This window comes from Streptomyces sp. NPDC001068, assembly GCF_042897315.1.
In the GTDB taxonomy this organism is placed as follows: Bacteria; Actinomycetota; Actinomycetes; order Streptomycetales; family Streptomycetaceae; genus Streptomyces.
Genome location: NZ_JBIAYD010000001.1, coordinates 541,403 through 599,073, shown reverse-complemented (window position 1 = coordinate 599,073; position 57,671 = coordinate 541,403). Strand labels below are relative to the sequence as shown.

Below are 57,671 nucleotides of genomic sequence, written 5' to 3'. Positions count from 1 at the left end.
CACCCGCTCCAGGTTCGCCCGTTCCAGCTCGGGCGTGGCCGGCACCGAGTCCGGGCGCACCGGATCGAAGTAGCCGGGCGCGCAGTCGATCGCCGGGCTGCTCTCGCCCACACCGCGCGGGTCGAAGCCGATGACGTCGTACCGGCTCGCCACCTCCTTGGGCAGCGTGGAGGCGACGAAGCCGGCGAGGCTCGTCCCGCTGCCGCCGGGGCCGCCGGGGTTGACCAGCAGCGGGCCCTGGTAGGCGGACGCGGTGTGCGGCACGCGGGAGAGGGCCAGGGTGATCTTCCTGCCGCCCGGGTCCCGGTGGTCGAGGGGTACCTGGAGGGTGCCGCACTGCAGCGTCGGATAGTCGGTGGTGCCGCACTTCTTCCAGGCCACCGAGGGCACCCGGACGGCGGCGCTCGCGGGCGGGGCGGTGACCGAACCGGCCATGACGGCGGCGGCGCACAGCACGGCTGCGCGTGTTCGCATGGGGTCCTCCCAGGACGGAGGTGTCGCGGACCGCACGGGTCACGGTCCTCGCCGCATCGTCCCGGCAAGAGCACCCGGAAGAACCTGTTCTGACGATTATTGACCCAATTGGGCCGAGGGTTGCGCTCGAACGCTCCCCGCCGAACGCCTGGTCGGCGACCGTGCTCAGAGCAGGGTCAGTTGGGTCGGCTCCGGCGGCGCGGGCTCCTCCTCCGGCACCGCGACCGGCGGCCGCCGGACCGCCCCGGCGCGGCCGGGACCGATGCCGTACTCCTCGGCCAGTTCGTGCACCTGGCCGGTGATCCGGCGCTGGTACCACTTCGGCGCGTAGGCGCCCTCCGCGTAGAGCCGCTCGTAGCGCCGCACCAGGTGCGGGTGGTGGGCCGCGAGCCAGCTCATGAACCACTCGCGGGCACCGGGGCGCAGATGCAGCACCAGGGGTGTCACCGAAGTGGCCCCGGCGGCCGCGATCGCCCTTACGGTGGACCGTAGTTGGGCCGGGTGGTCACCCAGGAACGGGATCACGGGGGCCATCAGGACCCCGCAGCCGATGCCGGCGCCGGCGAGCGCCCGCACCACGTCCAGGCGGCGCTCGGGCGCCGGGGTGCCCGGCTCCACGGTGCGCCACAGCTCGGGGTCGACGAAACCGACCGAGACCGAGATGCCGACGTCCGTGACCTGGGCCGCCCGCCGCAGCAGGTCTAGGTCGCGCAGGATCAGCGTGCCCTTGGTGAGGATCGAGAAGGGGTTCGCGTGGTCGGTGAGGGCCGAGATGATCCCCGGCATCAGCCGGTAGCGGCCCTCCGCGCGCTGGTAGCAGTCGACGTTGGTGCCCATCGCGACGTGGTCGCCCTGCCAGCGCCGTGAGGCCAGCTGGCGGCGGAGCAGCTCGGGGGCGTTGACCTTGACCACGATCTGGGTGTCGAAGCCGATCCCGGTGTCGAGGTCCAGATAACCGTGGGTCTTGCGGGCGAAGCAGTACACGCACGCGTGCGAGCAGCCCCGGTACGGGTTCACCGTCCATTCGAACGGCATCCGCGAGGCGCCCGGCACCCGGTTGACGATCGACCGCGCCCGCACCTCGTGGAAGGTGATCCCGCGGAATTCGGGCGTGTCGAAGGTGCGGGTCGTGACCGCGTCCGCACCGAACAGCGCGGTCCCGGCGCGGCCGTGTTCGGCCTCCTCGGTGAGGTTCTCCCAGCGCATGACGCCTCCTCGGTAGCACTGGACCCAGAATAGAACATCTGTTCCCATGATCGTGCGGACGATCCGTGGAGACCGTGCGCACACCGTTTCCGACCGCTTCCGCCACCCCGATTTGGGCGGCCGGGCGCCGGGGTGGTTGGCTTGCCGTCAACCCCGAGAACTCAGGTGCTGGAGGAACTCAATGGCGCAGGTCGAGGCCACTACGGAGCGGGTCGTCGCCGCCGACGCGGAGACGGTGTTCGACGCGCTCGCGGACTACAGCGGCACGCGCGCGAAGCTGCTGCCCCAGCACTTCAGCGAGTACGAGGTGCGCGAGGGCGGCGACGGCGAGGGCACCCTGGTCCACTGGAAGCTCCAGGCCACGAGCAAGCGCGTCCGCGACTGCCTGCTGGAGGTCAGCGAGCCCACCGACGGCGAGCTGGTCGAGAAGGACCGCAACTCCTCCATGGTCACCACCTGGCGCGTCACGCCGGCCGGTGAGGGCAGCTCCCGGGTCGTGGTGCACACCACCTGGCAGGGCGCCGGCGGCATCGGCGGTTTCTTCGAGAAGACCTTCGCGCCCAAGGGGCTCGGCCGGATCTACGACGAGGTGCTCGGCAAGCTGGCCACCGAGGTCGAGAAGTAGCCCTCGTACGACGGCGGCAGACAACCGCCGGATGAACAGAGGGCGTTGACCTCTCCGGCCGGTTCTCACCGGTTCGAGTGGATCTCCGGCCCGGCCGGCCCCGTGCCGTAACTCGTCGTGCTTGCCCACAGTTGTCGCCCAGCGGGACACCAGGCGGTGACCGTGCGCAGGCGCGACGAGGGGAGCGGTACGTGGGGACGACTCTGGTGCAGTACGAGGAGCCGGCCGCGGCACCCGCCGACGTCCTCGTGCCGGAACCCGCTTTGCCGCCCGTCCCGGGGCTCGGGCCGCGCCGTACCCGGCTGGTGTTCTGCGGGCTGATGCTCGCCCTGCTGCTGGCCGCCCTGGACCAGATGATCGTCGCCACCGCGCTGCCGCGGATCGTCGGCGAACTGCACGGCCTGGACCGGATGTCCTGGGCGATCACCGCCTACCTGCTCACCTCCATGGTCGGCCTCCCGGTCTACGGCAAACTCGGCGACCTCGTCGGCCGCAAGAGCGTCTTCCAGTTCGCGATCCTGGTCTTCGTCGTCGGCTCGGCCCTGGCCGGCCGGGCGCAGAGCATGGACCAGCTGATCGCCTTCCGCGCGGTGCAGGGCGTCGGCGCCGGCGGCCTGATGATCGGCGTCCAGGCGATCATCGCCGACATCGTGCCGCCCCGGCAGCGCGGCCGCTTCATGGGGCTGATCGGCGCCGCCTTCGGCCTCGCCTCGGTCGCCGGACCGCTGCTCGGCGGCTACTTCACCGACCACCTCTCCTGGCGTTGGTGCTTCTACGTCAACGTGCCCTTCGGCCTGGTCACGCTGGCCGTCGTCACCGCCGTGCTGAAGCTGCCCAAGCCGCCCACCCGGGCCCGTTTCGACGTCGTGGGGGCCCTGTTGCTGGGCGCCGCCTCCACCTGCCTGGTCCTGCTGACCAGTTGGGGCGGCACCGAGTACGCGTGGGGTTCGCGTGTCGTCCTCGGGCTCGGCGCCGGTGCCGTGGCCGCCACCGCGCTGTTCCTGTTCGCCGAGCACCGGGCCGCCGAACCCCTCATCCCGCTGCGGCTGTTCCGGGACTCCGTCTTCAACGTGAGCGCACTCGTCGGACTGGTCATCGGCGTCGCGCTGTTCGGCGCCGCCAGCTACCTGCCGACCTTCCTGCAGATGGTCGACGGCGCCTCGGCCACCGAGTCCGGACTGCTGATGCTCCCCATGATGGGCGGGATCGTCGGCGCCTCGATCGTCGGCGGCCAGCTGATCAGCCACACCGGGCGCTACCGGGTCTACCCGGTGCTCGGCGGGGGACTGGCCGCGGCCGGCATGTGGCTGCTGTCCCGGCTGGAGGTGGACACCCCGCGCTGGCAGTACAGCGTCTGGATGGCCGTGCTCGGCGCCGGCATCGGCCTGGTGATGCCCGTGCTCGTGCTGGCCGTGCAGAACTCCGTGCCGCCCTCCGACCTCGGCACCGCCACCAGCGCAAACAACTACTTCCGGCAGATCGGCGGCAGCGTCGGCGCCGCCGTCTTCGGCACCCTGTTCGCCGACCGGCTCACCGACGCCCTGCGTACCCGCCTGCCCGCCCACGCAGGGCTGCCCGACCCCGAGTCCCTGACCCCGCAGCTCGTGCACGCGCTGCCCCCGGACCTGCGCGACGCCTACATCCGCGCGTACGCCGACGCGATGCCCCGGATCTTCCTCTACCTGGTCCCGTTGCTCGTCCTCGGCCTGCTCATCGCCTGCTTCCTCAAGGAGAAACCGCTGGTGTCCCACCACGCCGCCGAAACCGAGTCCGCCGCCCTGCACACCGCGATCCCGCAGGCCCGCCCCGAATCCCCGGCCGGCGGCACCCACACCTCGCCGCGCTCGCCGCACGGCGCCGGGATCGCGGTCTGCGGCACGGTGCAGCACCCCGACGGGACCGTGGTGCCGCGCGCCGCCCTCACCCTCATCGACGCGGTCGGCCGGCAGATCGGCCGGGGCGCCAGCGGCGACGACGGACGGTACGCCCTGGCGACGCCGGGCGCCGGGGCGTACGTCCTGATCGCCGCCGCCGGCGGCCACCAGCCGCAGGCGGTCACCGTGACCGTCGGCGAGCGTCCCGTCGAACTCGACGTCGTCCTCGGCGGCGCCGGACGCCTCGCCGGCACCGTCCGCACCGCCGACGGCACCCCCGTCCGCGACGCCACCGTCACCCTCACCAACGTGCAGGGCGAGGTCGTCGCCAGCACCCGCAGCGGACGCGAGGGCGGCTACGTCATCACCGAGCTGGTGGCCGGCGAGTACACCCTGGCCGGCAGCGCCCCCGCCTTCCGCCCGGCCGCCCTCCCGGTCACCGTGCAGGCGTCCCGGGAGACCCGGCAGGACGTCGAACTCGCGGGCGGCGCGGTGCTGAAGGGCACCGTACGGGCCGGCGGCGGGCGGCCCGTGGAGGACGCGCGCGTGACCCTGCTCGACGCCGCCGGGAACGTCGTGGACACCCTCACCACCGGTCCCGACGGAACCTTCCGGTTCGTCGACCTCTCCTCAGGCGAATACACCGTCATCGCCGCCGGTTACCCGCCGGTCGCCACGGTGCTGCAGGTGGCCGGCGGCGGCCGGACCGAACGCGATCTCCAACTGGGCCACGAGGACTGACCGGAAGGGCGCGCGGGAGCCGATCGCGCGGGGCGCGGGGACGCGGACCTGCGCGCCGGTGTGCTCCGGTGAAACCAATTCCAGAATTGCCACACATCGCAACCGACGGCCACCGTACGGTAGTGGCGGGCGGCACAGATCTTTCGCGCAGTCGTGGGGAGAGAGGGCCTGAGCCATGGACCATGGCGGCGAGCGGGACGCACCCCCCGGCCTCGGTGCCGGCGGAGGGGCCGCGGGCCGGATCCCCCTGTCCGTGGTCGTCGTGGGCCGCGACAGCCTGGTGTCGCACTGGAGCACCGGAGCACGCCGGCTGTTCGGAGCCGTGCGGGAACAGGCCGTCGGCCGCCCCGTCCTCGACCTGCTGCCGGTCTCCGGAGCGCTCCCCGAGGACGACGAGATCACCCCGTACGGCGCCTACGCGGCCTACGACGGGCTCGGTCCCGACCTGGAGTCCTCCCTCGACGGGCGGCTCAACTTCCCCGCCGCGGGCCGCGCCCGGATCACCGTGCCCGAGCGCGACCGTGTCGATGTGCTGTGGTGGGCCTACCCGCTGGTCGGACCCGGCGAGGAGCGGCTGCTGGTGCTCGCCGCCGACGCCGGGCTGCTGCGGCGGTCCGAGCCCGCCGACGACGGGGTCTTCGAGCGCGTCGCACCCGGATTCGCCCTGCACACCGACTTCCCCGGTGCCGAGGAACTCGCCCGCAGACTCCCGGACATCCTGCCCAGCATGAGCGTCGACGAGAGCGCCCGGATCGTCGCCCAGGTGCTCGAACTCGGCTACCCCATATTGGAGTTCAGCCAGAACGACCGGGTGCCCGTCACCCCGGACTGGGGTGTCGCCCGGCGCACCGAGCGCAAGGCCCGCCGGGAGCGGGCCGCCCGGGCGGCCGCGCAGGGCCTGCCGGTGCCCGCCGCCCTCGCCGACGACGAGGGCGAGGACCTGGAGTACGCGGCCGTCCGCGACCGCCTGGAGTTCCTCAACGAGGTCAGCGGCCGGATCGGCACCTCGCTCGACCTGTCCCGGACCATCGTCGAGGTGAGCCGCGCCGTCGTGCCCCGCTTCACCGACGTCGCGGGCACCTACCTGCGCGAACAGGTCGTCGCGGGCGAGGGGTTCCCGGACGGTGCGCCCGACACCACCACCATGTGGCACCGGGTGGCCCTGGAGCACACCGACGAACCCGGCCGCTGGGACGACGTCGTCCCGGTCGGGGAGGCCATGCCCTTCCCCGCGCACACCCCGTTCTTCCAGTGCATGACCAGCGGCGAACCGGTCCTGGTGCCGCGCATCAGCGTGGAGGCGGGCCACGCCATCGCCGCGCAGTTCGAGAAGCGCGACATCCGGCCGCTGATCACCGGCCGCTCGATGCTGGTGGTCCCGCTCAAGGCGCGCCAGGTCGTGCTCGGCTTCATGATCCTGCTGCGCCACCCCGAGCGCGAGACGTTCGACGACATGGACCGTGTCACCGGTGCCGAACTCGCCGCCCGCGCGGGCCTGGTACTCGACAACGCGCGCATGTACACCTTCCAGGAGAGCGTCGCCGAGACCCTCCAGGACAGCATGCTGCCGCACATACCGCCGCGCATGGCCGGCTGCGACATCGCCACCCGGTACCTGCCCGGCACCCTGCTCGGGCGCATCGGCGGCGACTGGTTCGACTCCGTGAAGCTCCCCGGCGCCCGGACCGCCCTGGTGGTCGGCGACGTCATGGGCCACGGCCTCAACTCGGCCGCGATGATGGGTCAGTTGCGGACGGCCGTGCAGACCATGGCGGCCCTGGACCTGCCGCCGGCCCAACTCCTGCGCAACCTGGACGACCTGGCCCAGCGGCTCGGCGAGGGCTACCTCGCGACCTGCCTGTACGCCGTCTACGACCCGATCCGGGGCGAACTCCACCTCGCCAACGCCGGTCACATCCCGCCCGTACTGGTCCGGGCCGTCGACGGTACCAGCGAACTGCTCGACCTGCCCACCGGGGCGCCCGTCGGGGTCGGCGGGGTCGCCTTCGAGTCGCTGCGGGTGCGCGTGCAGCCCGGTGACCGGCTGGTGATGTGCACCGACGGGCTGGTCGAGATGCGCGGCGAGGACATCGGGGTCGGGCTCGCCGCCCTCTGCGAGTCCGCCGCCCACCCGGCCGCCTCCATGGACGACGCCTGCGACACCATTGTCCGTGCCCTGGCCGCGACCTTCCCGGAGACCGGCCGCGGCGGCCGCAAGGACGACGTCGCCCTGCTGATGACCCGCCTCAACGGCATCGAGCCGGACGACGTCGCCGAATGGCGGCTCGCCCTCGACCCCGCCGAGGTCGGCAGGGCCCGTGCCGCCGTCCGCGAACAGCTCCACGGCTGGGGCCTGGCCCGGCTCGCGGACCCGGCCGGCCTGCTGGTCAGCGAACTCGTCACCAACGCGATCCGGCACTCCCACAGCCGGCCCGTCCAGCTCCGGCTGATCCGCGGCGAGACCCTGCTCTGCGAGGTCGACGACGACGACCACACCCTGCCGACCCTGCTCGGCACCGATCCCGGAGCCGAGGCCGGACGCGGACTGCGGGTGGTCAGCACACTGGCCCGGGAGTGGGGCACCAGCCGTACCGCCGCCGGAAAGACCGTCTGGTTCGAACTCACCTCGCGCCGCGGTTGACGGAGGGGCGCACGTTCTTCGAAAGCGGCGTGAAGGAACGCGCCAGGCGCTTGTCGCCGAAACCGGCGCAGGGTAGACCGTACTGGCCCGTCGTACACGGCGGCCTTCTGCGGTCACACCCTGGGGAGTTGGGCATGAGCGTGACGAGTCGGTACCGGGACGCCTGGGAGGGCTTCTGGCGCGAGGCGCCTGGCGGGACGGGGGCGGTGTTCTGGGACGCCGAGCCGGGCGTGACCGCCGAGGCCCATGTCTCCCTCTTCGAACCCCACCTGGTCGACCCCGGCCTGCCGCTGGTCGACCTCGGCTGCGGCAACGGCACCCAGACCCGCTTCCTGGCCGGGCGCTTCCCGCGTGTGCTGGGCACCGACATCGCCGAGGCCGCCCTGGAACACGCCCGTCGCGCCGACCCGGCCGGGCAGGCCCGGTACCGGCAGCTGGACGCGGCCGAGAAGACCGAGGCCGAGGCACTGCACGCGGAACTCGGTGACGCCAACGTCTACATGAGGGGCGTCCTGCACCAGTGCGACCCCGACGACCGGCAGCCGCTGGCCGACACCCTCGCCACTCTCGTCGGCGACCGCGGCCGGGCCTTCCTCGTCGAACTCTCCGAGGCCGCCCGCCCCCTCCTCGGCGGCCTCGCCCAGAGCCCGTCCGGTCCGCCGCCCAAGCTCGCCCCGATCTTCCGGCACGGCATCGCCCCCGGCGAGGTCGCCGACGCCGCGGTGCCCGAGTACCTGCGCAACGCCGGCCTGACGATCCTGGCGAGTGGCCAACTGCCTTTGATGACGGCCGAGTTCACGCCGGACGGCGAACCGGTCGTGCTGCCGTCCCAGTGGGTGGTGACCGGCCGCCCGAACTGACCCGGCCGGAGCGGCCGCCGGCCTCGTGGCGGGGCCGGCGCGTCCCGCCGCCGAGGGGGAAGGCCCGCTTCCTGGTCGGCGGCCGCCCGGACGCGTAACGTGACGCCCCATGAAGATCCTCATCAGCGCCGACATGGAGGGCGCCACCGGGGTGACCTGGCCCGGTGACGTGCTGCCCGGTACGCCGCAGTGGGAGCGGTGCCGGTCGATGTTCACCTCGGACGTCAACGCCGCCGTGCTCGGCTTCCTCGACGGCGGTGCCGACGAGGTCCTCGTCAACGAGGCCCACTGGAGCATGCGCAACCTGCTCCTGGAGAAGCTCGACGACCGCGCCGAGATGATCACCGGCCGGCACAAGAACCTCTCCATGGTCGAGGGCGTCCAGCACGGCGACGTCGACGGCATCGCCTTCATCGGGTACCACACCGGTGCCGGCATGGAGGGCGTCCTCGCCCACACCTACCTCGCCAACTCCATCACCGGCGTCTGGCTCAACGACGTCCGCGCCAGCGAGGGCCTGCTCAACGCCCACGTCGTCGCCGAGTACGGCGTCCCCGTCGTCCTGGTCACCGGCGACGACCTGGCCTGCGAGGACGCCCTCGGCTACGCGCCCGAGGCCCTCAAGGTCGCCGTCAAGGACCATGTGTCGAGGTACGCGGCCAAGTGCCGCACGCCCGCCAGGACCGCCGCGGACATCCGGGCCGCCGCCAAGGAGGCGGCCGCGCTCGCGGTGCGCCACGAACCCGTGACCGGCGGGCCGTTCACGATCGCCCTGGAGTTCGACGCCGAGCACCTGGCGCTCTCCGCCACCGTCGTCCCCGGCGTGGAGCGGATCGGCGAACGGAAGGTCGCGTACACCGAGGGGACCATGTACGACGGCATCCGCACCTTCAAGGCGGTCACCACGATCGTCTCGGCCGCGGTGGAGGAGCAGTATGGCTGACGAGCAGGCGCTCGACGAGGTGGTCCGGTTCACCTCCGAGCTGATCCGGATCGACACCAGCAACTTCGGCGGCGGCGACTGCCGGGAGCGGCCCGCCGCCGAGTACGCGGCCGAGCGGCTGGCCGGAGCCGGCCTGGAGCCGATCCTGCTGGAACGCACCGAGGGCCGCACCAACGTCGTCGCGCGCATCGAGGGGACCGACGCGTCGGCGGACGCGCTCCTCGTCCACGGTCACCTCGACGTGGTGCCCGCGCAGGCCGCCGACTGGCGCGTCGACCCCTTCTCCGGGGAGATCCGCGACGGGGTCGTGTGGGGCCGGGGCGCCGTCGACATGAAGAACATGGACGCCATGATCCTGGCCGTGGTCCGGGCCTGGGCCCGGCAGGGGGTGCGGCCGCGCCGGGACATCGTCGTCGCGTTCACCGCCGACGAGGAGGCCAGCGCCGAGGACGGCTCCGGGTTCCTCGCCGACCACCACCCCGAGCTGTTCGAGGGCTGCACCGAGGGCGTCAGCGAGTCGGGCGCCTTCACCTTCCACGACGGCCTGGGCCGGCAGCTCTACCCCATCGCCGCGGGCGAGCGCGGCACCGGGTGGCTGAAGCTCACCGCGCACGGACGCGCCGGACACGGATCCAAGGTCAACAACGAGAACGCGGTCACCCGGCTCGCCGCCGCCGTCACCCGCATCGGCGAGCACAGCTGGCCGCTCCGGCTCACCCCGACGGTCACCGCCGCCCTCACCGAACTCGCCGCCCTCTACGGCGTCGAGCCCGACCTCACCCAGGTCGACCTGCTCCTCGCCAAGCTCGGCCCGGCCGCCAAGCTGGTCGAGTCCACCGTCCGCAACAGCGCCAACCCCACCATGCTGAGCGCCGGTTACAAGGTCAACGTCATCCCCGGCGAGGCCGTCGCCCACGTCGACGGACGCCATCTGCACGGCACCGAGGACGAGTTCCGCGCCACCCTGGACGAACTCACCGGGCCCGACGTGGACTGGGAGTTCCAGCACCGCGAGACCGCCCTCCAGGCGCCGCTGGACTCGCCGACGTACGCCCGGATGCGCGCCGCCGTCGAGGAGTTCGCACCCGAGGGGCACGTCGTGCCCTACTGCATGTCGGGCGGCACGGACGCCAAGCAGTTCTCCCGGCTCGGCATCACCGGTTACGGTTTCACGCCGCTGCGGCTGCCCGAGGGGTACGACTACCAGGCCATGTTCCACGGCGTGGACGAACGTGTCCCCGTCGAGGCACTGCACTTCGGCGTCCGGGTCCTGGACCGCTTCCTGCGCACCGCATAGGAGACATCGTGGAGACCAAGCCGTACGGCTCCTGGCCCTCGCCCATCGACGCGGCCCTGGCGGCCGCGCACGACGGCAGCCCCGAGTGGGTGGGCTTCGTCGGCGGTGAACCCTGGTGGACCGAACCCCGCCCGGCGGAGGGCGGTCGCCGGACCCTGGTGCGGGGCGGCACCGGGGAGTCGGTGCTGCCCGCGCCGTGGAACGTCCGCAGCCGGGTCATCGAGTACGGCGGACAGCCCTGGGCCGGCGCGGTGCCCGAGGCCGGCGGCCAACCGCTGCTGGTCTTCGTCCACTTCGACGACCAGCGGCTGTACCGGTTCGAGCCGGGCTCCGAGCCGCGCCCGCTGACCCCTTCCGGACTCCGCTGGGCCGACCCGCGGTTGCTGCCCGACCGGGGTGAGGTCTGGTGCGTCCTAGAGGAGTTCACCGGGGACGGTCCGAGCGACGTCCGGCGGGTGCTCGCCGCCGTACCGCTGGACGGCTCGGCCGCCGAGGACCGCAGCGCGGTGCGCGAACTCACCGCCGAACGGCACCGGTTCGTCACCGGCCCGCGTCTGTCGCCCGACGGGAAGCGGGCCGCCTGGCTCGCCTGGGACCACCCCCGGATGCCGTGGGACGGCACCGAGGTGCTGGTCGGCGAGGTCGGCGACGACGGGACGCTGCACGGGATCCGCACGGTCGCGGGCGGCCCGGAGGAGTCGATCGCCCAGGTCGAGTGGGCGAAGGACGGCCGGCTCCTGTACGCGAGCGACCGCAGCGGCTGGTGGAACCTCTACCGCGACGGAAGCCCGCTGTGCCCGCGCGAGGAGGAGTTCGCCGGGCCGCTCTGGAAGCTGGGCCAGCGCTGGTTCGCCCCGCTGGACAACGGGCTGATCGCCGTCGTGCACGGGCGGGGGGCGACCACGCTCGGGATACTCGACCCGGAAACCGGTGCCCTCGTCGACGCCGCCGGTCCGTGGACCGAGTTCGCCCCCTCCCTGGCGGGCCAGGGCACCCGCGTCGTCGCGGTCGGCGCGAGCCCGCGCACCGCGTACGAGGTGGTCGAACTCGACACCGCGAGCGGCCGCGCCCGGGTCGTCGGCGCCGCCCACCACGACCCGGTGGACCCCGCCCACTACCCCGAGCCGCGGGTGCGCACCTTCGCCGGCCCCGGCGGCCGCGAGGTGCACGCCCACATCTACCCGCCCCACCATCCCGGCCACCGGGCGCCCGACGGCGAGCTGCCCCCGTACGTCGTGTGGGCGCACGGCGGCCCCACCGGCCGGGCGCCCCTCGTCCTCGACCTGGCGATCGGCTACTTCACCTCCCGCGGCATCGGCGTCGCCGAGGTCAACTACGGCGGCTCCACCGGGTACGGGCGGGAGTACCGCAACCGGCTGCGCGAGCAGTGGGGCGTGGTCGACGTCGAGGACTGCGCGGCCGTCGCCGTCGCCCTCGCCGAGGAGGGCACCGCCGACCGCGCCCGGCTGGCGATCCGGGGCGGCAGCGCCGGCGGCTGGACCGCCGCCGCCTCGCTGACCGGCACCGACGTCTACGCCTGCGGCACCATCTCCTACCCCATCCTCGACCTCACCGGCTGGGGCACGGGGGAGACCCACGACTTCGAGTCCAGGTACCTGGAGTCACTGATCGGGCCGCTGGCCGAGGTCCCCGAGCGGTACGCCGAGCGCTCGCCCAGCGAGCACTCCGACCGGCTCTCCGCGCCCTTCCTGCTGCTCCAGGGCCTGGACGACGTGATCTGCCCGCCCGTGCAGTGCGAACGCTTCCTCGCGGGCCTCGACGGGCGGCGCGTGCCGCACGCCTACCTCACCTTCCCGGGGGAGGGCCACGGCTTCCGCCGCGCCGAGACCATGGTGCGCGCCCTGGAGGCCGAACTTTCCCTGTACGCCCAGGTGTTCGGACTGAACGTGTCCGGGATCCCCGAGCTGGAGCTGGTGAAGTGAGAGAGCCGGTACGACCGCCGAGGCTCGTCCCCGGAGCCCGGGTCGCCGTGGTGGCGCCGAGCGGGCCGGTGGTGGAGGAGCGGCTCCAGGCGGGCCTCGACATCCTGCGCGGCTGGGACCTCGACCCGGTGGTGGCACCCCACGTGCTCGCCAGGGACCCGGAGCTGGGCTACCTCGCCGGCTCCGACGCCGACCGGGCCGCCGACCTCCAGCGGGCCTGGTGCGACCCGTCGGTCTCCGCGGTGCTCTGCGCGCGCGGCGGTTACGGCGCCCAGCGCATGGTCGACCTGCTCGACTGGGAGGCGATGCGGGCCGCCGGACCGAAGGCGTTCGTCGGCTTCAGCGACGCGACCGTGCTGCACGAGGCGTTCGCCGCCAGGCTCGGGCTCGCCACCCTGTACGGGCCGGTGGCCGCGGGCGTCGACTTCGTCAAGAGCACCGAGGCACAGGAGCACCTGCGGGCCACGCTCTTCGCCCCGGAGACGGTCCGCACGATCATCGGCCGGGGCCGCGCACTGGTGCCCGGCCGGGCCCGGGGCGTCACGGTCGGCGGCTGCCTGCGCCTGCTCGCCACCGGCATCGGCACCCCGCACACCCTCCCCGGCGCGCGCGGCGCGCTGCTCCTGCTGGAGGACGTGGGCGAGCAGCCGTACAGCCTCGACCGGAGCATCACCCAGCTGCTGCGGTCCGGCCGGCTCGACGGCGTCGCCGGGATCCTGCTCGGGTCCTGGGACCGCTGCGGGCCGTACGAGGGGGTGCGGGCGGTACTCGCTGACCGGCTCGGCGGGCTCGGGGTGCCGGTCGTGGAGGAGTTCGGCTTCGGACACTGCGCGTCCGCCCTGACCATGCCGCTCGGCGTCACGGCGGAGCTGGACGCCGACGCCGGCACGCTCACCCTGGTGGGGCCCGCGCTGAGCTGAGTCCGCGGGGCCCGTTCCGCGCAGCGGGCGGCCCGGCTGCGCATAGGCTGGCGGAATGCCGCACATCGCTTCCCGCTATCTCGCCGAGGGCCCCCGGGTGGGCATCCGCCACTTCAGCTACGAGGACGGGGCCGAGTTCATCGCCCGGGCCCGGGAGAGCAAGGACCTCCACCAGCCCTGGCTGTTCCCGCCCACCACCGACGCGGCCTACGCCGGCTACGCGGGACGGCTGATCGAGGACCGCACCAAGGCCGGGTTCCTGGTCTGCGAGAAGGAGGGCGGAGAGCACGGCGGGGCGATCGCCGGGTTCATCAACATCAACAACATCGTCGAGGGCGGCTTCCAGTGCGGCGCCCTCGGCTACGGGGTGTTCGCGCACGCGGCCGGGCGCGGGCTGATGCGGGAGGCCCTGGGGCTGGTCGTCGACCACGCCTTCGGCCCGATGCGGCTGCACCGGCTGGAGATCAACGTACAGCCCGGCAATACCGCGTCCATCGCGCTCGCGCGCGGCGCCGGTTTCCGGCTGGAGGGCTTCTCACCGGCCATGATCTACATCGACGGGGCCTGGCGCGACCACGAGCGGTGGGCGATCACCGCCGAGATGCGCTGAACCCGGGGATCCGCACCAGCCCGGCCTTTGCGCAATCCTGACCGGCAGCTCCCCTGGCCGGTTCGTCCCGTGCCGGGTTCCATGGCGATCGTGACCAGGATCCGACGTGAGGTACTGACCCTGCCCGCGGCCGAGTTGGGCCCGGACAACCCGCTGCCCCCGCTCCGCCCCCTCGACGAGGTCCACCGAGTCCACGAGCGCGACCGGGACGGCCTGCCCGCGGACATGGCCCGGCAGCTCGGCCACGAGCCGCTGCGCAGCCTGCTGCCGGTGCGGATCCGCGACGGCTACGGCAGAACCCGCCACCCCCGCACCCTCGACGCGCTCGTGATCGAGAACGACCGGCTGCGCGCCACCGTCCTGCCCGGCCTCGGCGGCCGGATCGCCTCCCTGGTCCGGCTGCCCGCCGGCCCTGAACTCCTCTACCGCAACCCGGTGTTCCAGCCGGCGAACTTCGCCCTGAACGGCGCCTGGTACGCCGGTGGCATCGAATGGAACATCGGGGCCACCGGCCACACCACGCTGTCCTGCGCCCCGCTGCACGCGGCCCGGGTGCCCGCCCCCGACGGCGGCGAGATGCTCCGGCTCTGGGAGTGGGAGCGGCTGCGTGACCTGCCCTTCCAGGTCGACCTGTGGCTGCCGGACGGCTCCGACTTCCTCTACGTCGGCGTCCGGGTCCGCAATCCGCACGAGCGCCCCGCACCGCTGTACTGGTGGTCCAACACGGCCGTGCCCGAGGACCGCCGGATCGTGGTCCCGGCCACGCGGGCCTGGGAGTTCGGGCCGGAGCGGCGGCTGCGACCGGTGCCCGTGCCCCCGCACGGCACCCGGCACCCCTACGCCACCGACTACTTCTACGACCTGCCGGAGGGCCGGCGCCGCTGGATCGCCGCGCTGGACCCGGCCGGGCGCGGACTGGCGCAGACCTCGACCGACGTGCTGCGCGGCCGGAAGCTGTTCGTGTGGGGCTCGGGCCCCGGTGGCCGGCGCTGGCAGGAATGGCTCGGCGAACCGGGCACCGGCGGCTACCTCGAGATCCAGGCCGGACCGGCCCGCACCCAGCTGGAGCACGTCAGGCTGGAGGCGCGGAGCGAGGTCTGCTGGCTGGAGGCGTACGGGCCGCTCTCGGTCGAGCCGGGTACGGCGACGGGCACGGCCGAGGAGACGCTCGTGGCGGCGGTCGAGGACCGGCTGGCGGACGCCCTGCCCCGTGCCGCGCTCGACTCCGCGCACGAGGCCTGGCGGCCGTACGCCGACTCACCGCCCGGCGAGCTCCTCGCCACCGGCTCGGGGTGGGGCGCCCTGGAGGTCCTGCGGACGGACCTGAAACTGCCCGGCACGCCGTTCCCGGAGTCGACGCTCGGTGCGGAGCAGGCGCCGTGGCGCGAACTGCTGCGCACCGGCACGCTGCCCGAACCCCGCCGGGTCCGGCCGCCGGGCCCCACCCTGGTCGCCCCGCACTGGCGGGACATGCTGGAGACGGCCCCCGCGACCCCGCACACCGAGTACCACCTGGGCGTCGCCCAGTGGCACGCCGGTGACCGCGCCCAGGCCGTCCGCAGCTGGGAGCGGGCCCTGCACCTCGCACCCTCGCTGTGGCCGCTGCTGCGCTGCCTGGCCGTCGCCGACCAGGAGTACGGGCACCACGAACGGGCCGCCGAGCGGTACGCCGACGCCTTCGACGACCTGAGCCGGGAGCGCCGCGACGACGGCGAGGTCTGGACGGCGGCGGCCGCCGCGCTGGGCCGGGAGGCCCTCCAAGCGCTGTTGCGGGCCGGGCGGGCCGCCGACGCCCGAGCCGTATGGGAGGCGCTGCCCAGGGCCGCCCGGGAGCGCGGCCGGTTCCGGCTCCTGGAGGCGGAGCTGCTGCTCGCCGAGGGGCGGCGGGCCGCGGCCCGGGCCGTGTTCGAGGCCGGGTTCGAGGTCGCCGACCTGCGGGAAGGCGACGACGCCGTGGACCGGCTGTGGGCACGGCTCACCGACGACCCGCTGCCCGGCCGGTACGACTTCCGGATGCGCCCGCGGCAGCCCTGATCAGGACGGCTGCTGGTCGACGTACTCGAAGACCGAACCGTCGGGATGCATCGCGAGCAGGTTGCGGCCCGCGGGGGTGGGCACCGGCCCGGCGAGGATGCGGGCGCCGAGGCCGTCCAGCAGCCGGTGGGCCGCGTCGACGTCCCGCACCGCGATCGTCGCGGTCACCTTGCGCAGCACCTCCAGCTCGGCCTCCGGGCCGCTCATCAGCAGAAAGGATCCGACCGCGGCGACCTGGACGCCCCCGCGTTCGAACCGGAGGGCCGTACCGCCGGAGAGGCGTTCGTAGAACGGGATCGCGGCTTCGAGGTCGTCGACGCAGATGCGCAGGGAGGCGCCCAGAATCTCCATGCGAGGAGCCTAGTTGGCGCCGGGGCGCGGGGGCGCCGCCTCCGGTGATCTCCTGTTACGGCTTTTCCCGTCCGGGTACCCGCCCCGCATGGCACATCTGGATCATCTCGAACATCTGGACAAGGACCTCGTCGACGAACTGGCTCAGGTCGCCCGCGAGACCGTACGGGATGAGCTGCGCGAGCAGGGACGCAAGCGGCGGCGGGCCGCCCTGCTGTACGGCGCCTCCGGCGCGGTCGCCCTCTACGCCGGGGCGGCGGTGGCCGCGGCCGCGGGCCTGGCCCTGGCCCTCGTGCTGCCGGGGTGGGCGGCGGCCCTGGTCACCGCGGTGGTCCTGGGCGCGGTCGCCGCGGCGCTGAGGAAGGCCGCGCGGCCCGGCCACCGGCACGCTCACCACCGGCTCCCCGAGGGCTCGGCGCCCGCCGGGCCGCCGGCCGGGCCGGGGCTGCCGTATCCGCCCGTGCCGGGGCAGCCGCCGGTACCGCCGATCACACCGGTCGTGCCCCTCGCGCCCGACGCCGGTCCGGACGCACCGCGCCGCCGGGCCTGACCCGGGCCGCACGGTCTCGGCGGGCGCCGCGCGACGGGCCCGCCTACGGTTTTACGTGGGAGGCCTCGGGAACCCGGACGCGCTCCCGGAGGCGCGCCGTGAGCCGTCGACCCCGGGCCGTGACCGGCCCCCGCCGGTCCGCCGGTCCGCCGGGGGCCGCACGGCCGATCCTCCGCGCGGCCGGCCCGGAACCGTCCCCGGCGTCCCTTTGCGCCGTCCCGCCAGAGCCGTCCGGGAAGCCCGCAACCGCCACGGACACTCCCTTCGAAGGAGTCGCATGAACACCGCCGAACTCGTCGAACTCGCCCAGCAGTTGCGCGTGGACAGCGTACGGGCGGCCGCCGCGGCCGAGTCCGGGCATCCGACCTCGTCGATGTCCGCCGCCGACGTGATGGCCGTCCTGCTCGCCCGCCACCTGCGCTACGACTTCGACCGGCCCGCCCACCCGGGCAACGACCGCTTCATCCTCTCCAAGGGGCACGCCTCGCCCCTGCTGTACGCCGCCTACAAGGCGGTCGGCGCCATCGAGGACGCCGAACTGCTCACCTTCCGGCAACTCGGCTCCCACCTGGAGGGACACCCCACCCCGCGCCGGGTGCCCTGGGTGGAGACCGCCACCGGCTCCCTGGGCCAGGGACTGCCGGTCGGTGTCGGCATCGCACTGTCCGGCAAACGGCTGGAGCACGGCCCCTACCGGGTCTGGGTGCTGTGCGGGGACAGCGAGCTGGCCGAGGGCTCGGTGTGGGAGGCGGCCGAGCACGCCGGGTACGAGCACCTCGACAACCTCGTCGCGATCGTCGACGTCAACCGGCTCGGTCAGCGCGGCCCCACCCGGCACGGCCACGACCTGGACGCCTACGCCCGCCGCTTCGAGGCCTTCGGCTGGCACACCGTGCAGGTCGACGGCCACGACGTGGAAGCCGTCGACCGCGCCTGCGCGGAGGCCACGGGCACCGCGGGACAGCCCACCGTGATCCTGGCCCGCACCCGCAAGGGGCGGGGCGTCGCCGCCGTCGAGGACCGGGAGGGCATGCACGGCAAGCCGCTGCCCGACCCCGAGGAGGCCATCGCCGAACTGGGCGGGGTGCGGGACCTGCGGGTCCACGTGCAGGAGCCTCCGGCGGCCCGCGCCCTGCACTCCGTGCCCACCGGCGCGCTCGAACTGCCGCGCTTCGACCAGGGGGACGAGGTGGCCACCCGTGACGCCTTCGGCCGGGCGCTGGCCGCGCTCGGCACCGCCCGTGCCGACGTCGTCGCACTGGACGGCGAGGTCGGGGACTCCACCCGCACCGAACTCTTCGCCAAGGAACACCCCGACCGGTACTTCGAGTTCTACATCGCGGAGCAGCAACTCGTGGCGGGCGCGGTCGGCATGGCCACCCGTGGCTGGGTACCGTACGCGGCCACCTTCGCCGCCTTCCTGACCCGCGCCCACGACTTCGTCCGGATGGCGGCGATCAGCGGCAGCGGCATCAACCTGGTCGGCTCGCACGCGGGCGTCGCGATCGGCCAGGACGGGCCCTCCCAGATGGGCCTGGAGGACCTGGCGATGTTCCGCTCGCTGTACGGCTCGACCGTGCTCTACCCCTGCGACGCCAACCAGACCGCCAAGCTCGTCGCGACCATGGCCGGGCTGGAGGGCATCCGCTACCTGCGCACCTCGCGCGGTGCCCACCCGGTGATCTACGGACCGGAGGAGGAGTTCCCGGTGGGCGGGTCCAAGGTGCTGCGCTCCTCCGACGCGGACCGGCTCACCGTGGTGGCCGCGGGGGTCACCCTGCACGAGGCGCTGAAGGCCGCCGACGCGCTCGCCGAGGAGGACATCCGGATCCGGGTCGTCGACCTCTACTCGGTCAAGCCCGTCGACCAGCGGACGCTGCGCCTGGCCGCCGAGGAGACCGGCTGCCTGCTCACCGTCGAGGACCACCACGAGGAGGGCGGGCTCGGCGACGCGGTCGCCGAGGCCTTCGCGGACGGCCGGCCGGTACCGCGCCTGGTACGGCTCGCCGTGCGGACCATGCCCGGCTCGGCCGCGCCCGACCAGCAACTGCACGCGGCGGGCATCGACGCCGACGCGATCGCGGCGGCCGGCCGGCTGCTCGTCGAAGAGGCGGTGGTGCGATGACCCGCGCCGGGACGGCGATCGCGGCGGCCGGCCGCGGACCCCGACAGCAGGAGGGGCCATGACCGGACCGACCGGCCCGCGCTACGTGTACGCCCTCTGCCGCCCCTTCACCGCCGCCCTGCAGGCCCAGCTCACGGGCGTGGCCGGGGCCCCGCCCGGGCTCCTGCGGCACCACGGTCTGGTCGCCGTCGTCAGTACGGTCCCGGAGAGCGACTTCGCCGAGGCGCCGCTGCGGGACCGTCTGACGGACCGGGAGTGGCTGGCCGTGACCGCACGCGCCCATCAGGGCGTGGTCGACGCGCTCACCACGGTCACCACCCCGCTGCCGCTGCCGCCCGCCACGGTCTTCCGGGACGACAGCGCCGTACGGACCATGATGGAGGCCCACGAGGCCGCCATCACGGACGCCCTGGACCGGCTCGCCGGCAGGGTCGAATGGGGTGTCACGCTGTACGCCGACGCCTCCGTGGAGGACCCGGCGGCCGCGCGGGAGTTCGCGCGCGGCCTGCACGAGCGGCTCTCCCGGCACGCCGAGGACTCCCGGCTGCGCTCCCCGGCCGGCGCCGCGCCGGCCAGGGTCCAGGCACGGAATCTGCTCGACGCCGCCTACCTGGTGGCCCGCGCGGACTGCGAGTCGTTCGTGGAGACGGTGGACCGTACGAAGGACGAGGCGCCGGACGTCCACGTGGAACTCAGCGGCCCCTGGGCGGCCTACTCGTTCACCGGTGACATCGTGCGGACCTGAAGGCGGACGGTGGGTTCCGGACGCCCGGCTCACTTGCGGCAGAGGATCTCCCCGTGCAGGACGGCGAACCAGCCGTCCTCCCGGGAGGCCCACGCCCGCCAGGCCTCCGCGACGGCGCGCAGTTCCGCGGCGGTCGCGTGGCCGCCCTCGGTGGCCCGCTCGGCGTACGCCGAGTCGACCGTGCGGTCCGCCCACAGCCCGCCCCACCACGCCCGTTCCTCGGCCGTGCTGTACGTCCAGGTGCCGGAGGTGGCGGTGATGTCGGTCAGTCCCGCGGCCAGCGCCCAGGACTTCAGCCGCCGCCCGGCGTCCGGCTCGCCCCCGTTGGCACGGGCCACCCGCCGGTACAGCTCCCGCCAGTCGTCGAGGCCCGGTTCCGCCGGGTACCAGGTCATCGCCGCGTAGTCCGAGTCCCGTACGGCGATGAACCCGCCGGGCCTGGTGACCCGGCGCATCTCGCGCAGCGCCCGTACCGGGTCGCCCACGTGCTGGAGCACCTGATGGGCGTGGACCACGCAGAAGGTGTCGTCCGGGTAGTCCAGGGCGTGCACGTCGGCGACCGTGAAGTCCACGTTCGTCAGCCCGCGCCCGTCGGCGGTCCGCCGGGCCTGCTCCAGGATGCCCGGCGCCTGGTCGGCGCCGGTGACCCGGCCGTCGGGGACCAGCTCGGCCAGGTCGGCGGTGATCGTGCCGGGACCGCAGCCGATGTCCAGGATCCGCATGTGGGGCTTGAGCGAACCGAGCAGGTACCCGGCGGAGTTGGCGGCGGTGCGCCAGGTGTGGGAACGCAGCACCGACTCGTGGTGCCCGTGCGTGTAGACGGCGGTCTCCTGCGGCTTCGACATGGCTTCGCCCCTTCGTTCACACCAGGCGGACGGGGCCGGACGGCCCCGTCCCGCGGTATCCGCAACGCTACGCGCGCATGCCGAATGATGAGACCAGCGTTTTACGATGTGGACTGACAGGATGTCAACAGTGATCGTCAGTGCGGCCGGTAGACGGTCAGCGCCGCCGGCAGCTTGTCCACGGTCACCTCGCCCTTCACGTCGGTCACCTCACCGTCGAAGGCCAGCGGGGTGCCGTTCCGCAGCCCGGTGAGGCGCAGCCGGCGGACCCGCACCTCCGCGTGCGCGGGGGAGCGGCTCAGCGCCCCCGCGACCGCGGCGGTGAGCAGACGCAGCGCCGGGTGCCGGCCGCCGTGCACCACGCGGACGTCCAGCTGCCCGTCCGCCAGGTCGGTACGGCGGCCCGGTGTCAGGCCCATCCGGTGGTAGACGCAGTTGCCGACGAACAGCAGCCACAACGGGTGCGCCGAGCCGCCGAGTTCGACCTCCAGCGGATGCCGGTCGGTGCGCAGCACGCGCAGCGCCGCCAGCACCTCGGCGGGCCGGCCGCCGATGCGGTGCGACCAGCGCTCCCGCTCGCGCACCAGCTCCGGGTAGACACCGAGGCTCAGCGTGTTCAGGAAGATGCCCTCCCGGCCGTCACTGGTGAAGCGGCCCACGTCCACCCGGACCGCCTCCCCCTCGCGCACCGCGTGGCCCAGGCCGCGGCCGTCCTCCACGGTCAGGTCGTAGGCGAAATGGTTGAGCGTGCCGCCGGGCAGCACCGCGAGCGGCAGCGCGTGCCGCAGCGCGATCCGGGCGGCCGCGTTCACGGTGCCGTCGCCGCCGCACACCCCGAGCGCCTGCGCCCGCAGCGCCGCCTTCTCCAGCTCCGCCCCCACCTCGTCCGGTTCGCACTCGACCACTTCCGCCTTCGGCAGCTCGTCGTGCAGCGCCCGGACCCGGTCCGAGCTGCCCGAGGCCCGGTTCGCCACCACCACCAGGCCGTCCCCCTCGGGCAGGGCCGGGGCCTGTGCGCGCGGCTTGGGCAGCGGCCCGATCTGCGCCCTGGTCGGCACCAGCCGGCGTACGACGAACGCGGCGCCCACCCCCAGGGCCGCGCCCGCCAGCACGTCGCTCGGGAAGTGCACGCCCGTGTAGACCCGGGACATGGCGACGGAGAACGCCACCGGCGCCACCACCGCCCCCCAGCCCGGGGACTCCAGCGCCACCCCGGCCGCGAACGCCGCCGCCGAAGCGGCGTGCCCGGAGGGGAAGGACGTGGTGATCGGCTGCCGCTTCAGTTGCCGTACCGCCGGCACCGGGTCGAGGACCGGACGGGGCCGGCGCACCGAGCGCTTGCCGACGGTGTTGATGGCCAGGGAGGCGAGACCGAGCGACGCCAGGCCCCGGACGGCGGCCCGGCGGGCCCGGGGGGTGCGGGACGCGGCCACCGCGGCCGCCGTCGCGAACCACAGCACGCCGTGGTTGGCGCTGCGGCTCAGCCGGGGCAGCACCGGCTCGGCGAACGGCCAGTTCCGCTCGGCGGCCACCTCGAAGAGTTTCATGTCGAGTGCGAGCAGCCGGTTGCGCAGCGCGTGCCGGCCGGGCTTGAGGACGGTCAGGTCAACATCTGGGCTCATGCGGATCCGGTTACCCTGAAGCGGCTGTTTCCTGCCGTCCCACGGCGTGGCCGAGTGAGAGGAACCCTCCGGATGCGCCTGCTCCTCATACGTTACGGGCAGACCCCGACCAACGTCGACTTCCTGCTCGACACCGCCGTGCCGGGCCCCGGTCTGACCGAGCTCGGCGAGCGGCAGGCGGCGGCCCTGCCCGCGGCCCTCGCCGACGAGGACATCGAACTCCTCTACGTCTCGACCCTGACCCGCACCCAGCTCACCGCCGCGCCACTGGCCGCGGCCCGCGGACTCGTCCCGGTGGTCCGCGACGGCCTCCGCGAGGTCTTCGCCGGCGACCTGGAACTGCTGCCCGGCCACTCCGAGCACGGCCAGGAGTACATGCGGACCGTGTTCGCGTGGGCGGCCGGGGACACCGCGCTGCGGATGCCCGGCGGGGAGGACGGGGCCGAGACCCTGTCCCGCTACGACGCGGTGATCGCCGAGGCCGCGGCGCGGGGCCCGGACGGTCGCCGTGATCAGTCACGGCGCCGTGATCCGCCTGTGGACGGCGGCCCGCGCCGACAACGTCGACGTCCCCTTCGCGGCGGCCCGCCCCCTCGACAACACCGGCGTGGTCGTCCTGGAGGGCTCCCCGGCCGACGGCTGGAAGGCGCTGTCCTGGCAGGGCGCGGTCGTGGAGCCGGCGGGGGAGAGCGGGCCGGCGGGGGAGCGGGTGGAGTCGGCCGCGGAGTGAGACGCCGGTCACGGACGTCGGCCGCGGGCCCGGTGGGGGCTGGTCGCGCAGTTCCCCGCGCCCCTTGAGGGGCGCCCGGTGGACGCCCCTGAAAGGGGCGCGGGGAACTGCGCGAGCAACCACCACGTGCCCGCGGACGAAGACGGTGGGGCGATATCGGTTTGCCCCCGGTCAGGGACTCCGCGCAGAATCCCTGACCATGGGACATCTGGAAGCCGCGCACCTCGAGTACTACCTCCCCGACGGGAGGGCGCTGCTCGGCGACGTCTCCTTCCGGGTCGGCGAAGGCGCCGCCGTCGCCCTCGTGGGACCCAACGGCGCCGGCAAGACCACCCTGCTGCGGCTGATCTCCGGCGAGCTGAAGCCGCACGGCGGCACCGTCACCGTGAGCGGCGGCCTCGGCGTGATGCGCCAGTTCGTGGGCTCCGTCCGGGACGAGACCTCCGTCCGTGACCTGCTGGTCTCGGTGGCACCCCCCGGCATCCGAGAGGCCGCGCGGGCCGTGGACCGGGCCGAGCACGGCATCATGACCGTCGACGACGAGGCCGCCCAGCTCCGCTACGCGCAGGCACTGGCCGACTGGGCCGAGGTGCGCGGCTACGAGCACGAGACGCTCTGGGACATGTGCACGATGGCCGCGCTCGGCGTGCCCTACGACAAGGCCCAGTTCCGGGAGGTGCGCACCCTCTCCGGCGGCGAGCAGAAGCGCCTGGTGCTGGAGGCCCTGTTCCGCGGCACCGACGAGGTGCTGCTGCTCGACGAGCCGGACAACTACCTCGACGTCCCCGGCAAGCGCTGGCTGGAGGCGCAGCTGGCGGAGACCCGCAAGACGGTCCTGTTCGTCTCCCACGACCGGGAGCTCCTCGCCCGCGCCGCCGAGAAGATCGTCTCCGTGGAGCCCTCGCCCACCGGCGCCGACGCCTGGGTGCACGGCGGCGGCTTCGCCACCTACCACGACGCCCGGCGGGAACGCTTCGCCCGCTTCGAGGAACTGCGCCGCCGCTGGGACGAGAAGCACGCCCAGCTGAAGAAGCTGGTGCTCAACCTCCGCCAGGCCGCCGCGGTCTCCCACGAGATGGCGTCCCGGTACGCGGCCGCGCAGACCCGGCTGCGCAAGTTCGAGGAGGCCGGGCCGCCCCCGGAGCCGCCGCGCGACCAGGACATCAGGATGCGGCTGCGCGGCGGCCGTACCGGCGTGCGGGCCGTGACCTGCGAGCAGCTCGAACTCACCGGCCTGATGAAACCCTTCGACCTGGAGGTCTTCTACGGCGAACGGGTCGCCGTCCTCGGCTCCAACGGCTCCGGCAAGTCGCACTTCCTGCGGCTGCTGGCCGGCGAGGAGGTGGCGCACACGGGGCGGTGGAAGCTGGGCGCGCGCGTGGTGCCCGGGCACTTCGCCCAGACCCATGCCCACCCCGAGCTGCAGGGCCGTACCCTGCTGGACATCCTGTGGAGCGAACACTCCCAGGACCGGGGCGCGGCGATGTCCCGGCTGCGCCGCTACGAGCTGACCAACCAGGCCGAGCAGACCTTCGAACGGCTCTCCGGCGGCCAGCAGGCCCGGTTCCAGATCCTCCTGCTGGAGCTGCAGGGTGTCACGGCACTGCTGCTCGACGAGCCGACCGACAACCTCGACCTGGAGTCGGCGGAAGCCCTCCAGGAGGGCCTTGAGGCCTTCGACGGCACGGTGCTCGCCGTCACCCACGACCGCTGGTTCGCCCGGGCCTTCGACCGCTACCTGGTCTTCGGCACCGACGGCCGGGTCCGCGAGACCCCCGAGCCGGTCTGGGACGAGCGCCGGGTGGAGCGCGCCCGCTAGACAGGACCGGCGGCCCGGACCTTCGTACAGTGGATGCAGGGTCCGGACCGCCGGGACGGACACGACGAGCGGGGTACCAATATGACCGGAGTCGACCCCAGCCGGCTGGACGACCAGCAGCTCATGAAGGAGCTGGAGACCATCCACCGGACACGCCACGACACCCTGCTGTACGGCTCCAACGACGCACTGCGCGCCCACAACGAACGCATGGCCCAGCTGGAGGGCGAGTACCTGCGCCGCAACCCGCGCCGCATCGTCGCCGCCGGCCGCACACGCGAGGGTGCCCGGGAGCGCGGCTGCGCGGAGACGGCGACACCGCGCGCCTCCGCCGGCTGAGCCGACCCCACGCGGGGCGGGGCCGGGAGCCTTCCGGGGCTCAGGCCCCGCCGAGGGCGTCGAGGAGGGCCTCGCCGAAGGCCTTGAGGTCGTCCGGCCTGCGGCTGGTGACCAGCGTGTTGGGACCGGCCCCGCAGACCTGGACCTGTTCGTCGACCCAGGTGCCGCCGGCGTTGCGGATGTCGGTCCGCAGACTCGGCCACGAGGTCAGGGTGCGGCCGCGCACGACGTCGGCCTCGACCAGCGTCCAGGGCGCGTGACAGATCGCGGCGACGGGCCGGCCCGCCTCGAAGAAGTCCCGCACGAAGGCCACGGCCCGTTCGTCGGTCCGCAGGAAGTCCGGGTTGGCGACCCCGCCGGGCAGCACCAGTGCCCCGAACGAGTCCGCCGACGCGTCGCCGACCACCTCGTCCACGGGGAACGTGTCCGCCTTGTCGAGATGGTCGAAGCCCTGCACCCGCCCCGGCTCCGTCGACACCAGCACCGGCTCGTGCCCGGCGTCCGAAACCGTCTTCCACGGCTCGGTCAGCTCCACCTGCTCGACGCCCTCGGGCGCGGTCAGAAACGCGATACGCATGACGTCCACTCCTCACTTCCCCGGCTTCCTCTCGCTGTACGGCCGCCTCGGCGTGCCGGGGTGCGGCACGCGTACCCGGTGGCGGCGGGACGACACGCCGGAACCGGCCCGTCTCGTCACCCGAACGGGGCCGGGCCGTCCCGCGAATGGGGGTCGGCCGCGCGCGGCACGGCGGGCGGCGGGCTGAGATGGCTGCGGGGGCACCGGCCGGGTGTCCCCGAAACCGTCCGCTGCGAGGAGCCATCCCATGCGCCGCACCGCTCGCGCCCTGTCCGTCGCCGTCCTGACGGGGGCCGCGTTCGGCGTCGTCGGTCCGGCCGCCGCCCTGGCCGGCCCCGCCGCCGAGGCGGGCCCCGGCGTGGGACCGCCCGCGACCGCCGCGCCCCTGACCTGCGTACCCACCGGGGGAAACTGTCCGGCGACGGGCGGGGGACCGGCGCAGCCACCGGACGCGGGCCTCACGGCGGCAGGGGGCGAGGGCGGCGCCGTTCCGCCTCCGTCGCTCCCGGTCGACGGCGGCGTGGTCGTCGGCGAGGAGGGCGGCACGGTGCCCGGCGCGGACGGCGGGCTCGCGCGCGGCGACGACGGTACGGGGGTCCCGCACGACGACTCCGCCGGCACGCCCCGGGGCGGGGGCGGCACGGGTGCGCTCGGCGACGGCACCGGCACGGGTGCGCTCGGCGACGACGGCACGGCGGCTCGGGGTGACGCGGGCACGGGAGGCCGGGGTGACGCGGGCACGGGTGGCCGGGGTGACGCGGGCACGGGTGGCCGGGGGGATGCGGGCACGGGTGGCCGGGGTGACGGCGACACGGGTTCCCGGGGGGACGACGGGGGCGGCGGACATGACTGTGCCTCCTCGGGTTCATCGGGAGCCTCCGGTCACGGCGGGTCCGGCGGGTCCGGCGGTTACGGCGGGTCCGGCGAAGCCGGTGCGGCCGGGCCCTGCGCCGGTGACCACGGGGTGGAGGCCGGGGCGGGCGGAACCTTCACGGACTCGGTCCCCGCGCTGGCCGCGGGCGCCGCGCTGATCGCGGCCGCGTGCGCCGGCGCGGTGTACCGGCTCTCCGCCGGGAGGCCGCGCGCGCACGGATGACGCACGGATGACACGGACCGCCACCGGGTACCCGGGGCGGCCACTCCGGCAGCGCACCGGCCCCCGGACGAGGAACCCGGCCCGGCAGGAGACGGCACACGGCACCACGGACTGCGCGGAGGCGGACATGCGGCGGACGGATCCCGAGGGCCAGGGGCCGGTCCGTGACACGCCCGCGCGGGGCCACGGACCCGTCCGGTACGGACCGCCGCTGCCCGACGACGGACTGCCCGTCCTGCCCGAACTCGCCTCCGCGCTGGCCACCGCCGCGGTCCGGGGTGGCGAGGAACCCGTCGGCGGCGGCCCCGCGCTGCTCGACGCGGCGCTCGGCCACTGGGAGCGCCGTGGGCTGCCCGCCGCGTCCGGACTCGTGACCGCCGGACCCGGCGCCCCCGCCCTCCTGCTGGCGCTCACCGCGGCGCTCGGCGGCGACGTCCTGGTGCCGCGCCCCTGCGCCGCCTGGTGGGCACCGTACGCCCGGCTCCTCGGGCGGCCCGTCTTCCACGTGGCCACCCCGGCCGAGTCCGGGGGCGTACCCGACCCCTACGCGCTGCTGGAGACCGTACGCCGGGTCCGGGACGAGGGCGGCGAACCGCGGCTGCTCGTGCTCTCCGTCGCCGACGACCCGACCGCCACCGTCGCGCCGCCCGAACTCCTGCACGCCACCGTCGAGGCGGCCGCCGCCGAGGGACTCCACCTGGTCAGCGACGAGACCTGGCGCGACACCCGGCACGCCCCGCACGCCACCGTGCCGCTCAGCCCCGCCGAGATGCTCCCCGACCGGGTCACCGTCGTCACCGACCTGGCCGGCGCCCTGCTGCCGGCCGGCTGGCCCGCCGCCGTCGCCCGGTTCCCCGCGGGCGGCACCGGTACGGACCTGCACGCACGCGTGCTCGACGTCCTCACCGCCCTCGGTGCCCGGCTCGCCGGGCCGGTCGCCGTCGCGGCCGCCTACGCACTCGGCGAACCCGAGCCGGTCACCGCCCGCCGGGAGGCCGTGGTACGCCTGCACGCGCGCGTGGCCGCCGCCCTGCACGGCGCGGTGGTCGACGGCGGCGGCGTGGCCCGGCCCCCGCAGGCCGGCCGGCACCTGTACGCCGACCTGGAGCCCCTGCGCGTCGGGCTCGGCGTCCGGGGGGTCGGCGACGCACAGGAGTTGGAGGACTTCCTCACCGCCCGGCTCGGCATGCCCGTGCCCGGGGGCCACCGCTTCGGCGACGACCTCCAGGCGCTGCGCGTCCGGTTCGCCACCGGGCCGCTGCTGGGCGGCACCGACGCGGAGCGCCTGGAATGCCTCATGTCACCCGCGCCGTTGGAACTGCCACACGTGCAACGCGCGTTGATGTCCTTGAGGTCGGTACTCGACGATCTCCGCGACGACGCTCAGCGATGGGAGCCTCCTCGATGACGCAGCAGACGCAAGAGTCAGGGTCCGCCACGACGACCGCCCTCACGACGCCTGCCCCCACGACCACTGCCGACGAGACGACCACCCCCGGGACGCCCGCCCCCGCGACCGCCCCCACGGCCGCCACGACGGCCCGGGACGCCGTTGTCACCCCGCCCGCCCCGGCCCCGTTCCCACCGCTCGCCGAACCCCGCCCGCTGGGCGAGGTCCGGTTCTGGCCGCGGACCTTCCACGACCGTCTGACCGCACCCCTGCCCGGCCTCAAGGCGATGGCCCGGTTCGCCCGCGAAGGCTCCGTGCGCCCCGGCCGGGAGGGCCTCGCCGACATCCCGCTGCTGCCCTACGAACCGGGCCCGCTGCCCCGCGCCGACGCCGGCACCGTCGCCGTCACCTGGGCGGGGCACGCCAGTTGGATCGTCCGTATCGGCGGTCTGACCGTCCTCACGGACCCCGTCTGGTCCCGCCGCATCATCGGCACCCCGGCCCGGGTCACCCCGGTCGGCGTCGCCTGGGAGGAACTGCCGCGCGTCGACGCGGTCGTCATCAGCCACAACCACTACGACCACCTGGACGCCCCCACCCTGCGCCGCCTCCCGCGCGACACCCCGGTGTTCGCACCGGCCGGCCTGGGCCGCTGGTTCCGGCGCCGCCGCTTCACCACCGTCACCGAGCTGGACTGGTGGGAGGCGGCCGAACTGTCCGGTGTCCGCTTCGACTTCGTCCCGGCCCACCACTGGTCCAAGCGCACCCTCACCGACACCTGCCACAGTCTCTGGGGCGGCTGGGTGCTCACCGCCGCCGACGGCCGACGCGTCTACTTCGCCGGCGACACGGGGTACGGCCACTGGTTCTCCCGGATCGGCGGCCGTTACCCCGGTATCGACCTCGCCCTGATGCCCATCGGTGCCTACGACCCCCGCTGGTGGCTGAGCGACGTCCACCTGGATCCGGAGGAGGCGGTCCGGGCGACCCTGGACCTGGGGGCACGGCGGATGGCGCCCATGCACTGGGGCACGTTCATCCTGTCCGCGGAGCCGGTGCTGGAGCCGCGGACGCGGGTGCGGGCGGCCTGGGAGAAGGCGGGACTGGACCGGGAGGACCTGTGGGACCTGCCGGTGGGCGGCTCGAACGTCCTGGAACGGACGTCGCTGCGCGGCACCGTCGAGTAGCGGCGCGGACGGGGGGCGCGGGGGAGCGTGTGATCGGCCGTCAGCGAACCGCGCCCCGCGGCGCGCCCTCAGCCCACGGACCGGACCCGCCGCCAGAGACTCGGCGCCACACTGATCAGCACCGTCAGCGCGACCGCGAGCACGACCCCCTCCCAGGGCTCCGGGAACAGCGACCCGCCCAGGATCCCGATCAGCTGATAGGTCGCGGCCCACGCCACACAGGCCGGCGCGTTCCCCCGGGCGAACCGCCGCAGCGGCCACTTCGCCAGCAGACACGCCAGCATCACCGGTATCCGTCCGGCCGGCACCAGGCGCGACAGCACCAGCACCAGCACCCCGTGCTCGGCCAGCCTGTCCTGCGCCTGCCCGAGCCGTTCCTCCGGCGCCCGTGACCGTATCGCCTCCAGCCACCGCGACCCGTTCTTCGACCCCAGCCCGCGCCGTCCGAGCCAGTACAGCGCCGCGTCCCCGAGGAAGGCGGCCAGCGACGCCGTCACCAGCACCAGCGCCAGCGCGAACGGCGCCGTCTGGTGGAACGCCACCACGGCCGCCGAACTCACCAGCGCCCCCGTCGGCACCACCGGCACCAGTGCCCCGATCAGCACCAGCAGGAACAGCGTGGGATACCCGATCGCCTGCTGCGCGGACTCGGTGGACGAGGAGGTCGCCGCCGTGGACCCGGCGGCCGCCACCACCGTCAGCAGTCTCACCGCGAGACCTCCGGCCGCACGGCCTCCCCGTGACCGAGCCGGTGCACCGTCACCCGCGGCGCGTACTGCGCCGCGAGGCGTACGAACTCGTCGCCCGGTGCGTGGAACTCGTGCGGGCGCACGCCGTCCATGCCGATCGGCCAGTACGTCCCGTAGTGCACCGGCACCGCGCTGCGCGGCGACAGCAGGGCCAGGGCGCGCGCCGCCCGCCCGGCGTCCAGGTGCCCCTCCCCGAGATGGGGTCCCCAGCCGCCGACCGGCAGCAGGGCCACGTCCACCGGTCCGACCGCCTCGGCCATCTCGTCGAACAGCCCGGTGTCGCCGGCGAAGTACGTCCGTGCCGCGCCCTCGACGACATATCCGAGGGCGGGACAGCGGTGCGGGCCGACCGGCAGCCGGCGCCCGTCGTGACGGGCGGGCACCGCGCGTACGACCAGGGGTCCGGCGGATATCTCGTCCCCGACGGCGACCTCGGTGATCCGAAGGTGCCGGAGCCGGCGGAGCGCGGGCACCGCGCGTGGTGCGCCCCGGGGCACCAGAAGGCGCGTGCCCGGGGCGAGTCCGGCCAGCGACGGCACGTGCAGATGGTCGGCGTGCAGGTGGGAGACGAGCGCGAGATCGGCACGGCGGGCCTCGGGCGGCGGCGGGGCGCCCCGGCGGCGGCGCAGGTGCGCGAGCCGGCGCGCGAACAGGGGATCGGTGAGCAGTCGTACGCCCGAATCCTCGATCGTGCAGGTGGCGTGACCCCACCAGGTGATCTCCACCGGCACCTCTTTGCCTCCTTCGCGCGACTCCCCGAAGCCTACGTGCAGGAGTAGGGTCGGCGGCGAAACCCGGAGGTGAGGGGGCTCCATGGGACAGATGCGGGGTGCCTACGGCGGGCTCGCACCGGTGCGGGTGACCGCCATCGCGAGCCTGACGCCCCTGGAGGAACTGGAGATCGACCCCTTCCTGGTCGACTCCCGCAGCCAGCACGCCATGTGCGCGCGCTGGGCCCTGGAGCACGGGTACGTCATCGCGCGGGAACTGCTGGTCCGGGGGCTGCGCCACGACCACAGCGCCCTGTGGGCGGGCGTCCTGCCCGGCCTCGACGTCTTCGTCGCACCGAGCAGACGGGTGCTGGAGAGCGCGCTGTCCTCGGTCGAGGAGTTCACCGCGGAGTGCGCGAGACGCGGGGTGCGGGTGGAGACGGTGGGGCGGGCCGAGCCCTGTTACGACGCCCAGATGAAGGCGCGGGTGCACCGGAGACTGTCGATGCCGACGGCGGGCTACGACGGGAGGTGAGTCCGCTCGCGCCCGCGGCCGTGTGACAGTGTGGGCGGCAGCAGACCCGCGGCGGACGCGGGTCGCGGACGTGAGGTCGGTGGGGCGTGCGGTGGCGGCGGGTCGTCGGTCAGACCGGGCGGAGCGTCGTGGTGTGGGCGGTGTCGACCGTGACCATGCTGGTCCTCGCCGGGATCCTGCCGGACTTCCGGCTCCAGTCCGCCGACGGTGACAGCGCCACCCGGATCGCGGTGACCGCGGCGCTCGGCGCGGGCGTCTTCGGTGTGCTGTCGGCCGTCGTGTGGCCCCTGCTCGTACGACTGCTGCTGCTGGTGCCCGCCCTCGTCCTCGGCCTGCTGGTCTTCTTCCTCAACGGCTCCCTCCTCCTGCTCGCGCTGCGCGTCAACCCCTCGGGGCAGAGCGAGGCCGCCCCGGAGACCGCCGTGATCGTGGCCGCCGTGATGTCGGCCGTGGCCTCCGCCACCGGCGGCGCCCTGGCCGTCCGCGACGACGACGCCTACCGGCGCCGGCTCTCCCGCCTGGCCACCCGCCGCCGCGGTTCCCGCCCGCCCTGCCCGTCCGCCCCCGGCACCGTCCTCATCCAGCTCGACGGCGTCGGCCACGACGTCCTCACCGCGGCCGTCGCCAGGGGTCTCATGCCGACGGTGGCGGGCTGGCTGGGCTCCACCCACCGGCTCACCCCCTGGCGCACCGACTGGTCCAGCCAGACCGGCGCCAGCCAGCTGGGCATCCTGCACGGCTCCACCTTCGACGTCCCGGCCTTCCGCTGGTACGAGAAGGACGGCGGGGAGGTGATGGTCTGCAACCGGCCGACCAGCGCCGCCGAACTCCAGCGCCGTGCCGTCGAGCGCACCGCCGACGGCGGACTGCTCACCCTCGACGGCGCCAGCCGCGGCAACCTGTTCGGCGGCGGCGCCGACGAACAGGCCCTGGTGCTGTCCATAGCGACCCGGCGCCGGGGCCGGCAGAACCGTTCCCGCGCCGGCTACTTCGCCTACTTCTCCGACCCGGCCAACGCCGTCCGCACCGCGCTCTCCTTCGTCGCCGAGGTGGGCCGCGAACTCGGCCAGTCGGCCGCGGCCCGGATGCGCGGGCAACGGCCGCGCGTCGGACGCGGCGGCCTCTACCCCTTCGTCCGCGCCTTCGCCACCGTCGTCGAACGCGACGTCGTCGTCGCGGCGGTCATGGGCGATCTGCTGGCCGGCCGCACCGCCGTCTACGCCGACCTCGTCGCCTACGACGAGGTCGCCCACCACTCGGGCCCGCACAGCCGCGACGCCGACAAGGTGCTGCAACGCCTGGACCGGGCCCTCGCGCTGATCGGGAAGGTCGCCGAGCACGCCCCCCGGACGTACCGGATCGTGGTCCTCTCCGACCACGGGCAGAGCCCCGGCGAGACCTTCCGCTCCCGGTACGGCCTCACCCTGGGCGACCTGGTCCGGGCCGGTTCCGGACTGCACGTGCCGCGCCGTGCCGAGCGCACCCACAGCGGCACCGAGGCCCGGGCCGCCGTCCGCGCGGCCCTGCGCAGGCCGGTCGAGGAGGGTGGCGAGAAGCACCGGCCCACCCGGCACACCGAACCGGTCGTGCTCGCCTCCGGCAACCTCGGCCTGGTCTCCTTCCCGGACGTGCCGCACCGCATGACCAAGGAGGAGATCGACGCCCGGCACCCCGCCCTGCTCACCACCCTCGCCAACCACCCCGGCGTCGGGTTCCTGCTGGTGCGCAGCGAGGAGCACGGCGGGGTGGTGCTCGGCGCGTACGGTGCGGAGGTACCGCTGGACCGGCTCGACGGCACCCCCGGGCCGCTCGCCGCCTTCGGACCGGGCGCGGCCGACGCCGTGCGCCGCACCCACTCCTTCCCGCACACCGCCGACATCATGGTGAACTCGTGGTTCGACCCGGAAGCCGGGGAGGTGCTCGCCTTCGAGGAGCAGATCGGGTCGCACGGCGGGCTGGGGGGCGCGCAGGGGCGGCCGTTCCTGTTGTCGCCGCTCTGCGTCTCGGCTCCGGTGGGGGAAGGAGAGGAACTCGTGGGGGCGGAGGGCGTGCATCGGGTGCTGCGGCGGTGGCTCCGGGAGGGGGCCGGACCGCAGGTTCCGATTGCCACGGATGCGGAAGAGGAACGGGCCGCGTAGTTCCTCGGGTGCGGGTGGCCGGGGGCTGGTCGCGCCCACGCGGCGGAGCCGCATGCCGGCAGAGCGCCGCGCCCCACGCCCTGCACTCCTTCGGACGCGACCTCGACGAGGAGACCCTGAAGGTCCTCGCGCACGGCATGCTCACCCCGGCGCACGCCGTCGCCTTCAGCGGTTACGTCAAGATCGTGCGCAGCCGGTTCGGGATCGAGGCGATCCTCCGGGGCGACGCCGGCTGGCCGCACCGGATCGAGGACCGCGACCTGCTGTACTACCTCGCGAAGTCGTTCCGCGGGCGGCTGGTCAAGGAACTGCCCGCCGCCAAGGAGCACATGTCGGCGAACGGCCGGCAGACCGCGTACCGCGCCAAGTCACTGCTCGTGCAGCTCGCCGAGACCTCCGTCGAGGTCGCCCAGACCGTCATCGCCCCCGACGCCGACGGCAACCCCGTGCTGCCCTCCTGGTTCCTGATCGAGGCCGCCCGGGACATGCCCCGGCTGGTCGAGGCCCGCCGATGAGCCCCGGCGGCCACAAGGGACGGAAGAAGGAACAGAAGAAGGGACAGAAGAAGGACCCGGCCGCGGAGAACTTCGCGGCCGGAGTCGAACTGCTGCGCGCCAACCCGGCCATGCAGGCGGTGGAGTTCACCCTCTGCCGGCACGAGACGTGCGAACTCGCGCCGGGTGAGGGCCTGGTACGGGCCGACTCCAACGGCGTCCTGCACGCCCACGCCACCCGGCGGGCCGAACCTGCCGAGTGGGCCTGGGCGCTGGCCCACTGCACCATCCACCTCGGCTTCGGCCACCTGCCCGCCGCCACCGGACCGCGCGCCGAACCCGACCGCTACGACCTCGCCGCCCGCTGCACGGTCGTCAACCGCTTCCTGGCGACCTTCCCGGTCGGCGAGGCACCGGACCACCTGCCCGTGTCCTATCCGGAGGGCGACGAGGACCGGCTCGCCGCCGGGTGGCGCCGGGTCGGCGGCGTCCCGGCCGCCTACGAGCACGGCGGCACCAGCGGCGGCGAGCCCGACCAGCTGCTCCTCCCCTGGAACAAGTGGGCCGGCCAGGTCCCCGACTGGCAGGCCGGGTTCGCGCACGCGCTGACCCGGACCATGTCCCGGGCGATGGACCTGGCCGGCGGCCGCCGCATCTCCCTGACCGGGCCGCCCACCCCGCTGCGGCCCTGGGAACGGGCGCTGAGCTGGTTCGTCTCCTCCTACCCGCTGCTCGGCGGCATCGCCGCAGGCATCAAGGTGGTCGCCGACGCCGAACTGGCCCGCGCCCACGACATCGCGATCGCCGCCGTCGACCCCGGGGCCGGCGAGATCTACGTCAACCCGCTGCGCACCCTGGACGACGACGAGTGGCGATTCGTCCTCGCCCACGAGATGCTGCACGCCGCCCTGCGCCACGGCGACCGGCTCGGCACCCGCGACCCCTATCTCTTCAACGTCGCCTGCGACTACGTCATCAACGGCTGGCTGGTGGGGATGCGCGTCGGCACCATGCCCGAAGGGTCGCTGTACGACCCGGAGTTGACGAACCTCTCGGCGGAGGAGGTCTACGACCGGATCGCCGTCGACCTGCGCCGGACGCGACGCCTGGCCACCCTGCGCGGCAAGGGGCGCGGCGATGTCCTGGGCGGGCCCCTCGGGCCGCCCGGCGCCCGCGTCGACCTCGACGAGTTCTACCGCCGGGGCCTCGGACAGGGGCTGGACCTGCACCGGGCGCAGGGCCGCGGCCTCCTGCCCGGCGGCCTGGTCGAGGAGATCCGCGCGCTCAGCCATCCGCCGCTGCCGTGGGACGCCCGACTGGCCCGCTGGTTCGACGAGTTCGTGCCCCGGCCGGAGGCCGTACGGACCTACTCCCGGCTCTCCCGCCGTCAGTCGTCCACCCCGGACATCCCGCGCGCCGGCCGCCACTTCCCGCCCGAGGAGGTCGCCCGCTGCACCTTCGGCGTGGTCCTGGACACCTCCGGCTCCATGGACCGCACCCTGCTCGGCAAGGCTCTCGGCGCTATCGCCTCCTACGCCGAGGCCCGTGACGTACCGGCCGCGCGGGTGGTGTTCTGCGACGCCGCCCCGTACGACGCCGGGTACCTGCCGGCCACCGAGATCGCCGGACGGGTCCGGGTGCACGGCCGGGGCGGTACCGTCCTCCAGCCCGGGATCGACCTGCTGCAGCGCGCGGACGACTTCCCGCCCGCCGCGCCGGTCCTGGTGATCACCGACGGCTGGTGCGACGTGCTGCGGGTCCGGCGCGAGCACGCGTACCTCGTACCCGACGGCCGTCGCCTGCCGTTCACCCCCCGTGGGCCGGTCTTCCGCGTGCGGTGAGCCCTGATGTGATCGGATGGGAGCGAGCGAAACCGGTTCACTCGCCTTCGTACGCCGAAAGGAACAACCGTGGCCACCACGCGCACCGCACACACCGTTTGGGAAGGCACCCTCCTCGAGGGCAACGGTGTCATCACCTTCGACTCCTCCGGTATCGGCCAGCAGCCGGTCACCTGGGCCTCGCGGTCCCAGGAGGCGAACGGCAAGACCAGCCCGGAGGAGCTGATCGCCGGCGCCCACTCCAGCTGCTTCTCCATGGCCCTGTCGCACGCCCTGGCAGGCGCCGGCACCCCGGCCACCCGCCTGGTGACCAACGCCCACGTCAAGTTCCAGCCGGGTGAGGGCATCACCGGGATCCACCTGACCGTCGAGGGCACGGTGCCCGGCCTGGACGAGGCCGGCTTCGCCGCCGCCGCCGAGGACGCCAAGAAGAACTGCCCGGTCAGCCAGGCCCTGGCGGGCACCACCATCACCCTGGACGCGAAGCTCGCCTGAGCGTCGCGGCCCCGCCGATGCCGCGTCCCCTCCCGGGGCGCGGCATCGCCGTTCCCGGGACGGGGCGCGGCATTGACAACGGCCCGCCCGAGTCCTGTCGTGGAGTCGGGGAAGTGGCCGGGCGGAAGGGGACGGACATGGCACGTGCGGTCGGGATCGACCTCGGGACGACGAACTCGGTGGTGGCCGTGCTGGAGGGCGGTGAGCCCACCGTCGTCGCCAACGCCGAGGGAGCGCGCACCACCCCGTCGGTGGTGGCCTTCGCGAAGAACGGCGACGTGCTGGTCGGCGAGGTCGCCAAGCGGCAGGCGGTGACCAACGTGGACCGCACCGCCCGGTCGGTGAAGCGGCACATGGGCGACGGGTCCTGGCGGTTCCCGGAGAGCGGCGGCGTGGACGGCACCCGGTACCGGGCCCAGGAGCTGTCCGCGCGGGTGCTGCAGAAGCTCAAGCGGGACACCGAGGCGTACCTCGGCGAGGACGTGACCGACGCGGTGATCACCGTGCCCGCCTACTTCGACGACGCGCAGCGCCAGGCCACCAAGGAGGCCGGGGAGATCGCCGGCCTGAGGGTACTGCGGATCATCAACGAGCCGACCGCCGCGGCGCTTGCCTATGGCCTGGGCCGGGGCGAGGAACAGACGGTCCTCGTCTTCGACCTGGGCGGGGGCACCTTCGACGTCTCCCTCCTCGAGATCGGCGACGGCGTGATCGAGGTCAAGGCCACCAACGGCGACACCGGTCTGGGCGGCGACGACTGGGACCAGCGGGTCGTCGAGCACCTGGTCACCCGCTTCAAGGGGCAGAACGGCATCGACCTCGGCAAGGACCGGATGGCCGTGCAACGGCTGCGCGAGGGCGCCGAGAAGGCGAAGATCGAGCTGTCCTCGGCCACCGAGACGTCGGTCAACCTCCCGTACATCACGGCCACCGCGGCGGGCCCGCTGCACCTGGAGGAGAAGCTGACCCGCGCCCAGTTCCAGGAGCTGACCGCCGATCTGCTGGACCGCTGCCGGAAGCCCTTCCACCAGGCGGTCAAGGACGCGGGCGTGCAACTGGCCGCGATCGACCACGTGATCCTGGTCGGTGGTTCGACGCGGATGCCCGCCGTCACCGACCTGGTGAAGGACCTCACCGGAAAGGACCCGCACAAGGGCGTCAACCCGGACGAGGTGGTGGCGGTCGGCGCCGCCCTCCAGGCCGGCGTCATCCGCGGTGACGTCAAGGACGTCCTGCTGCTGGACGTCACCCCGCTGTCCCTCGGCATCGAGACCAAGGGCGGCATCATGACCACGCTGATCGAGCGCAACACCACCATCCCGACCCGGCGTTCGGAGATCTTCACGACCGCCGCGGACAACCAGCCCTCGGTGGGCATCCAGGTCTACCAGGGCGAACGGGAGATCGCCGCCTACAACAAGAAGCTCGGCGTCTTCGACCTCACCGGTCTGCCGCCCGCACCGCGCGGTGTCCCGCAGATCGAGGTCGCCTTCGACATCGACGCCAACGGGATCATGCACGTCTCGGCGAAGGACCTGGCGACCGGGCGGGAGCAGAAGATGACCGTGACCGGCGGTTCCGCGCTGCCCAAGGACGACATCGACCGCATGATGCGGGAGGCCGAGCGGTACGCCGAGGAGGACCGGGCGCGCCGTGAGGCCGCCGAGACCCGCAACCAGGCCGAGCAACTCGTCTACCAGACCGAGAAGTTCCTCCACGAGAACGAGGCCCCGGTGCCCGCCGGCACGAGGACCGAGGTGGAGGAGGCGATCACCGCGCTCAGGACCCTGCTGGACCGCGACACCGACACCGCCGAACTGCGCGGCGGCGTCGAGCACCTGGCGACCGTGAGCCAGCGCATGGGCCAGGCCATGTACGCGGGCGCCTCCGGCACTCCGGCCGGGGAACGGCCCCCGGCGGACCCGGACGCGGACGCGGACACGGACGAGGAGGGCGTGGTGGACGCGGAGATCGTGGACGACGAAAGGGACACGGCCGGCTGAGGCACCGCCGGAACCCGCCGTCGTGGCCGGGCGCCGTCACCGCGGAGCGGGTGGCGGTGGGCGGCGCCCCACCGCGGGACGCTCATGGGCGTGCCCGGGTGCTCGCGGTCGGCATGGCCGCCCAGACCGCGTCCAGCACGCTCGCGTACGGCGTGCCGAAGTCGGTGAGACTGCGCCGGAGTTCGGCGAGGCAGTCACGGTGCTCGGTGAGCAGGTCGGTGTTGCCGGTGCGGGCCGTGAACTCCAGGACGGCGGGCAGGAAGTCCGGCAGCTCCTCGCCGGTGAACTCCATGCCGTACTCCTGGTACACCTCCTTGAAGCGGACCAGGGACATGTCCCGGCGGCGGGTGTCGCCGTCGTGCCACCAACTGAGGTAGAGACTGTGCCGGTTCTCGAAGTCGAAGACCTGCACATAGTGCTCGGCCAGCTCCCGGGGCGGGGTCGCCGCCGCGTGGTCGGTGAACCGCCGTAGCTGCGGGGCCGCTTGACGCAGCAGCGGCAGCCGGGCGACGAAGTCGTCGTCCGGGTAGGTGAGGCAGAGCGCCGCCGCCTGGTAGAACACCGCGTCCGTGGACATCAGGTCTCCTTCGCCTTCTCCGGTGTGCCGGCGGTCTGCCGTCTGTGCAGCGGACGGGAGTTCTCCACCGGCATCAGGGGGAGCAGTTTCCGGCCCGAGTCCTGGCCGAAGGGTCCGTCGCCGCCCATGCCGGGGCCGCCGTCGTGATCCAGGCTGCACCCCTCGGGGAGCGCGGACTCCTCCAGCCGGCGCGCGTCGCCGACCGCCGCGGTCGGGATCACATACCGGTCCTCGTGCTTGGCGATCGCCAGCAGCCGGTACATCGACTCGATCTGTGCCGCGGTCATCCCCACCGCGGCGGCCGTCCTCGCGTCCGGTTCCTCACCCAGGTTGAGCGCCCGCATGTGGGAGCGCATGGCGGCCAGCTTCTCCAGGGACGCCCGTACGGGTGCGGGGTCGCCCGCCGTGAACAGTTCGGCCAGGTAGGCGAGGGGGATGCGCAGGGTGTCGATGGCGGCGAAGAGGTTCTCGGCGTCCTCGCCGTCGTGACCCGTCCCGGACAGCGCGTCCACGACGGGGGACAGGGGCGGGATGTACCAGACCATGGGCATGGTGCGGTACTCCGGATGCAGGGGCAGGGCCACCCGGTAGGTGTGGATCAGCTTGTACACCGGTGACCGGCGGGCCGCCTCCAGCCAGTCGCGGGAGATGCCCGCCTCCTCGCACGCCCGCCGCACGTCCAGATCCTCCGGGTCGAGGAAGACGCCCAACTGTGCCTCGTACAGTGCCTTCTCGTCCTCGGTCTCGGCCGCCGCGGTCACCTGGTCGGCGTCGTAGAGGATCACCCCGAGATAGCGCAGCCGGCCCACGCAGGTCTCCGAGCAGACCGTCGGCTGCCCCGCCGCCAGGCGCGGCGAGCACATCGTGCACTTCTCGGCCTTGCCGGTGGCGTGGTTGAAGTAGACCTTCTTGTACGGGCATCCGGTCACGCACATCCGCCGGCCCCGGCAGCGGTCCTGGTCGACGAGGACGATGCCGTCCTCGGCCCGCTTGTACATCGCCCCGGACGGACAGGCGGCCACGCACGACGGGTTGAGGCAGTGCTCGCAGATGCGCGGCAGATAGAACGTGAAGGCCTGCTCGAACTCGAACCGCACCTTGTCCTCGGCCTTGCGGCGGGTCCGCTCGACCATCGGGTCCAGGTCGCCGTGGGCGGGGGCACCGGCCAGGTCGTCGTCCCCGTCGGAGGACCACCGCGTCTTCGCGGGCTTGCCGTCGAGGTGGGAGGCGGGACCGGCGACCGGGTGGTCGTCGCCCGGCGGGGCGCCGGTGAGGTTGCGGTACTCGTACGTCCAGGGCTCGTGGTAGTCCTTGACCGCCGGGAGTCCCGGGTTGTGGAAGACCCCGGCGAGCCTGCGCAGCCGTCCGCCCGCCCGGAGCTTCAGCGCCCCGCGCCGGTTCAGCTCCCAGCCGCCGCGCCCGGTCTCCTGGTCCTCGTAGCGGCGCGGATAGCCCGGGCCGGGGCGGGTCTCGACGTTGTTGAACCAGACGTGCTCCATGCCCCGCCGGTCGGTCCACGCCTGCTTGCAGGTGACCGAACAGGTGTGGCAGCCGATGCACTTGTCTAGGTTCATGACCATCGCGATCTGGGCCATGGGACGCATCAGTGCTCGACCTCCCGGACGCGGCGGCGGACCACCGTCACCTCGTCACCCCGGCTGCCCGTCGGGCCCAGGTAGTCGAAGGCCCAGGTCAGCTGCGCGTACCCGCCGACCAGGTGCGAGGGCTTGAGGAGCGGCCGGGTGGGCGAGTCGGGGACACCGTGGCTCGTCCGGGTGCTCCCCGGCCCCGGGACCGCCGGCGTGCGTTCCCGCGCGTGGTCCATGTAGACCGTGCCGGGCGGTATCCGGTGCGAGACGACCGCCCGGGCCGTCACCACGCCGTGCCGGTCGACGGCCTCGACCCACTCGTCGTCCTCGACCCCGATCGCCTCCGCGACCCGCGGGGACATCCATATGTTCCGGCCGCCCCCGGAGAGCGCGAGCATGAACAGGTCGTCCTGGTGCTCGGAGTGGATCGACCACCTGTCGTGCGGCGTGAGATGACGCACCGTCACTTCCCGTCGGCCGTCCGGGGCGAGGCGCGGCTCGCCGAGCAGCCGGTCCAGGTCCACCGGCGGCCGGTACACCGGGAGCGCCTCGCCCAGCTCGTGGATCCAGTCGTGGTCGAGGAAGAAGTGCTGGCGGCCGGTGAGCGTGTGCCACGGTTTGAGGTGCTCGGTGTTGAGGGTGAACGCGGTGTGGCGGCGGCCGCCGGACTCGCTGCCGGAACACTCCGGGGAGGTGATCACCGCGACCGGGGCGGCCCGGGTGTCGGCGTAGGTGATCCGCCTGTCCTCGTGGTCCGCGGCGAGCCGGGCCATCGGCTGCCCGGTGCGCTGCTCCAGGGTGCGGAAACCCTCGGTGGCGAGACGGCCGTTGGTGGTGCCGGACAGCGCCAGGATGGTGTCGGCGGCCTTCACCGCGGTGTCCAGGGACGGGCGGCCCAGGTAGCCGGTGCCGTTCGACTCCCGCAGCCGCGCGACCTCCTGGCCGGGCCGGAGGGTGATGCCCTTGGCGGGCAGGCCCCGCTGCTCCACGAGGGGGCCCAGCGCCGCGAACTTGGCGCCGACCGCCGTGTAGTCCCGTTCCACCACCACCAGGTTCGGCATGGTCCGACCGGGCAGCGGCTCGCACTCCCCGCGCCGCCAGTCCCGCACCACCCCGCCGGGCTGGGCGGTCTCGCCCGGGGTGTCGTGCTGGAGCGGGACGGCCACCAGGTCCTTGCGGACGCCGAGCCGGCCCACGGCCAGTTCGCTCAGCCGCTCGGCGAGCGCCTTGAACGTGTCGAAGTCGGTGCGCGCCTGCCACGGCGGGTCCACGGCCGGGGTGAACGCGTGCACGCAGGGGTGCGTGCCGGTCGACGACAGGTCGTGTTTCTCGTACCGGGTGGCGGCCGGCAGCACCACGTCCGACAGCAGGGTGGAGGAGGTCTGCCGGAAATCCAGAGACAGGAGCAGGTCGAGCTTGCCCTCGGGGGCCTCCTCGCGCCAGGTCACGTCCCGGGGCCGCTCGCCGGGCGCCGCCTCCTCGGCGCGAGGCGAGGAGTGCGTGCCGAGCAGGTGTCTGCTGAAGTACTCGGCGCCCCTCGCCGACGAGTCCAGCGGGTCGGCCCGCCAGAGGGTGAGGACCCGCGGCCAGTTCTGCGGGGCGTCCGGGTCCTCGCACGCGAACTTGAGGGTGCCCGCGCGCAGTTCCGCCACGGCGCCGGCCACCGGGTCACCTGGGACGCCGCCGAGTTCGAGCGGGTTGCGGTCGAAGGTCGGGTAGGACGGCATCCAGCCCGCGCGGACCGACAGCGCCAGGCAGTCGGCGCCGGTCATCCCGGCGAACCTGCCCTCACCGAGCGGCGAGGCCAGGACGTCGGCGCCGAGGCGGTCGTAGCGCCACTGGTCGGAGTTGAGATACCAGAAGGCGGTGCCGGTCATCTGGCGCGGCGGCCGGGACCAGTCGCCCGCCGAGGCCAGCGTGGCCCAGCCGGTGACCGGGCGGCACTTCTCCTGGCCGGCGTCGTGCGCCCAGCCGCCGCCGTCGCGGCCCTGGCAGCCGGTGAGCTGGAGCAGGGCCAGGAAGGCGCGGTAGATCGTCTCGGCGTGGAACCAGTGGTCGGTGCCCGCGCCCATCAGGATCATGCACCGGCCCTTGGAGCGTTCCGCGGTCCGCGCGAACTCCCGGGCGATCTTCACGCACCGGGCGGCCGGAACCGAGGTCTGCCGCTCCTGCCAGGCGGGGGTGCCCGGAGCCCGCGCGTCCTCGTAGCCCGCGGGCCAACTCCCCGGCAGACCGGGCCGCCACACCCCGTACTGGGCCAGCAGCAGGTCGAAGACCGTCGTCACGAGAGGGCCCCTCGCCCCGTCCAGCCGCGTGGCCGGCACCCCGCGCCGCAGCACCGCGCCGCGGCCCTGCCCGTCCTCACCGCCGTCGGTGTCGGTGTCGGTGTCGAAGCGTGGCAGCAGCACCTCGACCCCGTTCGCGCCCTCCCTGCCGTGCAGACTCAACAGCGGTCGCAGGGACCCGAGTTCGAGGTTCCAGAGGCCCTCGCCCGAATCGGTCCAGCGAAAGCCGAGGGAGCCGTTCGGGACGACCGCGCGGCCCGAGGCGGCGTCCAGGACGACCGTCTTCCACTCGGCGCCCTCGCCGTGCTCCCCGACGTCGGCGGCGCGCAGGAACTTTCCCGGCACGTGTCCGCCGTCCCGTTCGGTGAGGGTCACCAGGAACGGCAGGTCGGTGAACTTCCGTACGTAGTCGGTGAAGTACGGGGTCTCCCGGTCGACGAAGAACTCCTTCAGGACCACGTGGCCCATCGCGAGCGCCAGCGCGCCGTCCGTCCCGGGATGCGGGTGCAGCCACTCGTCCGCGAACCTGGCGTCGGCCGCGCGGTCCGGAGCGACCACCACCACCTTCTGACCCCGGTACCGGGCCTCCGCCGTCCGGCGGGCGTCCGGGGCACGGGCCACCGGGACGTCCGAGCCACAGGTGACCAGATAGGCCGCGTCCCACCAGTCGCCCGGCTCCGGGACGTCCGCCTGGTCGCCGAAGACCTGCGGCGAGGCCACCGGCAGGTCGGCGCACCGGTCGTCGTACGACAGCATCGGCGCGCCGATGAGCGAGTGGTAGCGGGCGCCGGCCGCGTGCGACACCATCGACTTCGCCGGGACGGGGGACAAGCCGGCGATCCGGTCCGGGCCGTACGCCATGACGGTGTACACATGGGCGGCGGCGACGATCTCCACCGCCTCGTCCCAGGTGGCCCGCACCAGGCCGCCCTCGCCGCGCGCCCGCTGGTAACTCCGGCGCCGTTCGGGGTCGTTCTGGATGTCCGCCCAGGCGGCCACCGGATCCCGCAGCCGCCGTTTCGCCTCCCGGTACATCTCCAGCAGCACGCCCCGGACATACGGATACCGCACCCGGGTCGGGGAGTACGTGTACCAGGAGAACGCGGCGCCGGGCGGGCAGCCGTGAGGCTCGTACCCGGGGCGGTCGGGGCCCGCCGAGGGGTGGCCGGTCCCCTGGACATCCTGGGTCTGCAAGGTGGTGATGCCGTCCTTGACGTACACCTGCCGGCGGCGGGAGCCGGTGCCGTGCGGGCCGTGCGTGGAGTTCACGACCTTGTCGTGGCCCCGGCGGTCACGGCGGAAGGCGTCCGCCTGCCGGCCGGTCGGGGCCACACCGTGCGGGTCGCGCGCGGGCGTGCCGGGCCGGAAGAACCGGGCGGCACCGAGCAGCGCCGCGCCGGGTTCCCTGGGGGGTGTCTGCGTGTCGGTCACCTGCGCTCCCTTGGTCACCCTTCGCTTCGAAGCTAGGGGCGGGCGCGGGAACGCACCTGTCCAGACGATCCGAACGGGTCACTCGGCAGGGCCGCCCGGGGCTACCTGTCCAGGACATCCGGGAGTGTCGCGGACCGGTACACCCGAACGGCTCAGCCCTCGCGGGCGACGGCTCCGTACACCGGAACCACTCCCCGACCCGGCGACGGCACGCAGGGCCCGCCGCACCAAGCGACCTCCGGCACGCGCCGCGCCCGGCGCCGGGCCGTCCACGGCGGGGATCCGACGGGCCGGCTGCACGTCCACCGGTTGGTCGTCCTTGCCGCCGGGCCACCGGTCGTACACCCGCACGGGATGCGGGCGGTCGGCGTCGACGGCGGTGGGTGCGGGCTCGGGCAAGGCCACGGTCGCTGCCCCCTCAGAGGCCGTCGCGGAACTCCCGGAGCAGTTGTGCGGTCCGTTGTGCCGAGGCGGATCGGGCCGTCATGTGGTCCAGTACCTCCAGGTGGGCGCCGACCTCGTCCCGGGAGTCCAGGTACAGGGCACCGGTCAGGTACTCGGTGAAGACCATGTCGGGGAGTTCGGGCTCGGCGAACCGGAACAGTGTGAACGGCGCGTACGTCCCCGGGTGCGGACCGCTCGCGAACTCGGCGATCTGGAGCGTGATCCGGTCCCGTCCGGCGAAGGCGAGGAGCTTGTCGACCTGCTCCCGCATGACCTCGCGGTCGGAGCTGACCGGACGCCGCAGCACCGTCTCGTCCATGATCACCCACAGGTGGGGCGGATCGTCCTGCTCCAGCAGCCGCTGCCGGGTCAGGCGCAGCGACACGTGCCGTTCCACGGCGCCGGGATCGCTGTGGCCTATCGTCCCGGCCTCCAGCACCGCCCGCGCGTACGCCTCGGTCTGCAACAGGCCCGGGACGAAGTGCGGTTCGTAGGAGCGGACCACCCGGGCCGCGCCCTCCAGGCTCACGTACAGGCTGAACCAGTCCGGCAGCACGTCGTGGAAACGCTGCCACCAGCCCGGCTGGTTGGCCTCCTCGGCCAGCCGTACGAACGCGGCGTGCTCCTCCTCCGGCACCCCGTACGTCTCCAGCAGCACCTGGACGTACGGGATCTTGAGCGCGACCTCGGCCATCTCCATCCGCCGCACGGTCGCCTGCGCCACCCGCAACACCCGTGCGGCCTCGTCCCGGCCGAGGCCCGAGGCCTCCCGCAGTTCCTGCAACCGCTTGCCGAGCACGACCTGCCCTACCGTGGGCGCAGCACGCCGTTCACTCACGCCACGCCTCCCCTACGCGCACAAGTACGGGCAGCAGTGTGTCACGCGATGCCGTCCCGCACATCCGATCGAGGCGACCACTTCCGTCAACTTACCAACGAGTTCAAGTACTTGGCCGTCGCCGGATCGGCGGGCAGGAACGTCTCGATGGCCAGTTCGGCGACCGTCACGTCCATCGGCGTGTTGAACGTCGAGATCGACGACACGAAGGACAGCACCCGGCCCGCGTGCTCGATCCGCAACGGCAGCGCGAACCAGGTCGCCCGCTCCACCGGCCGGCCGTCGTCCGCGCCCGCCGGAGCCGGATAGGCGGCGACCTCCTCGTACAACTGCCGCAGTGCGTCCGAGCGGTGCAGCGCGATCTGCCGTTCCATCTGCGCCAGCAGATGCCCGCGCCACTCGGGCAGGTTGCGGATGCGCGGTGCCAGTCCCTCGGGGTGCAGGGTCAGCCGCATCGCGTTCGGCACGGGCGTGCGCAGCGACTCCGGTACCCCCTCCAGCAGCATCGCGACGCCCCGGTTGGCGGCGATCACCGTGTACGTCGCGTCCACCACCAGCGCGGGGTACGGCTCGTAGCCCTGGATCAGCCGTTCCATGCCGTCGCGCAGCGCGTCCAGGGCGGGATCGTCCAGCGGGGTCTGCGGATAGCGCGGGGCGTAGCCGGCGGCCAGGAGCAGGGCGTTGCGCTCCCGGACCGGCACGTCCAGGTGTTCGGCCAGCCGCAGCACCAACTCCTCGCTGGGGCGCGACCTGCCGGTCTCGACGAAGCTGATGTGCCGCGCGGAGGAGTCGGCACGCAGTGCCAGCTCCAGCTGGCTGACCCGCCGTCGCTCCCGCCAGGCCCGCAGCAGCGGCCCGACCCCCTTCCCCTCGGCGGCGGGCGGGGAGGCGGCGGCGCCGGACGCGGCAGTGGTCATGCCGACGACCGTAACCGAGGAGGGTGGAGGGCGGAGGCGGCCCGCGGTGCGAACCCGCCGGCCGGTCCCGCCGTGGCAGGCTGAACCCACGTACGCCTCCGGGCGCCTGAGGGAAGGAAGCCGCACCATGGCCGTGGAACCGCTGGGGCAGCAGGAGATCGAGGACCGGCTGGCCGAACTGCCGGGCTGGTCGCTGGACGGCGACCGGCTGGCCCGCGGCTACCGGCTCGACTCGCACTTCGCCGCCGCCGCCCTCGTCCTGCACATCGCCCGGATCCAGGACGAACTCGACCACCACTCCGACCTCACCCTCGGCTACCACACGGTCACCCTCACCGTGAACACCCACAGCGTGGGCGGCGCCGTCACCGGACTGGACTTCGAACTCGCCCGCAGGGTGGAGGACATCGCCCCCGGCCACGGCGCGCACTGAGCCGTGTGCCCGAACACGACGGGGAAGCCGGGGCCGACGACGCGTCACGCGGCGCCGGCCGGTGCGCCGGCCGACGCCGTCCCCGGCCTGATCCCCGGCCTGATCCCGGCCTGATCCCGGCCTGATCCCGGCCATCATCCTGCCCCGAACCGCCCGACCGCCGGCGGAAACGGCCGCCCGCTCCGGCCCGGTGTCCGGCGCCGCGGCCGCGGCCCGCACTCCGGCGTCCGGTGCGGCGACGACTGCCCGCTCTCCCCGTGTCCGGTGCGGCGACGACTGCCCGCTCTCCCCGTGTCCGGTGCGGCGACGACTGCCCGCTCTCCCCGTGTCCCGCGCGGCGACCACGGCCCGCTCTCCCGGTGTGAGGAGCCGCCGGGTGGCGCCTCTCGTACCCGGACGCGGCACGTCGATCTCGTCGGTGTCCGCGACGCCGTCGAACGGCGGCCCACGGCCCGACGGCGGGCGGGGCGTGGAACTCCTCGCCGTCGCCGACCACGCGCGGTGCGCTGTCGTACCGGTCGGGGTCCGTCGCTCGGCGCGCTTCGCCCCATGTGCCGGACGGAATGCTTGACTGGCCCCCGGAAACGGACATTCACCGACGACTGACCACCAAGGTGCGAAACAGTGCAGATGATGACGACCGAATCCCCGGGCCTCCGATCCGACCTGTTCGACGCGTTGCTCCGTGACGTCGTCGGGCCGCTCGCCGACGAGGTGGACCGGACCGGCCGCTTCCCGCGGGAGGGGATCCGGGCGATGGGCGAGGCCGGGCTGCTGGGGCTGCTCAGCGCGCGGGAGACCGGTGGAGCGGGTGCCGGACTGCGTGAGGCCGCCGAGGTGACCGAAAGGCTCGCGGGCGTGTGCGGGTCGACGGCGATGGTGCTGCTCATGCACTACTCGGCCGTCAGCGTCCTCGACCGGTACGCCTCCGAGGACGTCCGGCGCGAGATCGCCGCGGGGCGTCATCTGACCACCCTGGCGTTCTCCGAGCGCGGCTCCCGCAGCCACTTCTGGGCCCCGGTCGGCACCGCCGAGCCCCAGGGGGCCCACACGGTGCGCCTGGACGCGCGGAAGTCCTGGGTCACCTCGGCCGGGGAGGCCGACAGCTACGTCTGGTCCAGCAGGCCGCTGCGGGCGGACGGCCCGATGTCGCTGTGGCTGGTGCCCGCAGGCAGCGCCGGACTCGAAGTGGCGGGCGACTACGACGGGTTCGGCCTGCGCGGCAACGCGTCCGCCCCGGTGTCGGCGACCGCCGTCCACGTGCCCTCTTCCGCGCTGCTGGCCGCCGACGGGGAAGGGCTGGGGACCGCCCTCGAAGTGGTACTGCCGTGCTTCCTCGTACTGAGCGCCGCCTTCTCGCTCGGGGTGACCGAGGCGCTGCTCGGCCTCACCGCCGCGCATCTTCGCGACACCCGTCTGGCCCACCTGGACCAGACGCTGGCCCAGCAGCCGATGACCCGCAACCGGTTCGCGGAGCTGCGGCTGCGCGCGGACGCGCTGCGCGCCCTGCTGGCGCAGACCCTCACCGCGACGGAGACGGGACGCCCCGAGGCGACGCTGCGGGTCCTGCAGATCAAGGCCCTCGCCGCGGAGACCGCCGCCGAGGTGGCGGACGGCGCGATGCGCCTGTGCGGCGGCGCCGCCTTCCGCCGCGAGACCGGCGTGGAGCGACGGTTCCGGGACGCCCTGGCCGCCCGGGTGATGGCACCCACCACCGAGGCGCTGCACGACTTCTGCGGCCGCCTGGAGCTGGGCCTGCCGCTCTTCCAGGAGGCCTGATGGCCGGCCTGCTGCTCGGCGCCGTCGCCTACGACCCGAAGGTCGTCACCATCTGGTCCGGTTTCCGGACCTGGCTCCTCGCGCAGGGCCTGCCCTTCGACTTCGTGCTCTACGCCCACTACGAGCGGGAGGCAGAGGACCTGGTCGACGGGCGGATCGACGCCGCCTGGCACTCGCCGCTGGCCTGGCTGCGCACCCGGCGGCTGGCCGCCGCCGCGGGCGCGGAGGTGACACCGCTCGTGATGCGGGACACCGACCGCGACCTGACCTCCGTGGTGGTGGTCAGGTCGGACGGCGAGATCCGTTCGACGGCCGATCTGAAGGGCCGCACGGTCGCCGTCGGAGCCCTCGACTCGCCCCAGGCGACCCTGATCCCCCTGCGCCACCTGGCCGATCTCGGCCTCGACGCGGGCACCGACTTCGAGGTGCGCCGCCACGACACCGGGGTGGGCCTGCACGGCGACCACGTCGGCGGCGAACGGGACGCCGCCCGCGCGCTGGCGGCGGGGGAGGCGGACGCCGCCTGCATGATCGACGCCGGCCACCTGCTGTTCGGGCAGGAGGGCATCCTGCCGCCCGGTGGTACCCGGCTGCTGTCGCGCACCGAGCCCTACGACCACTGCGTGCTGGCGGCCGGTCCGTCCCTGGACAGGGAGCTCGGCGACCGGTTCACGGCGCTGCTGCTCGCCATGTCGTACCGCGATCCCGAGGTGCGCCGGCTCCTCGATCTGGAAGGGCTCACCAGGTGGCTGCCCGGCCGCGAGACCGGCTTCGGGCAGTTGACCGCGGCCGTCGACGCAGCCGGCTTCTACGACGCCGACGGCCGGATCACCGCGGCCGGCTACCGGCCGTGACGGCCGCCGGCGCGGCCTCGGCCGACCTGGGCGCGCTCGGCTTCGAGCAGGGCGCACGGCTGCTGCTGACCCGCGCCCTGCGCCAGGCACCGCCCGGCACCCGGATCGACGTGCTCGGGACGGACCCGGCGCTGCTGCCCCATCTGGCCGTGTGGTGCCGCGTCCAGGGGCACGAGCTGGAGGCCGCGGACCCACGGGACGCGCCGGTGGTCGCGCGGGTGCGGGCGGGTCCCGCCGCCACCGACCGCCTGCACGGGGCGGAACGCGCCGGTGGTGCGCCGGCCGGGCAGATCGCCGGCCGGGCGCCCCTGCACTGGGGCCTCGCCGCGCGCGGAGCGCTGGTGGAGGCGGGCGGGCCGGACGTGCCCTTCGCCGTCGTCGACAGGGACGTCGCCTGGACCGACCTCGCGCCCCGTCTGTACCGGCAGGCGGTCGCCTCCCAGTGGGACCCCTACCGGGCGGTGGAGTGGGACCAGGACTTCACCGTGCCCGACGAGATCGAGGCCGCAGTCGTCCAGGTGATGACCTACCTCGTGGAGAACGAGCAGGCCGCCCTGGTGGTGCCGGGACGGCTGCTGGTCCAGGTCCATCCGCACTTCCGCGAGGTGCTCCAGCTGCTCGCCGTACAGGCGGCCGACGAGGCCCGGCACGTGGAGGTCTTCACCCGGCGGGCGCTGCTGCGGGGCGGCGCGATGGGCACCTCCTCGGCGGGCGGCCGGGCGTCCCTGGCGACCCTGCTGACCGAACCGGACTTCTCCATCGCGTCGTTCCTGCTGTCCGTGCTGGGGGAGGGGAGCTTCCTCTGCCTCCTGTCCTTCCTGGAGCGGCACGCCCCCGACCCGGTCACCCGCCGCGTCAGCCGGCTGGTCCGCCAGGACGAGGCACGGCACGTCGCGTTCGGGGTCGGGCATCTGGAGCACCGGGCCGCGGTCGACCCGCCGCTGCGGGGCCGGCTGCGTGCCGCGGTGGAGCGGCGGCACGACGCGCTGCGGGACACCGCGGGGCTCAACCAGGACGTCTTCGACTCCCTGGTGCTGCTGGCCGCCGGTTCCTGGGCCCCGCGGGACATCGCCCACGGCTGGCGGGCGGTGCGGCGGCTGCAGACCGAGATGGACGAGGGCCGCCGGCACCGCCTGGCCCGCCTGGGGTTCCCCGACGACGAGGCGGCGGCCCTGTCCGCACTGCACACCCGTAACTTCATGTGACACCCATGGGCGCCGGCACCGCGGCGGCCCCCGGGGACCAGGGATCGCGGTCCGCGCGGTCCTGGACTTGCCGGGGCCCGCCCCGCGGGTAGCGTGGAGCTGAGACCGGGGGCCCTGACGCGAAGGAGCGGGCGGATGGGCGTGAAGCGGTGGGCGGACCTGTGGCCGGTGTACCGGCAGATCTTCGGAGCCGACCGGCTGGGCCGGGGCCGGGCCGTGCAGTCGAAGCGGTCCAGGACCCTCGCGCCCCGTACCGAGGACGCCGACCGGATCGTGCACTCGGTGTGCCCCTTCTGCGCTGTCGGCTGCGCCCAGAACGTCTACGTCCAGGACGAGCGCGTCACCCAGATCGAGGGCAACCCGGACAGCCCGGTCTCCCGCGGCCGGCTGTGTCCCAAGGGCTCGTCCAGCAAGCAGCTCGTCAACGGACCGCAGCGCGAGGACAAGGTGCGCTACCGGGCCCCGTACGCCACCGAATGGCAGGACCTGGACCTGGAGACCGCCCTCGGCATGGTGGCCGACCGGGTCCTCGACGCCCGCCGCCGGGGCTGGCAGGACGCCGACGAGCAGGGCAACCCGCTCCGGCGCACGATGGGCTTCGCCAGCCTGGGCGGAGCGGCGCTGGACAACGAGGAGAACTACCTCATCAAGAAGCTGTTCACCGCGCTCGGCGCCCTGCAGATCGAGAACCAGGCGCGCATTTGACACTCCGCCACGGTTCCCGGTCTGGGAACCTCGCTCGGACGCGGCGGTGCCACGGACACCCCGGAGAGCCTGACCGACGCCGACTGCATCGTCGTCATGGGCTCCAACATGGCCGAGGCCCATCCGGTGGCCTTCCAGTGGGTCATCGAGGCCAGGAAGCTCGGTGCCCGGGTGATCCACATCGACCCCCGGTTCACCCGCACCAGCGCGCACGCGGACCAGCACGTGCGGATCAGGGTGGGCAGCGACATCGCCTTCCTCGGCGGGGTCGTCAACCACATCCTCTCCAACGACCTGCACTTCGAGGAGTACGTACGGGCCTACACGAACGCCACGTTCCTGGTCCGTGAGGACTTCCGGGACACCGAGGACCTGGACGGCCTGTTCAGCGGCTACAACGCCGAGACCGGCAAGTACGACAGCAGCAGCTGGGCCTACGAGTGCGTCGGCGGCGAGGGCGACGGCAGGCAGGGCAGCACCCTCATCTCCGCCACCCCCGCCCAGTCGGCCGGGGGCCACGAGGACCCGCCGGGCACGGCCGGCCGGATCGCCACGGACCCCACGATGCGGCACCCGCGCTGCGTGTTCCAGATCCTCAAGCGGCACTTCTCCCGGTACACCCCGGAGATGGTGGAACGGGTCTGCGGCATCCCCCGGCGGCAGTTCCTCGACGTGTGCCGCGCCTGGACCGAGAACTCCGGCCGGGAGCGCACCACCTCGCTCGTCTACAGCGTCGGCTGGACCCAGCACTCCGTCGGCGCCCAGTACATCCGGGCGGGCGCCATCGTCCAGCTGCTGCTGGGCAACATGGGGCGGCCCGGCGGGAGCATCCTGGCGCTGCGCGGCCACGCCAGCATCCAGGGCTCCACGGACATCCCGACCCTGTACAACCTGCTGCCCGGCTACCTGCCGATGCCCAACGTCACCCACACCAGCCTGACGAGCTTCGTCGACGACGTACGCCACGTGATGCGCAAGGGGTACTTCGCGAACGCCAGGACGTACATGGTCTCCCTGCTGAAGGAGTACTGGGGCGACGCCGCAGGCCCCGAGAACGACTTCCGCTACGACTGGCTGCCGCGGATCAACGGCGACCACGGCACCTACCGCACCGCGATGGACATGATCGCGGGCACGGTGTACGGCTTCTTCCTGGTCGGGCAGAACCCGGCGGTGGGGTCGGCCCACGGACGGCTCCAGCGGCTCGGCATCGCCAACCTGGAGTGGCTGGTCGTCCGCGACCTGGCGATGATCGAGAGCGCGACGGTGTGGAAGGACGCGCCCGAGATCGAGACGGGCGAGATCTCCACCGAGACCTGCAGGACCGAGGTGTTCTTCTTCCCCGCCGCCTCGCACGTGGAGAAGTGCGGCACGTTCACCCAGACCCAGCGCATGGTCCAGTGGCGCGACCAGGCTCTCGAACCTGTCGGCGACCGCCGCTCCGACCTGTGGTTCTTCTACCACCTCGGGCGGCTCGTCCGGGAGAAGCTGGAGGGGTCCGAGGACGAACGCGACCGGCCGGTCCTCGACCTCGCCTGGGACTACGCGCTGGAGCACGGCGACGAACCGTCCGCCGAGGACGTCCTGCGCCACATCAACGGCATCGACCTCACCACCGGACGCACCGTCAACTCCTACGAGGAGCTCAAGGACGACGGGACCACCGCGTGCGGCTGCTGGATCTACAGCGGCGTCTTCGCGGACGAGACGAACCACGCCCGCCGCCGCGCCCCGCGCTTCGAGCACCCGATCACCGACAACCAGTGGGCCTTCGTGTGGCCGCTGAACCGCAGGGTCCTCTACAACCGGGCGTCCGCGGACCCCGACGGCCGGCCGTGGAGCGAGCGCAAGGCCCTCGTCTGGTGGGACGCGGACCGCGGTGAGTGGACCGGCCACGACGTGCCCGACTTCCAGCGCCACAAGCCGCCGCACTTCCGGCCGCCGCCGGAGGCGACCGGTCCGGACGCGCTGGCCGGGGACGACGCGTTCATCATGATGGGCGACGGGAAGGCGGCGCTGTTCACACCGACGGGCCTGGTCGACGGGCCGCTGCCCACCCACTACGAACCCGAAGAGTCCCCGGTGCGCAACGCCCTCTACACCCAGCAGTCCAACCCGACCCGGCTCACCTACCCGCGCACCGACAACCCGTACAACCCCTCGCCGCCCGAGCCCCACACCGACGTGTTCCCGTACGTGTTCACCGCCTCCCGGTACACCGAGCACCACACGGCCGGCGCGATGAGCCGTCAGCTCCCCTACCTCTCGGAACTCCAGCCGGGACTGACGGTGGAGGTCTCGCCGGAACTCGCCGCCGAACGCGGGCTGCACCACATGGGCTGGGCGCACGTGGTCACCAGCCGGACCGCGGTGGAGGCCAGGGTGGTCGTCACCGACCGGCTGGCCCCGCTGCGGCTCGACGGCCACACGGTCCACCAGATCTGGATGCCGTACCACTGGGGCGGCCGGGGCATCACCACCGGCGACGTCGTCAACGACCTGATGGGCGTGGTGGCCGACGCCAACGTACTGATACAGGAGAGCAAGGTGCTCACCTGTGACATCCGGCCGGGGCGGCGCCCGCGCGGCCCCGCGCTCCTCGCGTACGTCGAGGACTACCGGCGCCGCGCGGGGATCACCACCAGGACCGGCACCAGCGAGGTGACGGCCCACGGCCACCGGACGGACGCGCCCCCCGGGGACGGCGGCCGCCCGGCCACCACCGAAGGGCCGGAGGAACCCTGATGAGCGAGCACGACAACAGCTTCTTCGGCCCGCTGGCGGACCCGGCCGGGGACGCCGGCCACCCCGAGGACCACCCGCCCCGGGTCGGTTTCTTCACCGACACCTCCGTCTGCATCGGCTGCAAGGCGTGCGAGGTGGCCTGCAAGGAGTGGAACGGCGTCCCGACGGACGGCTTCGACCTCCTCGGCATGTCCTACGACAACACCGGCTCGCTCGGCGCCAGCACCTGGCGGCACGTCGCCTTCATCGAGCAGGACCTGCGTCTCGGCGACCAGGACTCCGGCCTGGTCGGCCTGCCCACCGGACCGTCCGGGACGGAGACCACCCGCGAGGTGGTCGAGGAGGCCCTGCACGACGCGGGCCACCGGGCCGGCGCCGAACTCGGCACGGAACCCGTCGACCTGGGGTTCCCCAGTTTCGACCTGCCCGGCGCCGGCAGCGGCGCGGAGTCCCGCACCGACTTCCGCTGGCTGATGTCGTCGGACGTGTGCAAGCACTGCACCCATGCCGGCTGCCTGGACGTCTGCCCCACCGGGGCGCTCTTCCGCACCGAGTTCGGCACCGTCGTCGTCCAGCCCGACATCTGCAACGGCTGCGGCTACTGCGTCTCCGCCTGCCCCTACGGCGTCATCGACCGCCGTCCCGACGACGGCCGGGCCTGGAAGTGCACCCTGTGCTACGACCGGCTCAAGGGCGGTCTGGAACCGGCCTGCGCCAAGGCCTGCCCGACCGACTCCATCCAGTTCGGCGTCCTCGACGAACTGCGCGAGCGTGCCGACGCCCGCCTGGAACAGCTCCACGAGGCGGGCGTGCCCGAGGCCCGGCTGTACGGCCGTGATCCCGACGACGGGGTCGGCGGCGACGGCGCGTTCTTCCTGCTCCTCGACGAACCGGAGGTCTACGGGCTGCCGCCCGACCCCGTCGTCACCACCCGTGACCTGGGCTCCATGTGGAAGCACGCGGCCGTGGCGGCCGGGATGATGGTGGCCGCCTCCGCGGCGGTGTTCGCCCGGGGAGGCCGTCGGTGAGCGGGCACGGCGGGGGAGGGAAGCACGGCGGGGGCGGCGCCGGCGAGGAGTCGATGGTCCCGCGCGCGGAGTTCCGTTCCTACTACGGACGTCCGGTGCTGAAGCCGCCGGTGTGGGAGTGGAAGGTTCCCGCCTACCTCCTCGCGGGCGGACTCTCGGCGGGCGCCGCCCTGCTGGCCGTGGGCGCCGACCTCACCGGGCGGCCCGAGATGCGCAGGTCCTGCCGCGTCGGCAGCTTCGGCGCACTCCTCGCCAGCAGCTACTTCCTCATCGGCGACCTCGGCAGGCCACTGCGCTTCCACCACATGATGCGGGTGGCGAAGCCGAGTTCCCCGATGTCGGTGGGCACCTGGATCCTGATGTCCTACGGCCCCGGCTGCTCCCTGGCGGGCATCGCCGAACTGGTGCCGAGGACCTGGCTGGACCGGACCGGGCTCGCCGGCGCCGTCAAGTGGGCCGCCCGCCTCGGCGGCCTCTCGGCGGCCGCGGTCGCCCCCGCGCTCGCCTCGTACACGGCCGTGCTGCTCTCCCAGACCGCGGTGCCGGCCTGGCACGAGGCGCACCGCGAACTGCCGTTCGTCTTCACGGGGTCCGCCGCGGCGAGCGGCGCCGGTCTGGCGATGATCTGCGCCCCGCCCGCGGAGGCGGGGCCCGCCCGCCGGCTGGCACTGCTCGGGGCGGCGACGGAGATCGTGGCGTCCCGGCTCATCGACCGCAGGCCGCAGTTCGAGACCTCGGCGTTCACCCACGGCGCCGCCCACCGGATGCGCAGGGCGTCGGAGTGCCTGACCCTCGGCGGGGCGTGCGCAGCGCTGACCCTCGGCCGCCGCAGCCGTGCCGCCGCCGTGCTCGGCGGCCTCGCGCTCCTGGCGGGCAGCGGCTTCCAGCGGTTCGGGACGTTCGAGGCGGGCGTCGCGTCCACGAAGGACCCGGCGTACGTGGTGAAACCACAACGCGAACGCCTCGACGCCCGCGAGGCCGAGGGCGGCACGTGATCCGCACACCGTGAGACCCGCCGCCGGACGCCGTGTCCGCCGGGCATCGATCCGACTCCGGGGCCTGCGTGTCCCGGCGGGGGCGTGCGCCGGGCATCGGGCCGACTCCGGGGCCTGCGTGTCCCGGCGGGGGCGTGCGCCGGGCATCGGGCCGACTCGAGGGCCTGCGTGTCCCGGCGGGGGCGTGCGCCGGGCATCGGGCCGACTCCGGGGCCCGCGTGTCCCCGCCGGGGCGTGCGCCGGGGATCGGGCCGACTCCAGGGCCCGCGTGTCCCCGCCGGGGCGTGCGCCGTGCAGGTCGGGGTCGGGACGCGCCCGGTGCGGCGCGGACGCCGGGAGCGGCCGCCGACCTAGCCTGGCGGGGTTGCCGTCGGCGGGGCCGGAGCGGAGGTGTACGAGATGGCGCACGACCACGCCGGCCCGGCGGACTCCGGCGCGCCCGCGGACGGACGGCGGCTGCCGCGCACCGACGTGCTGCTGGCCGACCCCCGGCTGACCGCGGCGGCGCGACGGCTCGGGCGGGCGCTCGTCAAGGACGTGCTCGCGGGAGTGCAGTCCCGGGCCCGCACCGGCGAGGTACCCGCCGACGAGATCGCCGACCGCGCCGTGGCAGCCCTCCCCTCCACCGCCTGCGCGCTGCGCCCGGTCGTCAACGCCACCGGAGTGCTGCTCCACACCAACCTGGGCCGGGCCGCCCTCTCACCGGCCGCCCAGGACGCCCTGCTGGCGGCGTCCGGCACCACGGACGTCGAACTCGACCTCGCCTGCGGCACCCGTTCCCGCCGGGGGCGGGGCACGATCGACGCCCTGCTGCGCGCGGTGCCGGCCGCCGAGGCCGCCCATGTGGTCAACAACGGCGCGGCGGCGCTCGTCCTGGCGGCGACCGCGCTCGCCCGGGGACGGGAGATCGTCGTCAGCCGGGGCGAGATGGTGGAGATCGGGGACGGCTTCCGCCTGCCCGACCTGCTCGTCTCCACCGGCGCCCGGCTGCGCGAGGTCGGCACCACCAATCGCACCACGCCCGCCGACTACGCCGCGGCCCTGGGGCCGGACACCGGCTTCGTCCTGAAGGTCCACCCCTCCAACTTCCGCGTCACCGGTTTCACCCGGGAGGCCTCCGTCGCCGAACTGGCCCCGCTCGGCGTGCCCGTGGTGGCCGACATCGGCTCCGGACTGCTCGCCCCGGAACCCGCGCTGCCCGGCGAGCCCGACGCGGCGACCTGGCTGCGGGCCGGGGCGGCCCTGGTCACCGCCAGCGGCGACAAGCTGCTCGGCGGCCCGCAGTGCGGGCTCGTGCTGGGCGACGCGGAACTGGTGCGCCGACTGGCCCGGCACCC

General features: G+C 73.9%; 45 protein-coding genes and 2 pseudogenes (2 of these 47 running past the window's edge). 33 read left to right on the top strand and 14 right to left on the bottom strand.

The window, feature by feature from the left end; translation table 11 throughout:
- Together ACFY3I_RS02600 and ACFY3I_RS02595 are read right to left on the bottom strand one after the other, a co-directional pair.
- Positions 1–474, bottom strand: the beginning of a protein-coding gene (locus tag ACFY3I_RS02600) for an alpha/beta hydrolase (RefSeq protein ID WP_390859000.1). 1,080 nt of this gene lie to the left of the window's left edge; the window shows 474 of its 1,554 coding nt (coding positions 1–474); its start codon is at positions 472–474; its stop codon lies off the left edge, out of view.
- Between the two features lie 165 nt (positions 475–639).
- Positions 640–1,680 (bottom strand): Rv2578c family radical SAM protein, encoded by a 1,041-nt coding sequence (locus tag ACFY3I_RS02595; RefSeq protein WP_390858999.1) that lies wholly within the window; start codon positions 1,678–1,680, stop codon positions 640–642.
- 181 nt (positions 1,681–1,861) lie between these two features.
- Between ACFY3I_RS02595 and ACFY3I_RS02590 the strand changes: the two genes are divergently transcribed.
- The 10 genes from ACFY3I_RS02590 to ACFY3I_RS02545 all read left to right on the top strand — a co-directional run bounded on the left by ACFY3I_RS02590 (position 1,862) and on the right by ACFY3I_RS02545 (position 16,168).
- Positions 1,862–2,305 (top strand): SRPBCC family protein, encoded by a 444-nt coding sequence (locus tag ACFY3I_RS02590; protein ID WP_365295357.1) that lies wholly within the window; start codon positions 1,862–1,864, stop codon positions 2,303–2,305.
- A gap of 191 nt (positions 2,306–2,496) precedes the next feature.
- Complete coding sequence (locus tag ACFY3I_RS02585) at positions 2,497–4,920, top strand: MFS transporter (protein ID WP_390858998.1); 2,424 nt, start codon at positions 2,497–2,499, stop codon at positions 4,918–4,920.
- Positions 4,921–5,095: 175 nt separating this feature from the next.
- Positions 5,096–7,561: a SpoIIE family protein phosphatase gene (locus tag ACFY3I_RS02580; RefSeq protein ID WP_390858997.1), complete on the top strand. Its 2,466-nt coding sequence runs from the start codon at positions 5,096–5,098 to the stop codon at positions 7,559–7,561.
- Positions 7,562–7,695: 134 nt separating this feature from the next.
- A complete protein-coding gene (locus ACFY3I_RS02575) occupies positions 7,696–8,421 on the top strand; it encodes a class I SAM-dependent methyltransferase (RefSeq protein WP_390858996.1) in 726 nt (241 codons plus the stop codon).
- Positions 8,422–8,530: 109 nt separating this feature from the next.
- Positions 8,531–9,364, top strand: a complete 834-nt coding sequence (locus ACFY3I_RS02570; protein WP_390858995.1) for a M55 family metallopeptidase — start codon at positions 8,531–8,533, stop codon at positions 9,362–9,364.
- The gene (locus tag ACFY3I_RS02565; protein WP_365295364.1) at positions 9,357–10,661 is read left to right on the top strand and encodes a M20/M25/M40 family metallo-hydrolase; all 1,305 of its coding nucleotides are present in this window, start codon (positions 9,357–9,359) and stop codon (positions 10,659–10,661) included. Before ACFY3I_RS02570 ends, ACFY3I_RS02565 begins: the two co-directional genes overlap by 8 nt.
- Positions 10,662–10,669: 8 nt before the next feature.
- Positions 10,670–12,604 (top strand): LpqB family beta-propeller domain-containing protein, encoded by a 1,935-nt coding sequence (locus tag ACFY3I_RS02560; protein WP_390858994.1) that lies wholly within the window; start codon positions 10,670–10,672, stop codon positions 12,602–12,604.
- Positions 12,601–13,524 (top strand): LD-carboxypeptidase, encoded by a 924-nt coding sequence (locus tag ACFY3I_RS02555; protein ID WP_390858993.1) that lies wholly within the window; start codon positions 12,601–12,603, stop codon positions 13,522–13,524. The genes ACFY3I_RS02560 and ACFY3I_RS02555 overlap by 4 nt, the downstream gene beginning before the upstream one ends.
- Positions 13,525–13,579: 55 nt before the next feature.
- The gene (locus ACFY3I_RS02550; protein ID WP_390858992.1) at positions 13,580–14,134 is read left to right on the top strand and encodes a GNAT family N-acetyltransferase; all 555 of its coding nucleotides are present in this window, start codon (positions 13,580–13,582) and stop codon (positions 14,132–14,134) included.
- Positions 14,135–14,215: 81 nt separating this feature from the next.
- Positions 14,216–16,168 (top strand): DUF5107 domain-containing protein, encoded by a 1,953-nt coding sequence (locus ACFY3I_RS02545; RefSeq protein ID WP_390858991.1) that lies wholly within the window; start codon positions 14,216–14,218, stop codon positions 16,166–16,168.
- Here ACFY3I_RS02545 and ACFY3I_RS02540 read toward each other — a convergent pair whose 3' ends face one another.
- Positions 16,169–16,519, bottom strand: a complete 351-nt coding sequence (locus ACFY3I_RS02540) for a VOC family protein (RefSeq protein ID WP_390858990.1) — start codon at positions 16,517–16,519, stop codon at positions 16,169–16,171.
- A gap of 88 nt (positions 16,520–16,607) precedes the next feature.
- Here ACFY3I_RS02540 and ACFY3I_RS02535 point away from each other — a divergent pair, with 88 nt between their 5' ends.
- The 3 genes from ACFY3I_RS02535 (at position 16,608) to ACFY3I_RS02525 (ending at position 19,939) form a co-directional block, all read left to right on the top strand.
- The gene (locus tag ACFY3I_RS02535) at positions 16,608–17,069 is read left to right on the top strand and encodes a phage holin family protein (RefSeq protein WP_390858989.1); all 462 of its coding nucleotides are present in this window, start codon (positions 16,608–16,610) and stop codon (positions 17,067–17,069) included.
- A 277-nt stretch (positions 17,070–17,346) separates the two neighbouring features.
- Positions 17,347–19,194, top strand: a complete 1,848-nt coding sequence (locus ACFY3I_RS02530; protein WP_390858988.1) for a transketolase — start codon at positions 17,347–17,349, stop codon at positions 19,192–19,194.
- Positions 19,195–19,252: 58 nt separating this feature from the next.
- A complete protein-coding gene (locus ACFY3I_RS02525; protein WP_390858987.1) occupies positions 19,253–19,939 on the top strand; it encodes a GvpL/GvpF family gas vesicle protein in 687 nt (228 codons plus the stop codon).
- Positions 19,940–19,968: 29 nt separating this feature from the next.
- Here ACFY3I_RS02525 and ACFY3I_RS02520 read toward each other — a convergent pair whose 3' ends face one another.
- Positions 19,969–20,784, bottom strand: a complete 816-nt coding sequence (locus tag ACFY3I_RS02520) for a class I SAM-dependent methyltransferase (RefSeq protein ID WP_390858986.1) — start codon at positions 20,782–20,784, stop codon at positions 19,969–19,971.
- Positions 20,785–20,921: 137 nt separating this feature from the next.
- Positions 20,922–22,406, bottom strand: coding sequence for a bifunctional phosphatase PAP2/diacylglycerol kinase family protein (locus ACFY3I_RS02515; protein WP_390858985.1), 1,485 nt, complete (start codon positions 22,404–22,406; stop codon positions 20,922–20,924).
- Between the two features lie 72 nt (positions 22,407–22,478).
- Between ACFY3I_RS02515 and ACFY3I_RS02510 the strand changes: the two are divergent.
- From ACFY3I_RS02510 to ACFY3I_RS02500, 3 genes and pseudogenes are all read left to right on the top strand, one after another.
- A pseudogene (locus ACFY3I_RS02510) lies at positions 22,479–23,136 on the top strand (histidine phosphatase family protein).
- Between the two features lie 199 nt (positions 23,137–23,335).
- Positions 23,336–24,955 (top strand): ABC-F family ATP-binding cassette domain-containing protein, encoded by a 1,620-nt coding sequence (locus tag ACFY3I_RS02505; protein WP_390858984.1) that lies wholly within the window; start codon positions 23,336–23,338, stop codon positions 24,953–24,955.
- A 33-nt stretch (positions 24,956–24,988) separates the two neighbouring features.
- Positions 24,989–25,294, top strand: coding sequence for a DUF6158 family protein (locus ACFY3I_RS02500; RefSeq protein WP_390858983.1), 306 nt, complete (start codon positions 24,989–24,991; stop codon positions 25,292–25,294).
- A gap of 40 nt (positions 25,295–25,334) precedes the next feature.
- Here ACFY3I_RS02500 and ACFY3I_RS02495 read toward each other — a convergent pair whose 3' ends face one another.
- Positions 25,335–25,871, bottom strand: coding sequence for a type 1 glutamine amidotransferase domain-containing protein (locus ACFY3I_RS02495; protein ID WP_390858982.1), 537 nt, complete (start codon positions 25,869–25,871; stop codon positions 25,335–25,337).
- 247 nt (positions 25,872–26,118) lie between these two features.
- On the opposite strand from ACFY3I_RS02495, the gene ACFY3I_RS02490 reads away from it, so the two are divergent.
- The 3 genes from ACFY3I_RS02490 to ACFY3I_RS02480 all read left to right on the top strand — a co-directional run bounded on the left by ACFY3I_RS02490 (position 26,119) and on the right by ACFY3I_RS02480 (position 29,544).
- On the top strand, positions 26,119–26,967 hold the full coding sequence (locus ACFY3I_RS02490; protein ID WP_390858981.1) for a hypothetical protein: 849 nt from the start codon (positions 26,119–26,121) through the stop codon (positions 26,965–26,967).
- Between the two features lie 127 nt (positions 26,968–27,094).
- Positions 27,095–28,375, top strand: coding sequence for an aminotransferase class I/II-fold pyridoxal phosphate-dependent enzyme (locus tag ACFY3I_RS02485; RefSeq protein WP_390859415.1), 1,281 nt, complete (start codon positions 27,095–27,097; stop codon positions 28,373–28,375).
- Positions 28,372–29,544: an MBL fold metallo-hydrolase gene (locus ACFY3I_RS02480; RefSeq protein WP_390858980.1), complete on the top strand. Its 1,173-nt coding sequence runs from the start codon at positions 28,372–28,374 to the stop codon at positions 29,542–29,544. The genes ACFY3I_RS02485 and ACFY3I_RS02480 overlap by 4 nt, the downstream gene beginning before the upstream one ends.
- Positions 29,545–29,612: 68 nt before the next feature.
- Here the strand turns inward: ACFY3I_RS02480 and ACFY3I_RS02475 are convergent, their stop codons facing one another.
- Both ACFY3I_RS02475 and ACFY3I_RS02470 read right to left on the bottom strand, forming a co-directional pair.
- Positions 29,613–30,245, bottom strand: a complete 633-nt coding sequence (locus ACFY3I_RS02475; RefSeq protein ID WP_365288561.1) for a VTT domain-containing protein — start codon at positions 30,243–30,245, stop codon at positions 29,613–29,615.
- 5 nt (positions 30,246–30,250) lie between these two features.
- Positions 30,251–31,024 carry an MBL fold metallo-hydrolase gene (locus ACFY3I_RS02470; RefSeq protein ID WP_390858979.1) on the bottom strand — a complete coding sequence of 258 codons (774 nt, stop codon included), beginning with the start codon at positions 31,022–31,024 and terminating at the stop codon, positions 30,251–30,253.
- Positions 31,025–31,106: 82 nt separating this feature from the next.
- Here ACFY3I_RS02470 and ACFY3I_RS02465 point away from each other — a divergent pair, with 82 nt between their 5' ends.
- The 6 genes and pseudogenes from ACFY3I_RS02465 (at position 31,107) to dnaK (ending at position 38,509) form a co-directional block, all read left to right on the top strand.
- On the top strand, positions 31,107–31,538 hold the full coding sequence (locus tag ACFY3I_RS02465; RefSeq protein ID WP_365288226.1) for a hypothetical protein: 432 nt from the start codon (positions 31,107–31,109) through the stop codon (positions 31,536–31,538).
- 131 nt (positions 31,539–31,669) lie between these two features.
- Entirely contained in the window at positions 31,670–33,676 is a 2,007-nt protein-coding gene (locus ACFY3I_RS02460) for a phage holin family protein (RefSeq protein ID WP_390859414.1), read from the top strand.
- A 77-nt stretch (positions 33,677–33,753) separates the two neighbouring features.
- Positions 33,754–34,191, top strand: a pseudogene (locus ACFY3I_RS02455) (MoxR family ATPase); the annotation flags it as partial.
- A complete protein-coding gene (locus ACFY3I_RS02450; protein WP_390858978.1) occupies positions 34,188–36,011 on the top strand; it encodes a hypothetical protein in 1,824 nt (607 codons plus the stop codon). The pseudogene ACFY3I_RS02455 and the gene ACFY3I_RS02450, both read left to right, overlap by 4 nt.
- A gap of 69 nt (positions 36,012–36,080) precedes the next feature.
- Positions 36,081–36,506, top strand: a complete 426-nt coding sequence (locus ACFY3I_RS02445) for an OsmC family peroxiredoxin (RefSeq protein WP_390858977.1) — start codon at positions 36,081–36,083, stop codon at positions 36,504–36,506.
- A 137-nt stretch (positions 36,507–36,643) separates the two neighbouring features.
- The gene (gene dnaK, locus ACFY3I_RS02440; RefSeq protein WP_390858976.1) at positions 36,644–38,509 is read left to right on the top strand and encodes a molecular chaperone DnaK; all 1,866 of its coding nucleotides are present in this window, start codon (positions 36,644–36,646) and stop codon (positions 38,507–38,509) included.
- Between the two features lie 82 nt (positions 38,510–38,591).
- Here the strand turns inward: dnaK and narJ are convergent, their stop codons facing one another.
- From narJ to ACFY3I_RS02410, 6 genes are all read right to left on the bottom strand, one after another.
- On the bottom strand, positions 38,592–39,086 hold the full coding sequence (gene narJ, locus ACFY3I_RS02435) for a nitrate reductase molybdenum cofactor assembly chaperone (RefSeq protein ID WP_390858975.1): 495 nt from the start codon (positions 39,084–39,086) through the stop codon (positions 38,592–38,594).
- Positions 39,086–40,690, bottom strand: a complete 1,605-nt coding sequence (gene narH, locus ACFY3I_RS02430; RefSeq protein WP_390858974.1) for a nitrate reductase subunit beta — start codon at positions 40,688–40,690, stop codon at positions 39,086–39,088. Before narH ends, narJ begins: the two co-directional genes overlap by 1 nt.
- Positions 40,690–44,391 carry a nitrate reductase subunit alpha gene (locus ACFY3I_RS02425; RefSeq protein ID WP_390858973.1) on the bottom strand — a complete coding sequence of 1,234 codons (3,702 nt, stop codon included), beginning with the start codon at positions 44,389–44,391 and terminating at the stop codon, positions 40,690–40,692. The genes narH and ACFY3I_RS02425 overlap by 1 nt, the downstream gene beginning before the upstream one ends.
- Positions 44,392–44,469: 78 nt before the next feature.
- Positions 44,470–44,796, bottom strand: coding sequence for an SAM-dependent methyltransferase (locus ACFY3I_RS02420; RefSeq protein WP_390858972.1), 327 nt, complete (start codon positions 44,794–44,796; stop codon positions 44,470–44,472).
- 13 nt (positions 44,797–44,809) lie between these two features.
- Positions 44,810–45,673 carry a helix-turn-helix domain-containing protein gene (locus ACFY3I_RS02415; protein ID WP_390858971.1) on the bottom strand — a complete coding sequence of 288 codons (864 nt, stop codon included), beginning with the start codon at positions 45,671–45,673 and terminating at the stop codon, positions 44,810–44,812.
- 86 nt (positions 45,674–45,759) lie between these two features.
- Entirely contained in the window at positions 45,760–46,590 is an 831-nt protein-coding gene (locus ACFY3I_RS02410; RefSeq protein WP_390858970.1) for a helix-turn-helix domain-containing protein, read from the bottom strand.
- A gap of 127 nt (positions 46,591–46,717) precedes the next feature.
- Between ACFY3I_RS02410 and ACFY3I_RS02405 the strand changes: the two genes are divergently transcribed.
- The 8 genes from ACFY3I_RS02405 to selA form a co-directional block, all read left to right on the top strand.
- Positions 46,718–47,023, top strand: coding sequence for a 4a-hydroxytetrahydrobiopterin dehydratase (locus ACFY3I_RS02405; RefSeq protein ID WP_365288246.1), 306 nt, complete (start codon positions 46,718–46,720; stop codon positions 47,021–47,023).
- Positions 47,024–47,656: 633 nt separating this feature from the next.
- Positions 47,657–48,802, top strand: coding sequence for an acyl-CoA dehydrogenase family protein (locus tag ACFY3I_RS02400; protein ID WP_390858969.1), 1,146 nt, complete (start codon positions 47,657–47,659; stop codon positions 48,800–48,802).
- Entirely contained in the window at positions 48,802–49,656 is an 855-nt protein-coding gene (locus ACFY3I_RS02395; protein ID WP_390858968.1) for a phosphate/phosphite/phosphonate ABC transporter substrate-binding protein, read from the top strand. The genes ACFY3I_RS02400 and ACFY3I_RS02395 overlap by 1 nt, the downstream gene beginning before the upstream one ends.
- On the top strand, positions 49,653–50,861 hold the full coding sequence (locus tag ACFY3I_RS02390) for a ferritin-like domain-containing protein (protein WP_390858967.1): 1,209 nt from the start codon (positions 49,653–49,655) through the stop codon (positions 50,859–50,861). Before ACFY3I_RS02395 ends, ACFY3I_RS02390 begins: the two co-directional genes overlap by 4 nt.
- Before the next feature lie 135 nt (positions 50,862–50,996).
- Positions 50,997–54,311 (top strand): formate dehydrogenase, encoded by a 3,315-nt coding sequence (gene fdh / locus ACFY3I_RS02385; RefSeq protein ID WP_390858966.1) that lies wholly within the window; start codon positions 50,997–50,999, stop codon positions 54,309–54,311.
- Positions 54,311–55,339 carry a 4Fe-4S dicluster domain-containing protein gene (locus ACFY3I_RS02380; RefSeq protein WP_365288257.1) on the top strand — a complete coding sequence of 343 codons (1,029 nt, stop codon included), beginning with the start codon at positions 54,311–54,313 and terminating at the stop codon, positions 55,337–55,339. The genes fdh and ACFY3I_RS02380 overlap by 1 nt, the downstream gene beginning before the upstream one ends.
- Positions 55,336–56,334, top strand: coding sequence for an NrfD/PsrC family molybdoenzyme membrane anchor subunit (gene nrfD / locus ACFY3I_RS02375; protein ID WP_390858965.1), 999 nt, complete (start codon positions 55,336–55,338; stop codon positions 56,332–56,334). The genes ACFY3I_RS02380 and nrfD overlap by 4 nt, the downstream gene beginning before the upstream one ends.
- A 399-nt stretch (positions 56,335–56,733) precedes the next feature.
- Positions 56,734–57,671 carry the 5' portion of an L-seryl-tRNA(Sec) selenium transferase gene (selA, locus tag ACFY3I_RS02370; protein ID WP_390858964.1) on the top strand. The gene runs 424 nt beyond the window's last position, so the window shows 938 of its 1,362 coding nt (coding positions 1–938); its start codon is at positions 56,734–56,736; the stop codon falls past the right edge of the window.

Excerpts from the sequence above, each read along its gene's own strand:
- ACFY3I_RS02595 (WP_390858999.1), bottom strand. The coding sequence starts at position 1,680 with ATGCGCTGGGAGAACCTCACCGAGGAGGCCGAACACGGCCGCGCCGGG.
- ACFY3I_RS02590 (WP_365295357.1), top strand. The coding sequence starts at position 1,862 with ATGGCGCAGGTCGAGGCCACTACGGAGCGGGTCGTCGCCGCCGACGCG.
- ACFY3I_RS02580 (WP_390858997.1), top strand. The coding sequence starts at position 5,096 with ATGGACCATGGCGGCGAGCGGGACGCACCCCCCGGCCTCGGTGCCGGC.
- ACFY3I_RS02575 (WP_390858996.1), top strand. The coding sequence starts at position 7,696 with ATGAGCGTGACGAGTCGGTACCGGGACGCCTGGGAGGGCTTCTGGCGC.
- ACFY3I_RS02570 (WP_390858995.1), top strand. The coding sequence starts at position 8,531 with ATGAAGATCCTCATCAGCGCCGACATGGAGGGCGCCACCGGGGTGACC.
- ACFY3I_RS02565 (WP_365295364.1), top strand. The coding sequence starts at position 9,357 with ATGGCTGACGAGCAGGCGCTCGACGAGGTGGTCCGGTTCACCTCCGAG.
- ACFY3I_RS02550 (WP_390858992.1), top strand. The coding sequence starts at position 13,580 with ATGCCGCACATCGCTTCCCGCTATCTCGCCGAGGGCCCCCGGGTGGGC.
- ACFY3I_RS02545 (WP_390858991.1), top strand. The coding sequence starts at position 14,216 with ATGGCGATCGTGACCAGGATCCGACGTGAGGTACTGACCCTGCCCGCG.
- ACFY3I_RS02540 (WP_390858990.1), bottom strand. The coding sequence starts at position 16,519 with ATGGAGATTCTGGGCGCCTCCCTGCGCATCTGCGTCGACGACCTCGAA.
- ACFY3I_RS02535 (WP_390858989.1), top strand. The coding sequence starts at position 16,608 with ATGGCACATCTGGATCATCTCGAACATCTGGACAAGGACCTCGTCGAC.
- ACFY3I_RS02530 (WP_390858988.1), top strand. The coding sequence starts at position 17,347 with ATGAACACCGCCGAACTCGTCGAACTCGCCCAGCAGTTGCGCGTGGAC.
- ACFY3I_RS02525 (WP_390858987.1), top strand. The coding sequence starts at position 19,253 with ATGACCGGACCGACCGGCCCGCGCTACGTGTACGCCCTCTGCCGCCCC.
- ACFY3I_RS02520 (WP_390858986.1), bottom strand. The coding sequence starts at position 20,784 with ATGTCGAAGCCGCAGGAGACCGCCGTCTACACGCACGGGCACCACGAG.
- ACFY3I_RS02515 (WP_390858985.1), bottom strand. The coding sequence starts at position 22,406 with ATGAGCCCAGATGTTGACCTGACCGTCCTCAAGCCCGGCCGGCACGCG.
- ACFY3I_RS02505 (WP_390858984.1), top strand. The coding sequence starts at position 23,336 with ATGGGACATCTGGAAGCCGCGCACCTCGAGTACTACCTCCCCGACGGG.
- ACFY3I_RS02500 (WP_390858983.1), top strand. The coding sequence starts at position 24,989 with ATGCAGGGTCCGGACCGCCGGGACGGACACGACGAGCGGGGTACCAAT.
- ACFY3I_RS02495 (WP_390858982.1), bottom strand. The coding sequence starts at position 25,871 with ATGCGTATCGCGTTTCTGACCGCGCCCGAGGGCGTCGAGCAGGTGGAG.
- ACFY3I_RS02490 (WP_390858981.1), top strand. The coding sequence starts at position 26,119 with ATGCGCCGCACCGCTCGCGCCCTGTCCGTCGCCGTCCTGACGGGGGCC.
- ACFY3I_RS02485 (WP_390859415.1), top strand. The coding sequence starts at position 27,095 with ATGCGGCGGACGGATCCCGAGGGCCAGGGGCCGGTCCGTGACACGCCC.
- ACFY3I_RS02480 (WP_390858980.1), top strand. The coding sequence starts at position 28,372 with ATGACGCAGCAGACGCAAGAGTCAGGGTCCGCCACGACGACCGCCCTC.
- ACFY3I_RS02465 (WP_365288226.1), top strand. The coding sequence starts at position 31,107 with ATGGGACAGATGCGGGGTGCCTACGGCGGGCTCGCACCGGTGCGGGTG.
- ACFY3I_RS02450 (WP_390858978.1), top strand. The coding sequence starts at position 34,188 with ATGAGCCCCGGCGGCCACAAGGGACGGAAGAAGGAACAGAAGAAGGGA.
- dnaK (WP_390858976.1), top strand. The coding sequence starts at position 36,644 with ATGGCACGTGCGGTCGGGATCGACCTCGGGACGACGAACTCGGTGGTG.
- narJ (WP_390858975.1), bottom strand. The coding sequence starts at position 39,086 with ATGTCCACGGACGCGGTGTTCTACCAGGCGGCGGCGCTCTGCCTCACC.
- narH (WP_390858974.1), bottom strand. The coding sequence starts at position 40,690 with ATGCGTCCCATGGCCCAGATCGCGATGGTCATGAACCTAGACAAGTGC.
- ACFY3I_RS02410 (WP_390858970.1), bottom strand. The coding sequence starts at position 46,590 with ATGACCACTGCCGCGTCCGGCGCCGCCGCCTCCCCGCCCGCCGCCGAG.
- ACFY3I_RS02405 (WP_365288246.1), top strand. The coding sequence starts at position 46,718 with ATGGCCGTGGAACCGCTGGGGCAGCAGGAGATCGAGGACCGGCTGGCC.
- ACFY3I_RS02400 (WP_390858969.1), top strand. The coding sequence starts at position 47,657 with ATGACGACCGAATCCCCGGGCCTCCGATCCGACCTGTTCGACGCGTTG.
- ACFY3I_RS02395 (WP_390858968.1), top strand. The coding sequence starts at position 48,802 with ATGGCCGGCCTGCTGCTCGGCGCCGTCGCCTACGACCCGAAGGTCGTC.
- ACFY3I_RS02380 (WP_365288257.1), top strand. The coding sequence starts at position 54,311 with ATGAGCGAGCACGACAACAGCTTCTTCGGCCCGCTGGCGGACCCGGCC.